The following is a 55,163-nucleotide window of genomic DNA, read 5'->3' on the forward strand; positions in this document are numbered from 1 at the left end:
GGGAAACCGGGAAAAAACGTCGTTTCAGGCGGCCACTGACCAGGTTGATGAGCAGATAGACGAGGCCGTTGAGCACGAGAAACCACATCGCCGCGAAATGCCATTGCAAGGCGCCGCCCAGCCAGCCACCCAGGGTGATGGACTTGGGAAAGCTGAAATCGTAGAGCGGCGAGGCGTTGTAGATGCGCCAGCCACTGGTGACCATCACCAGCACTGCCAGGGCGTTCAGCCAGTGGGTGAGCCGCAGCCAGCGTGGATGGCTGGCCTTGGGTGAAGCAGTTGACTGCGACATGTCCGGCTCCCGGTTGTTGTTCGTAGGAGCCGAGTATGGAAGGCGCAAGATCGCCAAATCCTCACGTAAAGTTAAATTAAACGTGATAACTGGCCTGTCACTCCTACAGGGTTTTGTGTCGTCCATCCAACGCGCAACTATGGTTAAATGCCGCCCCCGCAATTTGCCGATCCAGACCCATGAACGCAGACGCTCTCTCCACTCTTCACGACCATTTGCTGGCGGCACTGACAACACCTCCCGCCGAAACCCGTCGCCTGTTCCACGGCCGCGGCCGCTGCTGGCCGGGGCTCGAACAACTGACCGTCGACTGGTTGCAGGGCGTGGTGCTGGTGTCGCTGTTCAAGGAGCCCGAAGAAGCACAACTGGACGCCCTGAAGCAGCTGTTGCTGCAGCTCGCGCAGTCGCCAGCATGGGCGCAATCCGGCGCGCATACCTTGCTGCTGCAACATCGCTACCTGCTGCAAAGCACCACCGAATGGCTACTGGGGGACGTCATCGAGGAAATGACCATCACCGAGGGCGGCCTGAAGTATCGCGTGGACCTGGGGCGCAAACAGAACACCGGGCTGTTCCTCGACATGCGCTATGGCCGCGACTGGGTGCGGGCCAATGCCCTGGGCAAACGCGTGTTGAACCTGTTCGCCTACACCTGCGGCTTCTCGGTGGCGGCCATCGAAGGCGGGGCGACCCACGTGGTCAACCTGGACATGTCCAGCCCGGCGCTGAGCCGTGGCCGCGACAATCACCGGCTCAACGGGCATGACCTGGGCAAGGTGACTTTTCTCGGCCACGACCTGTTCAAGTCCTGGGGCAAAGTCATCGGCAAGGGCCCTTACGACCTGGTGATCATCGACCCGCCGTCCTTCCAGAAAGGCAGTTTCCTGCTGACCAAGGACTATCAACGGGTGCTGCGTCGCCTGCCGGAACTGCTCGGCCCCCGAGGCACGGTGCTGGCCTGCATGAACGACCCGGCCTTCGGGGCGGACTTCCTCATCGACGGTGTGACCCGCGAAGCGCCGAGCCTGCGCTTCGAACAGCGCCTGGACAATCCGCCGGAGTTCCCGGATGCCGATGTAGAGTGCGGGTTGAAGGCGTTGGTGTTCAGCCTGGCGGATTGAGCACCAGCGCAAACAACTCACCGTGCCCGTTCACGTTGAGCTTGTGATAGAGATTGCGCCGATGCACCTTCACCGTCTCCGGGGAAATGCCCATTTGCTGGGCGATGGCCTTGCTGGAAAAACCCTGGAGGATCAGGCGTGCGGTTTCGATTTCGCGTACCGACAGGCGTGCATCGAAGCGATCGAGCAAGGTCGCCAGGTCCCCGGCTACAGCTTCGACAACCGGGCCTTCCGGCGGTAGCAATTGCAGGTGCCGGCGCATCGCCGCCAGCACCCAGTCGCGTACGCACAGCAAACTTCCCTGTTCTTGCAGGGTGAAGCGTGTCGCGCGTCCCAGGGACAACCCGAGGACGGCGCCGTCGACGTTGACCATGAACTGCAATTCGTCCCCACCCACCACCGTGCGAAAGTAGCTCAAGTAGTACTCGCTCTGCTGGAACTGGTCGGGGGACACCGAATCGAGGCTGTGCAGGCCATCGGCGATGCCGGCGCAGACCGCCAGGTAAAACGGGTCGAGCAGGTACATGCCGGCGCTGTAGTCCGCCAGTTCTTCGTGCTCATCGCCGCTGCCTGTGGAGTCGAAATCGATCAGCAGGCGCGGCACCCGTCCCGGTCGCAGCACCGCGACCAGGGCGTTGTCCAGCGGCACCAGCAAGCGCAGGGTGTCGACCAGCGCACGCCAGAACCCGTCCTGGCCCACCGCGCCAAATACCCGCGCCAATCCCTGGTGCAGCGGCAACTCTTTCAACAACGCGTCCACGCACTACCCCTTTTGAGTAACCCATGATGGGAATGGGTAACCGCCACTCCGCTCGATACGCTGCACACTCCTGATCATCACCGGCCTGCAGCAGGCCAGGAGTGCCGCATCATGAGTGGTCACCGCTCGTATTTCAATCTGGGGCTGGGCGCCTGTCTGGTGGCCTCGCTGTCAGCGGTTGCCGCCGATGGCCCGACCGTGCACGTGTACAACTGGTATGACTACATCGGCCCCACCACCCTGCATGACTTCAAGCGGGACACCGGTATCCAGCCGGTCTACGACACCTTCGACAGTGCCGAAGTCCTCGAAGGCAAACTGCTGACCAGCCGCAGCGGATACGACGTGGTGGTGGCCAGCAACTTCAGTTTGCCGACCCTGATCAAGGCCGGCGCCCTCGCCCCGCTGCCCCACGCGCAGATGCCGGACTTCAAGAACCTGGACACCGACCTGCTGGCGAAACTGGCCAACAACGATCCGGGCAACCAGTACGCTGTGCCGTATCTGTGGGGCACCAACGGCATCGGCTATAACGTGGACAAAGTGCGCGCCGCTTTGGGCGACAAGGCGCCGGTGGATTCCTGGGACCTGGTGTTCAAGGAAGAGAACCTGGCCAAACTTGGCGAGTGCGGCGTGGCGATGCTCGACTCGCCCGCGGAAATGCTGCCGGTCGCCCTGCACTACCTGGGCCTGCCACCCAACAGCACCAATCCCGAGGATTACAAGAAGGCCGAAGCGCTGCTGCTCAAGCTGCGTGCGCATATCGCCTACTTCAATTCGTCGAAGTTCATCAGTGACCTGTCCAACGGCAACATCTGCGTCGCCGTGGGTTGGTCCGGCGCGATGCTCGAAGCCAAGGCCACCGCCGAGCAGGCCGGCAATGGCGTGAAAATCGCCTACAGCTTGCCCAAGGAAGGCGCGCCGGTGTGGTTCGACACGCTGGTATTGCTCAAGGACGCACCGCATCCCGAACAGGGCCTGGCCTTCATCGACTACCTGATGCGCGCCGAGGTCATTGCCCCGGTCAGTAATCACCTCAATTACCCCAACGGCAACCGCAACGCGACAGCGCTGGTGGCGGAGGCAACGCGCACCAACCCTGCGGTTTACCCGTCGGCCGAAGCCCTGGCCACACTCTTTACCCTGCAACCCTTGCCGCCGGCCACCGAGCGTGTGCGTACGCGGATCTGGAGCAAGGTCAAGAACGGTCAGTAGGCACACCTCACTCCTACAGGGGATGCGGTGCTCACAAAAGCATTTTTCCACCACGAACTTGAAGACGAGAGAACCCATGAAACCACGTGCCCGCGACCTCAATATCCAGTTTGGCCAACTGCAACCCGGCCCCCTCAACGCCATCACCGATGTACCCGGCGTGCGGGTCGGCCACAGCGATGTGCGTGGTCGCACCGCCAAGGGTCGCGATATCCTGACCGGGGTGACCGTGATCGAACCCCGTGCCGGTTCCACCAGCCAGCAACCCTGTTTTGCGGGGGTCCATGTGCTCAATGGCAACGGCGATGCCACGGGGCTTGAGTGGATTCGCGAAGCCGGCCTGTTGACCAGCCCGATCGCCTTCACCAACACCCATAGCCTGGGCGTGGTGCGTGATGCATTGATCGTCCAGGACCGGGAGCAGCAACAGGACGAAGGGCGGCTCTACTGGAACATGCCGGTGGTGCTGGAGACCTTCGACGGCTTGCTCAATGACATCAACGGCTTCCATGTGAAGCCCGAACATGTCGCCCAAGCCCTGCGCGCGGCAGTCGGCGGCCCGGTAGCCGAAGGCAATGTCGGCGGCGGCAGCGGCATGATCTGTCACGAGTTCAAGGGCGGCATCGGCACCTCTTCGCGACGTTTGAGCAATGCCCAGGGCGGCTGGACGGTTGGCGCGATAGTCCAGGCCAACCATGGCATCCGCAATGAGTTGCGCGTCGACGGCTACCCGGTCGGGCGCTACATGCAGCAGGTCGATTCACCGTTTCTCAAGGCTTCACTGCCGCATCCGGGCATGGGTTCGATCGTGGTGTGCCTGGCCACCGATGCGCCATTGCTGCCGCACCAATGCACACGCCTGGCCCAGCGCGCCAGCCTCGGCCTGGCCCGCACCGGCGGCGGCAATGAAGACCACAGCGGCGACATTTTCATCGCTTTCGCCACCGGCAACCGGCATGTACCACCGGCGGCCTACGAGAGCAAAAAAGCGCCGACCTGCGACAACCTGAGCATGGTCAATAACGATCACATCAGCGAATTGTTCCTGGCGGCCACCGAGGCCGTTGAGGAAGCCATCATCAACGCCTTGCTCGCCGCCGAAACGACGGAAGGTAACGGCCACGCAGTGCCGGGGCTGGATGCCGAAACGCTGCTGGAGGCCTTGAACCAGGCCGGTTGGCCCGGGGAGCGCAATCGCAGAAGCTGACACTTGTGGGGGGATTCGACTAGCGGTACTTGAGACCCGCCCCCCATCTTCCTACGATGGAGTTGCGCAGCCGCTTGCTTGTCCAAGCCGTTGCGTAGGTGGTGAGTGCATTGAACCCCTATCAAGCTCACCGCCTGCTTCATGCGCATCTTGAGCCTCAATGGCTCCACTTCTCCCCATCAAAGAGCTTTGAGGCTCTTTTTTAACTGCGCGAAAACCAGACACTGAAAGCCCGGCAACTGCCCGGGCTTTGTTTTTTCCAGAACCCACCGCAAATCCCCTTGCCTGATCGTTCCCACGCTCTGCGTGGGAATGCCGCCAGGGACGCTCCGCGTTCCGCTGTCGACGCATGACGTGAGCCCTGCGCAACGGTGACGCGGAGCGTCACAGGATGCATTCCCACGCAGAGCGTGGGAACGATCATTTGGGGCCCCATTAAACCACGATGGCTTAAGTGAACAGCATTACGGCACCTGGCCGGGCTTTATGCTTTCCAGAACCCACCGCAAATCCCCTTGCCTGATCGTTCCCACGCTCTGCGTGGGAATGCCGCCAGGGACGCTCCGCGTTCCGCTGACGACGCATGACATGAGCCCTGCGCAACGGTGACGCGGAGCGTCACAGGAACGATCATTTGGGTGCCCCATTAAACCACGATGGCTTAAGTGAACAGCATTACGGCACCTGGCCGGGCTTTGTGCTTTCCAGAACCCACCGCCAATCCCCTTGTAGGAGCGAGCATGCTCGCGCCTACAAGTTAACCGCGTTTTTCCAATCGTTCCTGGACAAACTCGCTGGCCTTGCGCGTCAGCTGGTCCAGATGCCGGTCACGCTGCTTCTCCGCATCGAGCATCGCCCGCTTGCCGTGCTTTTGCAGCAGGTAGGTATGAATCTGCCGCACCTCCAGCGAGCTATAGATGGGCGCCACATCCAACAGCGCCCTCAAGCCATCGCTGCCGTGATCGCGGGTGTTCATCAGCACCTGGGTGGCGCGCACGCCTACCACCTGGAAACCCATGGACTCAAAGTACGGCACCTTGGCCACTGCGCACGCCAGCTCGGCATGCGGGTAACGGCCGACCATCTCGCGCAGCATCCTGCGCGCAATCCCTTGTCGCCGATGACCGGCATCCACGGCCATATAGGCCACGCTGCACGCGTCGGGATCGTCCTTGACCGGCAGGTACAACAGGAAACCTGCGACCTTGTCCGGATCGTCCAGGTCCGTGGCGACGATCAGTTCCACCTCAATGCCTTTCGCCCCGTTCAAGGCCTCCAGGTACAGGTGCACCTCGTAGCCGATCGCATACTGGTAGACGTTGTACAACAGGTTGCTCGGCGCGATCGCGACCATGCTGATATCGGTCAGGTTGTCGACCACCATCTGCAGGATCTGACTGTTGACCGACTCGGGGCACGGGGTTTTGTAGTGGGTGATCTGGGGCATTGCGGGGATTGACTCCGGGGAATGGGTGCGGCTGCCTATCATAACGTGCCGGAGCGAGTTACTCGCCTGTGATCGTTCCCAGGCTCTGCATGTGTGGCGACGGGCACGGGCAACACGCGCTTGGTGCCCGGTCCACGCCATGTAGACCGGGCACCAAGCAACCGAGCCATCAACAGATTTTGTTCACGGGTTTATAGACCCCTGCCAGATACACATCCACGTGGTTTTTCGGTCGATAATTGCTGACCGTGATCACCCGTTGCTGCACGGTGTCATCGATGCATTCCTGGCCAAAACATGTCTTGCCGATCGGCCGGAAATAGCGTGCGTTCAACAGTCGGTAGGTGCCCCCCAGAAAGTCCTGATAGGAGTCGGTGATCTCCGGAAGCGCATTCGGCGGCCGGGGGATTTTTTTCGGGTTCAGGTCCAGTCCGCACTCCATCGCCTTGTTCGCCATCCAGCGCAAGGGTATATCCGACAGCGAGTTATCGGCATAACCGCCCCCCACGTTCGCATGCGCCCCACAGAACCAGACCTGTTCCATCACTTGATTGGGCTTGGCAATCGGGTCCCATAAGGTGCATTCGTAATTGGCCCGATGCTCGTCGATGGCCACGGCATGGAAGGCATTGCGCACAATCCCGCTGAGCTCGGTGTCGTGAAACTCATAGTACCTGTGGTTGAACCACTCAGCCGATTTGAACGGCACGCCCAGGGCGCCGACCGTGTCCCAGACACCGAGGAAATGGATGTCGATTTCCCGGGAGTAACTCTGGCGAAAAAACTGCGCGTTTTCCGTATCCGCGCTCGAATCACGGGTGCGGTACAGGGTGTAGGCCTCATCGATGCGGTCGATGTGCTTTTTCGTCAGCAACCCGACATTGCGGATCAGCCCCACCAGGCTACGCGCGGAATAGGCGCCGCGACTGAAGCCGAAAATGAACACCTGGTCGCCCTCCTCGTACAGCTTGGCCAGGGCGACATAGCCTTCCTTGATTTTCTTCGATAGCCCCACCCCGAAGGCCCCGCCCTCAAGTTTGTCGTACCAGTCGGTGCCCACGCCGGCGACATAGATTTTCTTCTGCGGCGTGCCGTCTTTGTGGCTGGGGAGGATCGCGTCATGCAGCTTGACCACATTGGTGCTGGCGTCGCCATCGATCTCCGGCGCCTGATCAGGCAGGTTCCAGGTGCCGTCGAATGCGACGATTATTTTCTTTGGCATATTCATCTCCCGTCACTGTTCACTACCCCTGCACGTTCGCTAGCGCTGTGGCGCGACCATGCGAAACTGGATATTGATGTCGTTGGAAACAAAGCTGTCGGCCCACTCCCCCTCGCCGATCTTGAAGTCGTTGCGCTTGAGCGTCAGCTCGCCGACGAAGATCCCGACACCGCCCTCGGCCTTGAGCAGAACCGGCACATCCACCTTGCGTGTCAGGCCCCGCAGCGTCAGGTTGCCGGTAATCAGGTAGCGGTCATTGCCGAGGTCCTTGACGCGCGTTGATTCGAAGGTCGCCTGGGGATAGCGCTCGGTGTCGAACCAGGCAGGCTTTTGCAGCTCGGTATTGGCGTCGTCACTACCGGCGTCGATGCTGGTCAGGTCGATGGTCAAGTTGGCGTGGGCTGCCTCGGGGTGGGCGGTATCGAAATCAAGGTCCCCGACGAATTCCTTGAAAGAGCCAAAGGCCCGCGTGCCCATCTGGTTGTAGGTGAACCTGATGGTGCTGGCCTTGGCATTCACATCCGAGTATTCAACGGCGCCACCCTGCGCAGGAACGCCCAACACGAGCAGGGCGACCAGGGATACAAAACGCAGGAATCGAGAGTTCATGGAACACTCCGGGCCGGGGCGCCCTCATGGGAAAGTGTCGAACACACGCAAGCCAGCAGTAGGAGGACTAAAGCAAAGAACGGCTGTTTATTCCACTGGCCGCACGGATTTGCGACCATCTGTTGCAGTAGCCGGCTGGCCGGCGAAGACGATTTCAGGCCTCGCGCTGCCACGCCCGCTGCAACAGATCGATGACCTCTTTGTCCGACGTTTGGGAAAAATCCATGTACCAATGCCCGATCGACGTGAACCAATCGGGCATGATTGGACACACCAGCTCATCCACTTCACGACGCAGCGCCTCGACCGTTTCAATCGGCGCCAGCGGCACCGCCACCACGATGCGCGCCGGTGACTGTGCACGCGCGGCCCGCACCGCCGCCAGCATCGAGGCCCCTGTGGCCAACCCGTCGTCGATCAGAATCACCACCTGGTCCTTGAGCTGCACCGGCGCCCGCGTGCCTCGGTAAACCTGCTCGCGACGCATCAGCTCCCGGGTTTCCCGGGCGACCACGGCCTCGAACGCGGCCTTGTCAATCGGATGTGCCCGCAGCGCCTGCTCATTGCGAATTTCAATGCCGCCACTGGCAATGGCGCCCATGGCGTACTCCGGGTGGGACGGAACACCCAGCTTGCGCACCAGCATCAGGTCCAGGCGCACGCCGAGCGCGGTAGCGACTTCATAGGCCACCGGCACGCCGCCCCGGGGCAGGGCCAGGACGATCACATCGGCGCGACGGGCATAAGGAAGCAGCGGCTCCACCAGGCGTCGACCGGCGTCGCTGCGGTCGCGCAGGAGGGTTTGCGATGAGTGATTCATTTGAAACCTCCCCAGGCGATCAACGCCTGTCGGTTCGCATCACATCATCAATTGTCGGTTCGACGGTGACTGTCAGCAAGCTCGAACACAAGGAGCGAGCCTGCTCGCGATGGAGGTCAACGATGACGCGGGGAGCCTGGCACCCCGCGGTGCTCTCAGGTTTTTCGTCGGAACGCCACCCGGAGCATGCTCGCTCCTACACGGCCCGCGCCCTACACCAACCGCTCAATCTTCTGGTGCTGCCACACCAGCTTGTAGTACAGCGTCTGCAACGCCAGCATCCCCAGATACGCCACCGGAAACGCCATCCAAACCCCTTGCAACCCAAACCGCGCATCCAGCAAATACGCCACCGGCAACTGCACACCCACCACGCACACAATCGAGATCGCCACCGGCACCATCACCGTACCGCTGGCGCGCATGATGCCGCCGATGATCGCCTGGAAGCCGAACACCAACAGGCTCCAGAGCATGATGTGCAACAAGTGCTCGGCCATGCTGCGCGTCGCGTCTTCGGTAAGGAACAAGCCCAGCAACCAGTGCGACAGCAAATACCCCAACACCACCAACCCACCGGTCAGGCACACGTTGATCATCAAACCTGTGCGCAGGATCGGCCCGATCCGTTCGATGCGCCCTGCCCCGATCGCCTGCGCGCCGAGGATCGACGCCGTGATCGCAATCGACAGCGCCGGAAACTGCACGTAATTGACGATCTGCGTCACCGCGCCGTATGCCGCCGTCGCCTGGGAGCCGTGTTGGTTCACCAGCGCCAGAATCACCAGCTCCGACAACGACAACACCACCATCTGCAACCCGGTGGGCAAGCCGATGCGCAGCACCTTGCCGAGGATCGCCATGTCCAGCTTCATCGCCGCGAAAAACTCTCGGTCTGGCGCCAGCGGATGGCCCTTGCGAATCAAGCGCCACGCCAACCACCCCATCGCCGCCAGGTTACCCGCCAACCCGGCAAACGCCGCACTCTGGATCCCCATCGGCGGCAACCCCAGCCACCCGCGGATCAACGCCGGCGTCAGCGCCAGGCCGATACAGGTCGACACCACCAGCGCCAACAACGGCGACAACGTATCGCTCACCCCGCGCAGCAACTGCGTGAACAACACAAACACCAATAGCGTCGGCATGAACCACAACATCACATGGGCATACGCCACCGCATCGTCCAGCACATCCGCCGGCGTCCCCAACCCCACCAGTGAAGACCGCGCAAACACACTCCCTACCACCGCCGCCACCAGCCCGATCAACACCCCCAACAACAAGGTCGACCCGGCGATGGCCTTCACCAAATGCGTCTCCCGCGCGCCCCAGGCTTGGCCGATCAACACACCAGCGCCTGCGCCGAGGCCGATGACCAAGGCGATGAAAAAGAACACGATGGGGAACATGCCGGACACGGCCGCCAGGGCCTGGGTGCCGAGCATCTGGCCGATGTAGATGCTGTTGACGGTGCCGGACATGGATTGCAGGAAGTTCGACAGGACCATGGGAGCGAGGAACAGCAGGTAGGTTTTCCAGAGGGCGCGTTGCGGGTGGGCTGGGGTTTGCATTGGGCAGAGGTCCATCTCGACGGCTGGGGTGTTGATTGAGGATAGCTTCGGTGGCTGAAACCAACGGTCGACGACCATCTCAAGTCTGTGTTTGGATTTCCATTGAAGTGATAGGAAAGGTCTGAGAATTCATCATCACAGATCCTACATGAAGCTCGGAATGCCTCACCTTGCCCATCGATCCGATGAAGCTTATAGTCCGCCCGTCGCCCAAATGGCGACTCAGGTTTGGCGACCTGACTGATCGGGTGCAAAAGCTCTGTGCTTTCTTGCAGGTGCTTTTGCACGTTCGCAAAGCTGTCTTTATGGCAGTTGTGCGCGGGAGACCTTCGGGTCTGCCGGATTCCGATCCCGGTTCGCCAACCTGCGTACAGCTGTCACCCATTTGTTTGGCGACGAATGAGGGACAGTCAACCTTTGCGCTGATCGGAGTGTTCACCTATGGAAAGATACATGCCCCTCACCGGAATCGACCTGGTTCCGGCCTCCCTGCTCATCGACACCCAAGCCCCACTCGACGTTCTGCAAGCCATGGCGGATTACCGAATTCGCACGGTAACGCAAGTACTGGAGAACATCGCCTTTCGCGCAGAGATTGGTTGCGACACGGTGGTGTTGTCGGACTTTTCCAAGCTGTTGGCTATACCGTTGCGCGATGGTTGTGACTTGATGGATGTGATTGGACGGCGTTTGCGGGCGCAGGCGGCGGAGTAAATGAAATATCGCAGATAACAAAAAACCCGCACCAGGCGGGTTTCTTGGGTGTTTCAGGTGGTGTTGGAACCACCTGAAAACGAAAGGTGGTGCCCAGAGACGGAATCGAACCGCCGACACGGGGATTTTCAATCCCCTGCTCTACCGACTGAGCTATCTGGGCCGCGGCGCAATTAAACGTTCTTTACTGCTCGGGCGTCAAGCACGAAATCAAAAAAACTTAAGAAATACCTATACTTACGATTGCCCTAAACGCCTACACAGAGGGGGTGATTATTTTGAGGATTGACATTATTGCCTCAGTCAACAATATAATTGCCTAAAGCAACCATGTAGACCTTTTCATGACCGATCCCATCATTGAGCGCGCCGAAACGGTACGCCGCTTCAACCGGTTCTACACCCACCAGATCGGCGCTCTGCAAGAGCATCTGCTTCAAGCCGAGTTTTCGTTGACCGAAGCTCGCATCCTTTATGAATTGGGCGCCAGCGCTGGGCTGAAGAGTTCAGACCTCTGCCAGATGCTAGGCCTGGATGCCGGTTACCTTAGCCGGGTCATTGGAGGATTCGAGAAAAAAGGACTGATCGTCAGGACTCGCTCGGTAAGCGATGCCAGAGCATCCCAAATCCAGCTCACCGACCTTGGCCGCACGGTGCTGGCCTCCCTGGAGCAAGCCGCTCGTGAGGAAGTCGTGGTGATGCTGCAACGCTTGCCGCAATCACAGCAAGAGCAATTGACCCAAGCCATGTCACGGATACAGACGTTATTGGGTGGCAGCGATCGCTCCTACCTCCTGCGCGATCCTCAAGCCGGTGACATGGGGATTGTCGTTCAGCAGCAAGCTGAACTTTATGCACGTGAATACGGTTGGAATTCGGAGTTCGAAGCGCTGGTGGCGGAAATCGTTGCCAAGTACCTTCGTGAGTTCGACCCGTCCTGCGAGCGCTGCTGGATCGCAGAAAAAGATGGCAAGGTCATCGGTTCGGTTTTTGTCGTCCGACATGACGAGACAACCGCCAAGCTGCGGATGCTGTACGTGGATGCGAGCGCCAGAGGGATGGGAATCGGCAATCGGTTGCTGCAAGAGAGCCTGCGATTTGCACGCCACGCTGGATACAAGAGCATGGTCCTCTGGACGACCAGCGTGCTTGACGATGCCCGAAAGCTGTATCAGAAGGCAGGTTTTCAGTTGGTCGAAGAGGAACAGGTACACAGCTTCGGAAAAGACCTCGTCAGCCAGACTTGGGCTCGGGATTTGTAGTGGTGTTGACCGCATTGAAATGGGTTGGGACCACAAGGGGTGCGGCGCAAAGGGCACAGATTTATTTTTAAGGACAGCGCCGTGCTAACTGTAAAGGGCCCTTGAAGGGCCCTTTATCCGTTGAAAAACGAGAGACGCTTTTCACATGCTTGCTCCAGAGCTGCACCTGGATCCGATTCGGTTTATGCAACGCACTCAAACCAGACACAGCGCCACCGGCGCCTCCCACCCTATATTGATGCATTTGCTCACTCAGCCACCCGATTTGCAAAAACCAGCATCCGGGCGAGTCACAGCCAGCGCTGCGGGTGAAGCTGACAAAACCGTAATCTTCAGCTCAGCCTTCTGAAAGGTTGCACTCACTACCCTCTTCATCCAACGTGGCAACATCTCCTGATTGCTCCGTCATCCGACTGACTGGGAACAAAGCGTCATGCGACCTGAAACTTCTAGACGAACCTTTGTGAAGGGGCTCGCCGCCACCGGGATTCTTGGTGGCCTCGGGCTATGGCGCACACCTGTCTGGGCGATTACCAGCCCGGGCGAGGCGAATGTCCTGGCCGGTACCGACTTTGACCTGTTCATCGGCGAAACCCCGGTCAACATCACCGGCAACCGGCGCACCGCGATGACCATCAATGGCGGTATTCCCGGCCCCCTGCTGCGCTGGCGCGAAGGCGACACAGTGACACTGCGGGTGAGGAACAAGCTCAATGCCGATACCTCCATTCACTGGCACGGTATTTTATTGCCGGCCAACATGGACGGCGTACCGGGGCTGAGCTTTCATGGCATCGAACCCGGTGGGATGTATGTCTATCAGTTCAAGGTCAGGCAGAACGGTACTTACTGGTATCACAGTCATTCGGGGCTTCAGGAACAGTCAGGTGTCTACGGCCCATTGGTGATCGATGCGAAGGAGCCGGAGCCGTTTGAGTACGACCGCGATTATGTGGTGATGCTGACCGACTGGAGCGACGAAGACGCGGTCGGCCTGATGAAGACGTTGAAGAAACAGTCGGATTACTACAACTACAACAAGCGTACCGTGGGCGACTTCATTCACGACGTCAGCGAGAAAGGCTGGAGTTCCACCGTCTCAGATCGAAAGATGTGGGCCGAAATGAAGATGAATCCCACAGACCTGGCCGACGTCAGCGGCGCGACTTATACCTACTTGTTGAACGGCCAGGCGCCTGACATGAACTGGACCGGTGTATTCCGTCCCGGAGAGAAACTGCGCCTGCGCTTTATCAACGGTTCCGCCATGACCTACTTCGATGTACGCATTCCCGGTCTGAAAATGACGGTGGTCGCAGCGGACGGTCTGCACGTCAAACCGGTAAGCGTCGACGAGTTTCGCATCGCAGTGGCCGAGACATTCGACGTGATCGTCGAGCCGACCCAGGATGCCTACACCTTGTTTGCCCAGTCGATGGATCGCACGGGCTATGCCCGCGGCACGCTGGCGGCGAAGGTGGGTTTGTCCGCGCCGATCCCCCCCCTGGACCCGAGACCGCTGGTGACCATGGATGACATGGGCATGGGCGGTATGGATCACGGCAGTATGGGCGGTGACATGGCGGGTATGGATCACAGTCAGATGACCGGCATGGACCACAGCTCAATGCAAGGCATGGCCGGCATGGGCGAAATGCAATCCCATCCCGCGACGGAAAACAACAATCCGCTGGTGGACATGCAAGCCATGACCACTTCCCCCAAACTCGATGACCCGGGCCTCGGCCTGCGTGACAACGGACGTCGCGTCCTGACCTATTCCGACCTGCGCAGCACCTTTGCGGACCCGGACGGCCGCGACCCCGGCCGCACCCTGGAACTGCACCTCACTGGCCACATGGAAAAGTTCGCCTGGTCGTTCAACGGCGTGAAGTTCTCCGACGCCGAACCGCTGCGCCTCAAGTACGGCGAGCGAATCCGCATCGTACTGGTCAACGACACGATGATGACGCATCCCATTCACCTGCATGGCATGTGGAGCGACCTTGAAGACGAGAACGGCCAGTTCATGGTGCGCAAACACACCATCGACATGCCGCCAGGCTCACGGCGCAGTTATCGGGTGACTGCCGACGCGCTCGGCCGCTGGGCCTATCACTGCCACCTCCTGTACCACATGGAAATGGGCATGTTCCGTGAAGTTCGCGTGGAAGAATGAGGCGCTACCCCATGATGATCAGGATCACCCCGATTTCCCTGGCGCTCGTGACCGCGAGTCTGACACTGTCGTCGGCAATGGCCGCCACAGGCGAGATGCAGGGTATGGACCACAGCCAGATGCAAGGCATGGACCACAGCCAGATGCAGGGCATGGATGACGGCCAGATGCAACCTGCCGCGCCTGCCGAAAGCCGCACGCCGATCCCGGCGTTGACCGATGCCGACCGCGCCGCCGTATTCGTCAGCCCCGATGGCCATAACGTCCACGACTCCGCGCTCAACCATTACCTGCTTGCCGAAAAGCTCGAATGGCAGGACGCTGATGATGGCAGCACCCTGGCCTGGGATATCTCAGGCTGGATCGGAGGCGATATCGACCGCCTGTGGCTGCGCTCCGAAGGCGAACGCACCAACGGCAGGACCGAAGATGCGCAGGTCCAGGCACTGTGGGGCCACGCCATCTCCCCGTGGTGGGACGTGGTGAGCGGCGTTCGCCAGGATTTCAAGCCCGGCGCCCCGCAAACCTGGGCGGCGTTTGGAGTCCAGGGCATGGCGCTGTACAACTTCGAAACCGAAGCCACGGCCTTTATCGGTGAAGGTGGCCAAACGGCCGCGCGACTGGAAGGTGACTACGACATCCTGTTGACCAACCGACTTATTTTGCAGCCAACCGCCGAACTTAATTTCTACAGCAAAAATGACCCTCAACGAGGCATGGGTTCCGGCCTGTCCAACACTGAGGCAGGCCTGCGCCTGCGTTATGAAATCCGCCGGGAGTTTGCCCCTTACATCGGCGTGACGTGGAACCGCACCTACGGCAAAACAGCCGATTATGCCAAGGACGACGGCGAGGATCGCAGTGAAGCACGCCTGGTCCTTGGTGTTCGGATGTGGTTCTAGAACGCATCAACTTAACAATCAAAAAAATTACCGCTTGAAGCGGTCAGAGGCCTTGTATGCGATTGATCAAAACCACCGCTGTTGCCATCGCACTGTCTGGCGGGTTACTGATGAGCACATTCGCTCAGGCGCACCCGAAACTGCTCTCCTCCATCCCGGAGGAAGGGGCGCACGGCGCGGCCCCCGGCAAGATCGAACTGCACTTTTCGGAAAACCTCGTGACCCAGTTCTCTGGCGCGAAACTGGTCATGACCGAAATGCCCGGCATGGCCCACTCCCCGATGCCCATGAAGGTCAAAGTCTCTGGCGGCAGCGATCCGAAAACCATGGTTATCACGCCGCTCTCTCCATTGCCCGCCGGTAGCTATAAAGTCGAATGGCGCGCGGTGTCATCGGACACTCATCCGATCACAGGCAACGTTTCGTTCAAAGTGAAGTAACCGATGAGCGATTGGGTCAGCATTGCCCTGCGCCTGGGCTTGTACATGGATTTGATGCTGCTCTTTGGCGTGGCGCTTTTCGGGTTGTACAGCCTTGAAGGACGAGCGCGAGTGTCAGGGGCCGTGTTGCCGTTTAGGTCCGTGTTGGCGGGGACGACGGCGCTGGGCGTACTGGCGTCTGTCGCCAGCCTGGTGATGATGGCGAGCGCCATGAGTGGGGAGTCGGACTTCGCTGAGCTGCGTCCGCATATTGAGATGATGGTATCGGAGACGGACGTAGGGCTTGCCTGGGTCGTGCGAATCATCGCGTTGCTTGTTGGCGGTCTAGCGGTGACGCTCTACCAACGTGCACCCGGCGTTAGCTTGTGGGTCGCAAGTATTGCCGGTGGTATAGCCCTGGCCAGTCTCGCCTGGAGCGGCCATGGGGCGATGGATGAAGGCAGTCGTCGGTATTGGCATTTTGCGATGGACATATTGCACTTGCTGGCGGCAGGCGCGTGGTTTGGAGCATTGGTGGCTTTTGCCAGGATGGCAATGCTCGACACGCTGCAAACCCAAGAGAGCATTGGATTGCTAGCCCGGGCCGTCACCCGGTTCGAATCGGTAGGCGCCTTGATCGTGGTCGTCATCACGGTCACGGGCGTCGTGAACTACCTGTTCATCGTGGGGCCGAAACTCGATAGCGTGCTTTCAAGTACCTACGGGGCTTTGCTGTTCATCAAGGTTGTGTTGTTTGCCGGGATGCTGGTGCTGGCCGCATTGAACCGATTTCACCTTGGCCCGCTTTTGCAGCAATCGTTGCGAAACGGAGAATATCGAGCGGCGGCCAATGCGTTAAGGCGCAGCGTGTTGGTCGAGTTAGCGACAGCGGTCCTGATTGTTGGGCTAGTGGCCTGGTTGGGAACCTTGAGTCCTGATCTGGAGACAGCCTCCCAATAGTGTCGCTGGTGTGTGGCTTTTTTATTGATCTGGTCAATCCTGTGATTATCGGGATATTTAGCGGGCTCCAGGGGCGTTAGGCGAAGCGTAAACGGGCACCGTGCGGGGTGCGCGTTTTTCTTCAAGGCTTGAGCGCAGCACTCCGGGTACCGGCAAACGCACTCGTACCCAGCCAGCGCCACAGGTTCTGCGCATCTTGCGCTGCGCCGTCCACCCGCAGTTCATGCGACTGCAGCACCTCTTGCGGTGTGCGGTCGCCCGCCCACACTTCGGTCAACGCGCGAACGCTTGAGTCGACGACGAGCGTCAATTCCCGTCCGGGGTCGTCGCGGCACAGGTCTGCCACACCCTGTTCGACCACCAGCCACCACTCGCACTCACCGGGTCGCGCATCGCGGAACTTGAACTGGATGACCACCGGTCGGGCCGGGAACGTCTCGATGCGCACGAACCGGCGCACGTCCCACATGAGCAGCCCCGCATCGAGTTGATCATCGCGCAGGCGACTGCCGATCCAGCGCGCGCCCCAATGCCCCAGCGCCATGATGATGGGCCGCAATTGCTCACCCGCCTCGGTCAGGCTGTATTCCCAGACTTTGCCAACCGCCGTGCGGCGTACCACACCGATGTCTTCCAGATGGCGTAGCCGCTGTGCAAGCAGGTTGGTGGACATGCGAGGTACGCCGCGGTGCAGTTCATTGAAGCGTTTGCTGCCGCACAGCAGTTCGCGCACCACCAGGGGCGTCCAGCGTTCGCACAGTGCTTCGGCACCGCGGGCGACCGTGCAGAACTGACCGTAGCTTTCGTCCATCGCCTGTACTCCCAGCGCTGCAACGCTTCAGATTCTGTACTAGTACGGGGACTTGGCCGCGCGCACGCTGAAGTCTCAGGCAGCCAATTGCCTCAGGAGAACGCCATGACCAAGATCGCCATTATTCAGCGCCCGCCCGTACTGCTCGATCGCAACGCGACGATCGCCCGGGCCGTGCAATCGGTCGGCGAGGCCGCAGCGACGGGAGCCTCGCTGATTGTGTTGCCCGAATCGTACATTCCAGGTTACCCGTCCTGGATCTGGCGGCTGGCGGCGGGAAAGGACGGCGCTGTCATAGGCCAGTTGCACACGCGGCTGCTGGCCAACGCCGTTGATATCGCCCATGGCGACCTGAACCAATTGTGCGAGGTTGCCCGCGCTCATGCCGTGACGATCGTCTGTGGCATCAATGAATGCGAGCGACGCAATGGCGGCGGCACGCTCTACAACAGCGTAGTCGTTATTGGCGCCAATGGCGAAGTGCTCAACCGCCACCGCAAGCTGATGCCGACCAATCCCGAGCGCATGGTGCATGGCTTTGGCGATGCGTCCGGGTTGCGCGCCGTCGATACACCGGTCGGCCGCCTGGGCGCGCTCATCTGCTGGGAAAACTACATGCCGCTGGCGCGCTACGCTCTGTATGCCCAAGGGGTGGAAATCTACGTCGCCCCCACGTACGACGCGGGCGAGGGTTGGATCAGCACCCTGCGTCACATTGCCCTGGAAGGCCGCTGCTGGGTGCTCGGCAGCGGTACAGCGCTGCGCGGCAGCGACATCCCCGAGGACTTTCCCTCCCGCGCGCAACTGTTTGCCGATCCGGACGAATGGATCAACGACGGCGACTCGGTGGTGGTCAACCCCCAAGGCCGGATCGTCGCCGGCCCGTTGCACCGAGAGGCAGGCATTCTGTATGCGGACATCGACGTTTCACTCGTTGCCCCCGCGCGACGGGCGCTCGACGTCACCGGGCACTATGCGCGTCCGGATATTTTCGAACTGCAGGTGCGGCGCACGCCAGCGACCGCAGTGCGCTATATCGACGAGTGAAGGCAGGTAACGTTCGTGCGAGCAATCGCCCGACCACTGATCAAGGAGTCATGCCATGAGGTCGTATAAAGGCAGTTGTTTTTGCGGCGCAGTCGAGTTCACCGTCAGCGGTGAACCGGCCGCGATGGGTTATTGCCATTGCCAGTCGTGCCGGCACTGGTCAGCAGGCCCGGTCAATGCCTTCACATTGTGGAAACCCGAGGCGGTGCAAGTGACTCGGGGCGCCGACAACATCGGCACCTATAACAGGACACCACAGAGTTACCGCCAGTGGTGCAAGGCCTGTGGCGGGCATCTGTTCACCGAACACCCGGGGATGGGGCTGATCGATGTGTATGCCGCGCTCATCCCGGATCTGGAATACTCGCCAGGCGTGCATGTCCACTATCAGGAGTCGGTGCTGCATATCAAGGATGGCTTGCCCAAGTTCAAGGATGTGCCGAAAGAGTTGGGGGGTTCGGGTGTTAGCGTGGATGAATAGTGCCGCCGCGAATACTTCTCCAGTTCGTGAGCGATAACGCGAGCTTGCTCCTACACAGACACGACGGAGTTACCTACATGGAAGTTGCCAACTTATTGCAACCTGCAGAATGCACGGGAATGGAGGACATCAGACGCGAGATCGATGCCCTCGACCAGGCCGTTATCAAGCTGTTGGGCCGGCGTTTTCAGTACGTGCTGGCGGCGTCGAAATTCAAGACCTCTGCGGCTTCGGTGCATGCCCGGGAGCGGTTCGATTCGATGCTGGCGACACGTCGGCAGTGGGCTGAGGCAGAAGGCCTGAGCCCGGATGCGATCGAAAAGATGTATAGCGATTTGGTGAAGCATTTTATTGCCGAGGAGATGAAACACTGGTCGGCGCAATTGCCCCAGAGCTGATTCCGGTGCATTCACCGAAGCCGCCCTTTTTTAATCGACTATCTCAAGGGTTCGTTGGCGTTGATGATAACGGCGTGATCGCGCATTACAGTTGATACGCACTGCAATCAATGCTCCGCGCCACATCATCACGCTCACAAGAGGTCTCGTGCTGGCCCTATCAATCGCATCGATGTTCACCATCACGTCAATGAAGTTCTCTTAAAAACTGCACGGCGTAACATCAGCTCCATACCAACCAACTACACCCCGGAGCACACGATCATGAAACGCCAAACCCTCCTCAGCATCGCTTTCTCGGTTTTTGCAGTTAACGCTTTTGCCGCTACGTCTGTTCAGCCTGTTGTCGCTGAAGGCGGCTCGGATCGACTGATTGAAAGCCGAGTGGCTGAAGGTGGTTCGGATCGTTTGATCGAGAATCGTGTGGCTGAAGGCGGTTCGGATCGCCTGATTGAAAATCGTGTTGCTGCCGATGGTTCCGACCGCTTGCAAGGCAACACTGTCGCTGCCGATGGCTCCGACCGCCTGCAAGGCAACACCGTCGCCGCCGATGGCTCCGACCGCCTGCAAGGCAACACCGTCGCCGCTGATGGCTCCGACCGCCTGCAAGGCAACACCGTCGCCGCCGATGGCTCCGACCGCCTGCAAGGCAACACCGTCGCCGCCGACGGCTCCGACCGCCTGCAAGGCAACACTGTCGCCTGAACCCATCGCTGCACCGCACCCACAAAAAGCCCGGCCTGATCAGCCGGGCTTTTTCGTGTTCACTGCACTGGGAGGCACCTATCGACTGCTATTGGTCCGGGAACCGAACGTATTTCGGGCAGAGTTTTTATGTTTGCTACTATCAATGGGCGGCGTCGAAGTTGAGGTCAGGGGTTTGCACAATCGGCTTGCATTTGCCTGGCATTGATCCACTCATTTCAAATCTGCCTGACCACAGGGAGCTGTGATGCGTACTCCATTTTTCTACGTGTTGGCAGCGATGTTTTTTCTCAGCGGCGCTCCCTGCGTGGCGCAGGCGGCGGATCCAGCCCCCACCCCGACAGCCAGCCCTGCCAATGCGGCAGCGTCCACGGTACCCGCCAAAGACCCGGTGTTTACCCAGGAACAGCTGGATCAAATGCTGGCACCCATCGCGCTTTACCCGGACCCGCTGCTGGCACAGGTACTGATGGCGTCCACCTACCCCGGGGAAGTCGCCGAGGCGGTCACCTGGTCGAAGGCGCACCCGGACGCCAAGGGCGATGATGCGGTCAAGCAAGTGGCGAACCAGCCTTGGGACCCGAGTGTGCAGGCGCTGGTTGCCTTCCCGCAGGTGCTGGCCACGCTGGGGCAGGATCCGGTCTGGGTACAACGCCTGGGGGATGCCTTCCTGGCGCAGCCCGACGATCTCATGAATGGCGTGCAACGCTTGCGGCGTCAGGCCCAGGCAGCCGGCAACCTGCAGAGCAACCAGTATCAGAACGTGACGATCCAGAACGCAGCACCGGCCCCCGCACCAGCCGCCACGACCACGACGGAGGCTCCCGCCCAGGCCCCTGCCAGCAGCAGCTCGACCATCATCATTCAGCCGGCCGATCCGCAGGTGGTGTACGTCCCCACCTATAACCCGACAACCACCTACGGCACCTGGGCCTATCCTGCATCTCCGCCTGCCTACTATCCACCGCCGCCCGCCTATTACCCCGGTCAGGCGCTGATGGCCGGGCTGGCGTTCGGTACGGGCGTGGCGATCGTCGGTGCGCTGTGGGGTGATTGTGACTGGGGCAATAACGACGTCGACATCGACGTCAATCGTTACAACAACATCAACGCCAACAACCGAATTTCCAATAATCAGAACAAGTGGCAGCACAACGCCGCCCATCGCAATGGCGTACCTTATCGAGACAGCAGGAGCCGTGAACAGTACGGTCGGCAGCTGGATGGCTCCCGTCAGCGTCAGGCCTATCGAGGGGACAACGCCCAACGCGCCCAGGCGCGTGAAAATGCCCGCAGCTCAATGGACCGGCATGGCATCGAACGACCTGCCACCAGCAACCTGGAAGCCCGTGATCGGGCGCGCGAAGCCCAGTCCCGGGCCTCGGCGGGCAATCGGATGCAGGCCGGTGCAGACAGACCGAAAGCTGCCGATAGGCCGAGGACGGCTGACCAAAGCCAAGGCACCACCAGAAACACTCGGGAGAATCAGCAATCGAGAGTTCAGCAACCCAGGAATCAGAACCAGGCGGATCAACGAGCACAAACGCGCCAGACGGCGCAAAACCGGCAGGCCGCACCGGCCACCAACAGAGGCAGTGCCCGCAACAATGCCTTCGCCGGCGCGCGTTCACCGTCCCAGGCCAACCTGCAAGCCAATCGTGGCCGGGCCAGCCAGGCATCCTATCAGCGCCCCAGCAGCTCGCGAGCAGCCGGCCATCAGATCAGTCGGCCGTCCAGTCCACCAGCGCGTTCAAGGGGGGGCCGCCGTTGAATATCCATCCTCGAGTAAAGGCACGCAGGGGCGTGCTTGTGCATGCCTTGGCGATCACTGCCGGTTTCGCCTGGTCGTGCATTGCCATGGCGCAGCAGGAATTTGCAACGCCGGAAAAGGCCGCTCAAGCGTTCGTCGAAGCATTGGGTACGAAAAACGCCGACCAAAAACGCCTGGCCGAGTTGCTGGGTGAAGACTGGCGCAGTTTCATCCCTCGCGATGGCGCGGAACGTGAAGACGTGGAGGCTTTTCTGAAGCAATACCACGAGCAACACACGATCGAAAAAACCGGCGACAACAAGGCGATCCTGTCGGTGGGCACTGAGCACTGGACACTGCCTATCCCCATCGTCAAAGGCACGAAGGGGTGGCGCTTCGACATCAAGGCCGGCAGTGCCGAACTTCGTACACGGCAAATTGGCCGCAACGAACTGGCCGCGGTGCAATCGGCGCTGGCTTATCACGATGCCCAGATGGACTATGCCTCGGTGGATCGCGACGGTGACGGCGCCCTCGAATACGCGCAGAAAATCTTCAGTACCCCCGGCAAGCACGACGGACTCTATTGGGCGGACGACGATAGCGGACAGATCAGCCCGCTGGGCCCCGAGTTCGGCAAAACCATTGCCGGCCAGGCCTGGCATGGTTACCGCTTCCGCATCCTGCTGGGCCAGGGGCCTTCCGCACCAGGCGGGGCCTACAGCTACCTCATCGGCGACAAGATGAGCCGGGGTTTTGCACTGATCGCCTGGCCGGCGAAATACGGTGAAACCGGGGTGATGAGTTTCATGATCAGTCATGAAGGACAGGTCTTCGAAAAAGACCTGGGACCTGGCAGTGAAAAGCTGGCGCAGGCGATGAAGCGCTTTGATCCCGATGACAGCTGGGCTGAAGTGCCCGCCGATGACGAGAAGGCGGATTGACTCAAACCTGAGGCAGGTTGATCGTTCCCACGCTCTGCGTGGGAATGCATCCCGTGACGCTCTGCGTCACCATTGCGCGGGCCCCAGTCTTGCGTTGCTAGCGGAACGCGGAGCGTCCCTGGCGGCATTCCCACGCAGAGCGTGGGAACGATCAAAATCCACAACGCTCGTCAGCCACGCTTTCGACGTTTTTTTTCATCCTCATCCAGCGCCTGGCGAACCAGCGCCCGCGCCGCCCAAGCGGTAGTGGCGAGTGATTCTTCGACGCTCGCGCCACCGATATCGCGCACGGCAATCAATGCCTCGGTGCCCATGACGATCGACAGCGCCTGCTTCAGGCGTTTGCGTGCCTTGGGTGACAGTACGTCCTTCATCGAATCGACAATCGGCTCGATGTAGCTCAGGCGTCGGCCCGGTCGCAGGGGCTCGTGGGACTCGCTTTCGAGCCACACGGTCATGAACGAACGCTCCATCACGTGCAGACCGATTTCGTCGTCGAGCAGGAGTTTGTTCAACGCGTTGGCCGCCAGGCCGATGCCCTTGACCGGATCCTGGCCGGGCCGCCAGATGCGCTCCAGTGGCGGCATGTCACGATCGGCGGCCGTCTCGCTTAGCAACGCCTCGACCGTGGGAAAGTAGCGATACGCCGTGGCCCGCGACACCCTGGCGCGCTCGGCCGCTTGCGCCACCGTGGGCTGTTGGCCCTCGTCGCGCAAGGCGATGGCGGCCTCGATCAGCGCCTGGCGGGTGCGCAGCTTCTGGTTGATTCGGCCTTGCGCATCGCCTTCGCCGATCGACGGGCCTGGCTTGGGTCTTGACTGGGAGCTCGACATGGAATAAATGATACCTTGTCTTGTAATGAGACACGAGTCTCATAATAGACGCACGGCACGGGATCTGCCACCGCCCCTGTGCGCGGCACTTGCGGGCATCACGATTTCAGGGATTTTCCAGCAACTGAGCGCGCCTCAGGGCGCTTGAGGTCAATGCCATGAATCACACTCCCCGTTCGCGAACCTGGTTTCGACTCGCGGCCCTCTACTTTGCCCTTGGCGTGATGCTGGGGGTGACGATGGGCGCATCCGGCGACCACTCGCTCTTCGCCGTACATGCCCACATCAATCTGTTGGGATGGGTGTCGATGGCACTGTTCGGCGCCATCGGCACACTGCACCCCAGCATTACCGAGGGTCGCGCGGCTGCCGTGCAGTTCTGGACGTACAACCTGGGGGTACCGGTGATGCTCGGCGCGCTGACCCTGCGCCTGAAGGGCGTTGCGTCGATCGAGCCACTGATTGGCGTTGCATCGATCCTGGTTGGCGTGAGCGTGCTGCTGTTTGCCTGGCTGGTGTTCTCGCGCATCGGCGTTGCTGCCGGGTACTTGAGCCGTACGACAGGCGAATCACGTCTGTCATGACCCGGTAGCCACTGCCGCGGGTGCCGTTTGGACAAGGCACCCGCGCTTCCCGATCAGCGAGACCTACGACTGCGCTCCCCTACTGCGCCAACTGCACGCGCAACCGGCTTCGACGTGACAAACCGGCCTGCAGGGCAAACGCCAGGACCACGGTCGAGGGCGCGGAAAAGCTGCCCAGGCCACCACCGCTGTACATCAGGGCGAGTCCAGCTGCCGTGGCGCCAAACCAGGCCGTAAGGCCCACCGGGTTGAATGCGGCCACGCGTTCCAGCGCCGTCACGTCACTGCGTCCGTAAAGAATCTGCGCCAACGCGACGCCGACCCAGGCCACCACGAAAATGCCTTGGTAAGCCAACGCCTTGAGCAAATAGGCAAACACGTCGGCGAGCATCAAGCCGTACACGATCACCCCAACCGCCAGGGCCCATGCCCAGTACGAACCGCGTACACCGAAACGGGCGAAGAACGCCTGCATGTTGAGCGTTGCCAGGTAGTAATTGGCAGTATTGATGCGGGTTTGCGTGGCCCAGACAAACAACAATCCCCACAGGCCCATCAACTGCAGGATCGCCATGACCACCGACACTTCGTTCAGCGCGCCTTCATGGGGAATGCTGCTGACCAGGTAGATACCCGCTGCGCCGTTGAGCAGAAAGGTCACCGCGTAGAACGGCATGCCGAAGTTCCAGCGACCGTGATACTCAGCGTCCTCGGGCTTGCCGAAACGGGCATAGTCGAAGGTGAACAGCATCAGCACCCAAACGCCCATGTAGGCGACGAAGCAATCCCACCAGCCAGTCGCACTGGGTGTTGCCGGGCCGAAATCCAGCCATTGCGGCTGGTAACCATAGCGGCTGATCGACAGCCCCACCGCCACCAGCAAGCCACCCAGGTAGACCGGCAGCAGCACGCCATTGAGCTTGTCCAGCCAGTGCTGCACGCTGCCCAGGATCATCGGCACGCTGTACAGCACCACCAGCAACGCGGCCAGTGGATAGACCAGTTCGGGGTACAGGTGATTAAGCGCCACGGCGATCACCGAACCCTCGAACACCGCGTAATAGATCGCCGTGGAAAAGAAGATCAAGGTGGCCAGGCACGCCCCGGTGCTGCCGAACAACAGCCGCGAGAACAACGCCACGGACAAGCCGCTACGGATCGCGAAGCGGCTGAGCACACTGTTGACCAGTCCGTAGCTGATCACCGACAACAGCATGCCGATCAGCGCATTGCGTGCGCCATAGGACAGCGCCAGGGAAGCGCCCACCACGATGTAGAACATCGCACTGCACACCGCCCACCAGGCCATGGTCAGGGACAGCCGCCCCATGCGCGCTTGCGGTGGAACGGGATGATTGGCCGGGTCCTGCCCGGTTTGACTCGATTGCGATAAAGCAGCCATATGCGTGAACTCCAGAACCAGTCAAAGGTTGAAGCGCGGGCAGCCGCCACCGCACCGTAGTGCGGCGTTGGCTTGCCGTTTGGCTTTACCCGCGCAGTGCGACGGGCAGCGTCAGGAAGGGAACAGCTTGCTCAGGCAGCTGAGTTTTTTCTTATAGGAGCGTCGCGCTTGCAGCGCTTCTTCGAGGGTCACCGCCACGAAACGGGCTTTCTGGTTGGGTTGCATCTGGCCGATCAGGTCGAGGTCGGCGCTGATCACCGTACCGATCATCGCGTAGCCACCACCAGACACCGCATCGCGGTGCAGCACGATGGGTTCGAGACCGGCAGGCACCTGGATCGAGCCGATCGGGTAGCAACTGTCGACGATGTTCGACGGATCGGAACCAGCGCCAAAGGGTTGCTCGCGCGGCTGAAAGCTCAGCGGGCTGCCGCCCTTGAAGCGATAGCCGATACGGTCCGCTTCCGAGCCGACGGTCCATGCCTCGGCGAAAAAGCTGTCCGCCGCCGCAGGGGTCAACCGGTCGTAGTACAGCCCCGGCACCACGCGCAAGGTGATTTCGCCACCCAGGGATTGGCGCAACGCCATGGGCAAACTGGCCCCGGCGCGGCCTTTGCCACTGGCGATGCCCACGGGCAGTCCATCACCGGCTATCAGCCTGCGCCCTTGAAAACCGCCGAGCGCACCCAGCGCATAGGTCGAACGGCTGCCGAGCACCACCGGCACATCGACCCCACCGGCGACCGCCAGATAGGCACGCGCGCCGGCCTTTGGAAAGTCAAAGCGCAGCACTTGCCCGGCCTTGACCGTGAAGGCGGTGTCCAGATGCATGTCCACACCATCGACCTTTGGCGTCATGTGCGCACCGCACACGGCCACCAACGCGTCTTGCGCAAATTCCAGTTCCGGGCCTAGCAACGTGCATTCAAGCGCCGCCGCGCCCGCCGGATTGCCGACCAACTGGTTGGCTGCGCTCAACGCGTATTGGTCGAGCGCCCCGGAAGGCGGAATGCCCAAGTGGTAGTAGCCTTCGCGGCCCAGGTCCTGTACCGAGGTGGCCAGACCGGGTTTGAGTACCTTGATCATGCCAACACCTCCTGCAGCGACTTGGGATAGCCGACGGGATCGGCCAGAAACGCATCCAGCGAAAACTCCACCGAGCGGATCCGCAGATCGAAGCGCCCTGCTTCGACTTCGGCCACGGCAAAGTCGTACTCCTCTCGGTCCATTGGCTTGAACTGCACGATGTCACCCGGACGGAAGAACACCATGTGTTCCTTGAGGTACGCCAGGTTCTGCTGCGGGTCGTAGATCGGTGCCGGCGTGACGCCGAACATTTGATAACCACCGGCCCCGCGCACCGAGTAGATGCAACCGAAGCAACCGCCATGACCCAGGGTCAATTTGGGCGTATCGGTGCGCGGTCGCAGGTATTTTGGCACCTGCAACTGACGCTCGCGCTCGACCATCTGGAACATAAACGGCAACCCAGCGACGAAGCCGACCATAGAGACAAACCATGGCGCGCCACTGTGGGCGGCAATGAACGCCTCGACGTCCGCCAGGCCGTTGATCCGCGCGGCGTATTCCAGGTCTGTCGCACTCGGGTCCTGGTGGCGGTCGCGAAAGCGCATCAGGGTTTCGTGGGTCCAGGGATCGTTATAGAGCACCGGAATCTCGATGATCCGGGTCTGCAACGTGCGCTCGGCCACAGCCTCGGCTTCTGCGCCTTTTACCGCTTCGAGCAAGGTGTGAGGGGCGATACGGTCCGGGTCGAAACGGATCTGGAACGAGGCATTGGCCAGGCATACATCGAGTACGCCATCCAGCGCCAGTCGCTCCACGGCGCGGGTCACGGCCATGCCCTTGAAAAACGCTTCAAGGGACATGCTGTCGCTGACTTCAGCGAACAAATGCTCGTCGGCGCCAAAGCTGTAGCGGATTGGGGTACTCATGCTTCACCTCCGCTGCGACGCTCGGCCAGCCAGGTTTCCAGGGTGCCGGTGTGGAAGTCGGCGCTGTGCAGCCACGGTTGTTCCAGCAGCTCACCGTGCAGCGACAGGGTGCTGGCCATGCCGGTGAGCGTGGTCTGCTCGACCGCGACTCGGGCACGGGCCAACGCTTCGTTGCGGTCGCGGCCATGCACGATCAGCTTGGCCAGCAGAGAGTCATAGTACGGCGGCACTCGGTAGCCTTGATAGAGATGGCTGTCGACCCGCACGCCCTCCCCCTGTGGCCAGATCAGCGATTCGACCAGACCCGGGCTGGGGAAGAAATCCCGCGCCGGGTCTTCGGCATTCAGGCGCATTTGCAAGGCGGCGCCATTGAGCTGGATGTCGCTTTGCGTGAAGCCCAGCGGCTCGCCACCGGCAATGCGCAGCATGGCCTGGACCAAATCGATACCGGTAATGAGTTCGCTGACCGGGTGTTCCACCTGGATCCGCGTGTTCATCTCGATGAAAAAAAACTCGCCGGTAGCGTCGTCGTACAAATACTCCAGGGTGCCGGCGCCCTTGTAGCCAAGAGCCTCGGTCAGGCGCACGGCGCTAGAGCAAAGCGTCTCGCGCTGTTGTGGATTGAGGACCGGTGACGGCGCTTCTTCAAAGATCTTCTGACGCCGACGTTGCAGCGAGCACTCGCGCTCGAACAGGTGCACAGCGTGCTGACCATCGCCCAACACCTGCACTTCGATGTGCCGGGCCTTGCCGATAAACCGTTCCAGATACACCGCACCGTTACCGAATGCAGCCTGGGCTTCGCGCTGGGAACGGGGGAACTCTTCGCTCAGTTGCTGGGCGTTTTCCGCCAGGCGAATACCACGTCCGCCACCACCGGCCGAAGCCTTGATTAGCAATGGGAAGCCTACGGATTCGGCAGCCTTGAGCGCCGACTCGACGTCGAACAGCTCACCGGGGGAACCGGGCACCACCGGCACGCCAGCCGCTTGCGCGGTGCGCCGGGCTTCGGCCTTGTCGCCCATGCGCCGGATCGTCTCGGCGCTGGGCCCGACGAAGATCGCGCCGGCGGCGACAACAGCTTCAGCAAAATCGGCGTTCTCCGAGAGAAAACCATAACCGGGGTGTACCGCATTGGCGCCGGTGGCTTTCAAGGCGCCGAGCAATGCCTCGACGTTCAGATAACTTTTGTCAGCGCGGGCCGGGCCGAGAATGTGCACCTCGTCGGCCATGCGCGCTGCCTGGGATTCGACGTCCGCTTCGCTGCAGGCGGCAACGGTGGGAATCCCCAGCGCTTTGGCGGCGCGGATAATCCGCACTGCGATTTCGCCACGGTTGGCGATGAGTAATTTACGAATACGTTGAGTCATGATCGCCCCCTACCCTCAATGGCCATCGAGCGTTGCGATGACCTGACCCGGCTCCACCGGATCACCGTCTTCGACCAGGAAGGCACTGAGGCGACCGGCCGTCCCGGCGGTCAATTCGGAAAACTGCTTCATGACCTCGATCAGGCCAATCACGGTGTCAGCGCTGACCTGCGCGCCCACTTCGACGTAATTCGCCGATTCGGGCGTGGCTTTGCGATAGAAGGTCCCTGGCAATGGGGTGATGATTGTGTATTCGGCCATGTCTGTTCCTCTTGGAATAGTTGTAGAAAGGCAGGCATAAAAATTGATCGGTATTTGAACCCTGGCGTCTCTGTGCCTGGTGTTTCGTTGTGATTCAGGCCTTAGCGCGGTGCGCGAACCTTGATCCCCGCGTCATCCAGCGCCTTGCGTGTGGCCTCGACCAACGCCAGGGCACCCGGTGTATCGCTGTGCAAACAGATGGAATCGAATTCGATGGCCAGGTCTTCGCCTTCGACGGTGCGCACCACACCTTCCTGGCAGGCACGCAGCACCCGCGCCGCCACTTGGGTCGGGTCGTAGGCCCGTACGTTGCGGGTAAAGACGATGGAGCCGCTGAGGTCGTACTCGCGGTCGGCGTAGAACTCGCGGATCACCGGTTGGCCCAGTTCCCGGGCGACACGCCAGATCACTGAGTTGGGCATGCAATACAGCAGCAACTCGGGCTCCAGGCGCTGGAGATTTTCCACCAGCAAACGCGCAGCTTGCTCGTCGCGGGCCAGGTGCATGTACAGGGCGCCGTGGGGTTTGATGTGTTGCAGCGCCACGCCCTGAACCCGGGCGAGTTCACGCAGCGCACCCAACTGGTAAAGCATGTCGTCGACCAGCTCCTGGGCCGGTGCATTGATGTGCCGGCGGCCGAAGCCGACCAGGTCGCGGAACCCCGGATGCGCGCCGATGGCCACGCCCAGCTGTTTCGCCCGTTCGACGGTGCGGCGCATGGTGCTTGGGTCGCCGGCATGGAAACCGGTGGCGATGTTGGCGGTGCTGATAAAGCCCATCAGCTCATTGTCAACGCCATCGCCGATGGTCCATGGGCCAAAGCCTTCGCCCATGTCCGAATTGAAATCTACTGCCTGCATGACGCTTGCTCCTGACGCTTGTGACTTCATGCAGGCCACGTTAAATTCCCGCCAACCCCTTGGGAAGATCTATTATCAGAGGGGCCATCTTCTGAAAAACAGATAACCCTGAAAACAGACAATGGAGTGCCCATGTCACTGACCCTGCGCCAGGTCCGCTATTTCGTCGCCACTGCGGAGATCGGGCAAATCTCCCAAGCGGCCATCCACCTGAACATTTCCCAGTCCGCGGTGACCACCGCGATCAAGGAGCTGGAAGCCATGCTCGGCACGCTGTTGTTCCAGCGCTCGGCCCAGGGCATGAGCCTGACCGATGCCGGGCGGCATTTTCTCAATCGTGCCTACGTGATTTTGCGCAGCGTCGACGACGCGTTGAATAGCCCGCTGCCGGACGTCCGCGCCAGTGGCCTGTTACGTTTGGCCGCGAGCTACACGGTGATCGGCTACTTTCTGCCGCACCATCTGCAACGGCTTGAACACTGGCACCCGGACGTAGCCATCGAGGTTCACGAACAAGAACGCACGGCCATCGAGCAAGGCCTGCTGGAAGGAAAATTCGACATGGCGGTGGTGCTGACCGCGAACCTCACTCACCCGGACATCGTCTCGGAAACCCTCTTCAACTCCGAACGCCGGTTATGGCTGCCCAGCCATCATCCCCTGCTCGAACGCTCCGCCGTCAGCCTGGCTGACGTTGCGCAAGAGCCCTTTATCCTGTTGACCGTCGACGAAGCCGAACAGAGCGCCAAGCGTTACTGGGAACACGCGCACCAGCAGCCAAACGTGCGGATACGCACCAGTTCGGTCGAAGCAGTGCGCAGCATGGTCGCCAATGGCAGCGGCGTGGCGATCCTCTCGGACCTGGTGCACCGCCCTTGGTCGCTGGAAGGCAAACGCATCGAAACCCTGACCGTCACCGACAAGGTCACCCCCATGAGCGTCGGCCTGGCCTGGCATCGCGAGCGCGATTTCAGCCCGGCCATGCAAGCGTTTCGTAACTATTTCCACGATGCCTTCCTGGCACCGCAACAACTGTCGGCACGGCGCTAGTTCACCCGGCTGCGGTACGTTGCCGTTTTATCCGGTACATGTCGTCGTCCGCATGGCTGAGCAGTGCATCGGCATCTTCCCCGTCCGCGGGATAACAGGCGATGCCGATACTGCAGGACGGCATTGTGAGCGCGCCAGAGCCAGCGTCCGGTGGCTCGGCCATGACCGCGAGAATCTGCGCGACTTTCTCGCACACGTCGCCCTGGGACTGGATATCGGTCAACAGCACAGTGAATTCATCACCGCCCATCCTCGCCACCGTGTCCGTCTCGCGTATGCAGCCCTGCAGCCGACGGGCAATCATGCAGAGCACCTGATCGCCCACGGCATGGCCATGGACATCGTTGATGCCCTTGAAGTCATTGATATCCAGAAACAGCAAGGCCAGGCTGCTGTCGTGGCGGTTTGCCGTGCGCAGGGCCGCGTCCAGGCGATCATTGAACAGCGCGCGGTTGGCCAGCCCCGTCAGCGGATCATGATGGGCGAGGAAGCGCAGTTCCTCCTCCGCCTGCCAAAGGGCCGTGACGTTGCGCGCCACACCGATCCGTGCCCCCACCTCCTCGGACCAGAAGGCCGCCCAAAGGATGTGCACGACACCGCCATCCTTGCGGATATACCGGTTGCGGAAATCGAAGTGCGGCTGGCCATTCATGACCCGGACAATGGAGGCTCGTGTTTTCGCCAGGTCGTCAGGATGCATGTAGTCGGTGATCGGGGTGCCGGTCAGCTCTTCAGCACGGTAACCGAGCAGCGCCTGACAGGCATCACTGACAAATACGATCTGGTTATGCCTGTCGACCACGAAGACCGTGTCCAGCATCAGATGGATCAGTTTGGGGTAGAGCGCTTGCAAGTCGACGGGCATAGGTCAGGAAAGTCCCGGTTCATGTAACGCTGATCATGCCTGATCGCGAAGGGAGGGGGCTAGGAACTTCTCATGCCGATTGTCTGCGCCAGGTGCCGGGAGATGCACCAAACTGGCGCTTGAAGGCGCGACTGAACGCCGCTTCGGATTCGTAGCCGACTGAAAAACCGATCTGCGCCACATTCGCGCGACCTTCACGCAACTGTTGAGCCGCCACGTGCATCCGCCAGAGCGTCAGGTATTGCATCGGTGGCTGTCCGACCAATGCGGTGAAGCGCTGGGCGAATACCGAGCGCGACATGCCCACCTCAAGCGCCAGGGCTTCTGCAGTCCAGTCCTCGGTCGGACGGTCATGGAGCAGCGCCAGTGCGCGCCCGATCTGCGGATCGCGCAAACCGGCCAACCACCCGTGCCTTTCGGCCGGGAGGCTCGCGACGTACTGGCTGACGGCTTCGACGAAGAGCAACTCCGAGAGTTTGGCGATGACCGCCGTCGAGCCGACGCGTCCTGCCCCGGTCTCGCTCACGGCGAAACGGAACGAGCTTTCAATCCAGGCCCCTGACGCCGTGGCGCGCATGTCCAGTTTCAATACCGATGGCAGCGACGACAGCAGCGGATTGAAGGGGGTTTCGGAGCCGAGGAATCCGCACAATAACTGTGTGACCTCGCCACCCCCGCCGCACTTGATGCGTGAAATACCACCGACTTGCGGCGGCGTAATGACGTCGCGCGCCGACAGGGGCGCAATGCGCAGGTCACTGCCAAACGTATGAACGTCGTTGCGGGCCAACAGAATCAGTTCGCCTGCGCGCACGTCGAGGGGGGCGCCATCGCCAATGCGCAATTGCATGTGCCCCGCCGCGACAAAATGCGAGGCAATGATATGACGAGGCGCCGCCAGGAACGGTTTGCAATCGTCGGCAGAGATTCTTCCGCTCATGCACCAGGGCGCAGTGAACTCCGCCTCGAGGAACACCCCTCCAGACAGCCGGATCACACGCAAGACATCAGAAAGCGCATCGAGCAATTGCCAACCTCCTTTACGGAGTCTGGAGCAAGTAATCAGGCGCAGCGGTCATTCTTCACCTGGACGGCGAGGCCTAGATTAGCACCAACGCGGACTCAGCGATCAGAACTCTCCCCAGAGGCTTCATCAGGGTCATTGGCTCCGACGGCACCGCCCTCAACCTGGAAAGCTGGAGATCGATATGAACACCTTCGCGACCCTCCCCGCCCCTGATTCGCGCAACGCCGCCCGTTACGCTCAATTGGTCAGATCATCGAAAAAGGCCGAATGGCAGATCGATCGCGATCTGCTGCAGGACCGGCGTTTCGACTTCTCACGCAAATTCCTGCCCGACTCACTGTCACTGGTCGACCGACTGAGCTTTTTCACCACGCACGAGGCGCGCCTGCTCAGCCAGATCCAAGGCCGGACCTATGCGTACATCTTTGGTCTTGTCGAGCGCTTTATCAGCGCCAAAATGCTCGATCAAGGTCGCGCCCATGTCTTTGACGATCAGCTCGCACTCGAAGCGCTGGTGCGCTTTTCCAACGACGAGATCAAGCATCAAGAGCTGTTCCGGCGCATGGAGACAATGATTGGCTCGCAATTGCCGGCGGGATATCGGCAAGTGGCCGATCCAAACGATGTGGCGCGGGCGGTACTGGCGTCCAGTACCTGGTCGGTGCTGGCGCTGACCTGTCATATCGAGCTGTTCGTTCAAAGCCACTACGCGCAAAGCATCGCCCCGCGCGAGGAGTTGTGCCCGCTGTTCAAGGACGTCTTCAAGTTTCACTGGATGGATGAAAGCCGGCACGTCGTGCTCGACGAACTGGAGTGGAAGGCGGAGCACACAAAACTTTCGCCCGCCGAGTGCGACCGGGCAGTGGACGACCTGATAGCGCTGGTGGCGGCCGTCGACGCCATCCTGCAGGCACAATCGGCAGCCGATGCCGAGTACTTCATGCGCCATGCTTCACGCTCATTCAGTGTCGACCAGACCGCACGCATCAAAGCCTGCGTGCTGGGCGCCTACCGCTGGCAATACATTGTCTCGGGCGTGCAGCATCCTCACTTCGGTCGGCTGCTGACGCGCATGACAACGCCTGCCCAGATGTCGAGGATCCAGGCCGCGCTGGCACCCATCATGAGCCATTGACCGAGGCTGGCCGCCATGACGATACCGATGTGGATGTTGCTTGGATTCGCGACCTGGACGTTGCTGCTGTTGATGGCAACCGTCGGGGTCTATCGCTGGGTCAGGATACTGTTCTCGAATGTGCCGATCGCCTCTTTCCGAAGCGATCGGCTCGAAGGCGAGGATTGGTATCAGCGCGCAACCAGGGCGCACGCGAACTGTGTGGAGAATCTGCCAGTCTTTGGCGCGATCGTGGTCGTGATTTCAGCCCTTGGCGTTCACGGCCCCACCGTAGACTACCTGTCCACTCTCATCCTGGTTGCCCGGGTGGGCCAGTCGTTGGTGCATGTCTGCCATGTGCAAACCAACAGCATCGTGGCCGTTCGGTTCAGCTTCTTTTTCGTTCAGTTGGCCTGTTTTCTCACGCTCATTGTCATGGCCGCCTGGTACGGCGCTTGAAGCCTTTTCTGAACCGGGCCATGGCCTGCCGCACGTTGCGCAGGCCACAGTGCCGAACCGCTTGCCTGATGCGCCCCTAGCCAGCGCTGATGTTGCCGCAGAAAAGTGCGCGGCTACCGTCTGCCGGGCTGCTGCGAACCAGCAAGGCATAGCTGCCCTTGGTCAGTTCGCTCAGCGCCACCGGTGCCTGGGCCCAATGTTGGGTGCGCGGGGCCAGCGACGGGTAGTCGACGCTGTTGCCCTGACGGGTCCTGTACGCCGGTTGTGCACCCAACTGCTGGCACGAGCCTGCGTAGATTGCGGTGTCGAGACGGCTGGAAACAGCCATATCGTGGGGGACTCCACCGACGGTGAGCCAGATGCTGGTTTGATCGCCCACCGGGCTGAGGGTGGCTCGAGCGATATGCTCTGCGTTTTGCGGGGTAGCAGCGAGGGGGACATCGACAATTTCGTTTCTGCTCGCGCAGCCTGAAATCGCCCCTGCCGCCACTACCAACGCCAGCCAAGATGCACTGTTCATCACAGGTCTCCTGAGTTGAGTTGCGTAGACTTCATCCCCCCTGTGAAGTCTAGTGGCCCGCTTCAGCCGCGGGATCTGGCTGATGGGTGGTCATTGGGAGCGAACGGTACCGGGACATCAATCCATGCAGCACGCCCAGCCTCAATCCCGGATCGGAGGGCGTCATGTGCAACACGCCGAAGACCTTGAACGCCGCCAGCATTGCCACCAGGCCACCCGGCAGGATGCTCAGTCGATCGGCTTGCAAGCCCGCCAGCTTGAGCTGCCTGACATGCCCGCAGATGACATCGATCCGAAACCCCAGGTGGCGTGACATCCAGATGACACTGCGATTAATTGTGCTGCCTTCTGTGCGTCACCGCTTCGTCACATCGCCGGGGGGGACATGCCTATTCCAGAGTTCTAATGGGACTAACCTCTTCGCGGGCAAGCCTCGCTCCTACAGACCCGGCAAAAACACGATGCCGAAATCTCCACATCCGCCCGGGCCATGGCCAGGTTGAGACGAACCTGCGCAACGGCCGCCTCGGCATCGCGCCCCAGGCGCTTCAAACATTCCACGTAGCCGTGCAGGCTCCACACATTGTCCAGGTGCCAGGACGCGCGACCGAGGGTGTTGTCCAGGCCCAGGTCGGCACGATAGGCATGCAGGGCTTCTTCCACCCTGCCCTGTTCCAGCAACAGCGCGCCCAGTGCATGGCGCACCGGTTGCATCCAGCCCCAGGGCTCGTCGTAAGGCAAGTGATCGTCCAGCGACTGTGCCTCGCGCAGGTGGGTGAAGGCTTCGTCGACGTTGCCTTTGCGGTATTCGATTTCACCGCGCAGCATGCCTGCGGCCACGGCCAGGATATCGTTGCATCTGTTGTTGAAGAGGTAGCGCGTGTCCGGCACCCGGGCCCAGGCCTCGAGGAACAGGTGATGCTCGGCCTCGGCGTTGGCGACTTGCCCGCAGGCAGCAAAAGCCACGCCCTTGGCGTAGTGCAGCATGGCCGTGGTCACGCAGTACAGCGCCGGGTCCTCGGGCAACGGCGTGGCGAGGATGTCTTGCCATTTGCCGAAGCGGATCTGCACATGGGCCTTCATCGACACGAAGCTTTCCAGCCAGTCGGCCATGGGCGGTTTTTCCACCCGCAGCAGGTCCTCCCTGATGGTCTCGGCCAGTTGCTCGGCGGCTTCCAGGGCCGGATGGTACTGGCCGAGGAACATCGCCGAGTAGAGCTTGAAATGGTAATTGTGGCTGCGGTACAGGGTGTAGAAGTTGATCGGCCCTTCCTTGGCCAGATAGAGACTGTCGGCCTCGATTGCCCGGTGATTGGTGATCATGGCCCCGCGGTAATCGCCGCAGAGCACGTCGATGTGCGACGGCATATGGCGCAGGTGCCCGGCATCCGGCACCAGGTCGCGCAGGATATCGCCCGCGCGCAAGGCCCGTTCCGGGTACGGCGACATTTCCAGGGTGTGGACGTACATGTGCAGCACGCCGGCGTGTGGTGCTTCGCCGTGTTGCTCCATGCGTTGCAGGGCCCGCTCGAGCACGGCCACGGTTTCCAGGGTGTCGGCGCCAGCCGCCGGCTGGCCGGTTTTCAAGTCCCATAACTGCCAGGGCGTGCGATCGATCAGCGCTTCGGCGAACAGCGCCACCACATCTGGATCGTCGGGAAAACGCTGGTACACATCACGCATGGACGCCGCATAGGCATCGTTCCAGGTGAAGAGCTCATCTACGCTGCTCGTCTGCTCGGCCTGGTAGCGTTGCTGCAACGCGTGGATCATCGCTTGCTCCACTGGCGTCGTGCCTTCGAGGTGCACCAAGGCGATTTGTGTCGCCAGTCGCGCCTGGGCCACGGCCTCCTTGAGCTCCTGTTCGATGAAGGCGTCCCAGCGTTTGTTGTAGTTGGGCCCCGAGGCGTAGGCGATGCCCCAGTAGGCCATCGCGCAATTACGGTCGTGTTCCAGGGCCTTCTGGAAACAACGGATGGCTTCGTCGTGGTTGTAACCGTAGCACCACATCAGGCCGCGGTCGAACCAGAGTTGGGTTTGGGCTGAGCTCGTCGTCACGGGGCGGCTGTAGGTGCCCAGATCGTAATAGTCGTGCATCGGTTTATCCTCTCGACCAGAGTGCGGAACCTGCAAAAAACCAGCATACCCCTGCGCACCTGGCCGGGCGTCATAGCCGACGACAGGCTGCGCTCTATCATCATGTCTACACGAGGCAGGCCACTGACTCTATCAATCGCATCGATGTTCACCATCACACCAATGAAGTTCTCTTAAAAACTGCACGGCGTAACATCAGCTCCATACCAACCAACTACACCCCGGAGCACACGATCATGAAACGCCAAACCCTCCTCAGCATCGCTTTCTCGGTTTTTGCAGTTAACGCTTTTGCCGCTACTTCTGCTGCGCCTGTTGTCGCTGAAGGTGGCTCGGATCGTCTGATTGAAAGCCGAGTGGCCGAGGGTGGTTCTGACCGCCTGATCGAAAATCGTGTCGCTGCCGATGGTTCTGATCGTCTGCAAGGCAACACCGTCGCCGCCGATGGCTCCGACCGCCTGCAAGGCAACACTGTCGCCTGACCCCATCGCTTCATCGCACCCACAAAAAGCCCGGCCTGATCAGCCGGGCTTTTTCGTCACAGGGTTCTTCCCCTGGATCGTGATCGTCTATCCTGTGTGCCCGATTCCAGCCATGCCGCCATCCCGCCGGAGACACCTGTGCCGCCCCTCAGCGCCCGAGAGATTTACCAGCAACTGCGCGACGCCGCCCTGGGCCTGCGCCCGCTCAAGCGCCTTGATGGGCAAGCGGGTCCGGTATTAATCGACATCGAGGGTTGGCGCTTGAGCCTCGATGTCGACCACACTCACCTGCGCCACTGCCTGCATTGCCAAAGCCCGGATGGCCGCGCGTTCGAGGGTGGACAGCGTTTCGGGACTGACCCGGTGAGTTTGCTCAGCACCTGGGAGCTGGCGCAGATCGAGCGGTTGCTGGCGGGCGATTGCCAAAGTGCTCCTTGAACTATCGTTCATCTGACTCAGCTGTGATACATAAGACCTCATGCGCATCCCGTGCCCGAGAGGTTGCTTATGTTCCACTGCCCACGCTTGCCGCAAATTCTGGCTTGCTCGCTGTTCGGCTTACTCGCCAGCGTCGCCCATGCCGCCACGCCCCCCCCGGCACCCGAAACGCTGCAGCCACTGCTGAACACCATCAACGAGCGCCTGGACATTGCCGACCTGGTGGCGCTGACCAAGTGGGACAGTGGCAAACCGATCCAGGATACCGCACGGGAAACCCTGCTCATCAACAACGCCAGGAAGCAGGCAACCGGAAGCAACGTGAACCCGGACGAAGCCGCCGACTTGATCGCCGCACAGATCGAAGCCAACAAACTGGTGCAATACGGACTGATCGCGCAATGGCAAGCGGCGCACAAGGCGCCCGACTTGCCGAGGCCGGACTTGACTCAATTGCGCGTTAAACAGGATGAGCTGCAAGCCCGTCTGCTGCAGCAATACGCCGATTTCGTGCCCTATCGCGTCGACCCCGAATGCCCGCAGTGGCTGGCTGAGCAGCGCTCGGGCCTGATCAAGGATGCCCTGCATGGCCAGGCGTTGATCCGCGCTACAGGGGAGCTGTGCATCACGGATCTATGATCAATACCAATCTCCCCCCTGTAGGAGCGAGCATGCTCGCGATGGAGGTCAACGATAACGCAGGGAGCCTGACACCCCGCGGCGCTCTCAGGTTTTTCGCGAGCGTGCTCGCTCCTACAGGAAGTGTTCTGCACGTTTTGAACAACAACAAAAAACAGGAGTTGAACATGTCTGAACTGCAACTGCATCCCAAGGCCGCAGAGTCCCTGAGCCTGTGGCACGCGATGATCCGCACCGGCGATCTCAAGGCCTTGCCTGCGTTGCTGGACCCGCAAGCGGTGTTTCGCTCGCCCATGGCGCACACGCCGTATCCCGGGGCACCGGTGGTTTCGATGATTCTCAACACGGTGTCCAAGGTGTTCGAAGATTTCACCTATCATCGCGAACTGGCGAGCGCCGACGGCTTGAACGTGATTCTGGAATTCAGCGCCAGGGTCGGCGACAAACAGCTCAAGGGCATCGACATGATCCGCTTTGACGAGCAGGGAAAAATCGTCGATTTCGAAGTGATGGTCCGCCCCCTCAGTGGCTTGCAGGCACTGGGCGAGGAAATGGGCCGGCGGCTCGGCGCTTATCTGGCCGCCAGCAAAGCCTGATCGTTGTGCAACGCCGGCCGAGCCTTGGGCACCACCTGCAACTCGACCGGCTCACCCAGCAACGCACTGCAGCGCGAGCGTAACCAGCGCTGGCCGGGGTCGTTGTGCACCGCTGCGCGCCAGGCCATGGACAGTTCCGGTACGGGCAGTTGCAACGGTACCGGCTCAACCCGCATTCCTCCCATCGAAACCACCGCCTTGGCCACGTAATCCGGCACGATCGCCAGCATGTCGCTTTGCGCCAGCAACCCCGGCAACACACTGAACTGCGGGACGGTCAGCACCACTTTGCGTTGCCGGCCCAGCAGGCGCAAGACGTGGTCGGTGTCATCCGCCGCATTGCCCATGGATGACACCAGCACATGGGGCCGCCGGCAGAACTCGTCCAGCCCCAGCACTCCCGGCCGGGTGTCAGCGCGCAGCAGCATCGGGCGGATGGGCCGCAAGCCTTTGCGCCGGGCGTTGGCCGGCAGCTCGTCGGTGTGACTGATGCCCACGCAGATGTCGCCATTGCCCAACCTGTGCGACATCTGCTGCTGATCGACACGGCGCACGATCAAGGTGATGTGCGGTGCCTCGATGCGCAATTGGCGCAACAGCCGCGGCAGCAGCGCGTATTCGACATCATCGAACAGGCCGACACGAAACGTTGTCTCGCTGGTGCGCGGGTCGAACGATTGGCAACGGCTCAACGCGGCGGCAATGCCGTCCAGCGCCGGTGCCAGGTTGGCGAAGATTTCCTCGGCCCGTGCGGTCGGTTCCATCATTCGACCGCAACGAATGAACAGCGGGTCATCGAACAGCGCACGCAAGCGGCCCAGGGCACCGCTGATGGTGGGCTGTCCGAGGAACAGCTTTTCACCGACGCGGCTGACATTTCGCTCATGCATCATCGTCTCGAAAACCACCAGCAGGTTGATGTCGGCACGACGCAGGTCATTTCTGTTCATGAGGTTCGCTACCCGGCACGCGGCCTTTGAGTTCGGGAAGGTGCCTGGACAGGCTATGGCCGCGCAGGAAAAACGTCTGTCGTACTTGGGGACAACAGGATCATGCGTTGGGTGGGCAGGTTGATACTTCGGTATGACTCTCGCCCAAAAAAACCAATGCAATGAAGGGGTTAGTCTTTACTGCGGAAAACGCCCAGGTCGATCACCGCGGCAGTTTTTTCGGGTTTTTTGTCCTAACGGAATCAGACCCCGTGCTTCTAGGATACCGAACCGACTCTCCGCTTCCAGCCCGAACGAACAACCGAGGCGCGCATGATCGATACCCCGACAAAAAAGCCTGCCACTGCACGCAGCGCACCTACCTTCGTGAAAGGACTCTACAGCAAGATGCTGTACAACTGCGGCGAAAAAAGGACGTCTCGCCTAACGCCCGGCCTGAGTCTCAAGCCCCTGGAAAACCTTTTGGTATGGCTGATGGGGCTGATCGTGGCGTGCGGGATACTGATCAATACCGAAACCCGGGTCGACTACGCCACCACGACGCTGTACATCGCACTGTTGCTGATGGCAATCAACTTGTTGTCGATCAATGCGGTGATCGTGGTCGCGCTGTTCTGCATGGTGGCATTGACGTCGATATGCCTGTATCAGGATGGCTTTTACCGCTGGGAATCAACCTCGGACTTGCTGCGCAGCCTGACGGTGCTGGCGGCGATCATCTTTCTGGCGCTGCGCAGCAAGCAGACATCCGACAGCCTGCGCCACAAGGAAGTCTATATGACCGGTGCCCAGCGCCTGACCCAGACCGGTTGCTTCGGCTTTCATGCAAACCTCGCGAGCATGACCTGGTCGGAGCAAGTGGCACGCATACTCGAATACCCGGCGGCCACGCCCCCCTCGGCGTCCTTGTACCTGGAGCGCACCCACCCCGATGACGTGCCCCTGGTGCTGGCCGGCTTCGAAAAGGCGGCGCGCCATGCGACCCTGATCGAAGTCAGGCACCGCCTGTTGATGCCCGATGGGCGCGTCAAGCATTTGCACATGCTCGCCACCCCGCTCCTCATCCGGCACAGGCGCTTTGAATACCTGGGCGCGCTGATGGACGTGAGCGCCAGCAAACAGGCCGAAGAAGCATTGTTCCGCGCCCAGACCCAGTTGGCCCATGTCACCCGCGTGACATCCCTGGGCGAGCTGGCAGCGTCCATTGCCCATGAAGTCAATCAACCGCTGGCGGCGATCGCCAGCAGCGGCGAAGCTTGTCGCAACTGGCTGAATCGCCCGCAGCCCGATTTGGCCGAAGCACGCCAGGCACTGGAGCGAATCATTGCCAGCGCCCATCGAGCCAACGAAATCACCCGCCGCGTTCGGGCCTTGTCGCGCAAGAGCGATCCGCTGCGCCGAAACGAATCGCTCAACGACATTGTCAGCGAGACCTTGAGCCTGCTCCGCTATGAACTGGCCCATCACCAGATCAATCCGAACATCGAGCTGAACGCATTCGGCGGCCAGGTCAGCGCCGATCGCGTGCAACTGCAGCAAGTCATCATCAACCTGATCGTCAACGCCTGCCAGGCCATGGACTCGGTCAACGCCACACAACGGGCACTGCTGATCCGCACCTGGGTAAAGGATAACGAGGCCGTGCTGGAGGTGGCCGACCACGGTCCGGGCATCGCCAGCGAGGTCTTGCCGCAGTTGTTCACACCGTTCTTCACCACCAAGGAAAACGGCCTGGGCATGGGACTGTGCATTTGCCGCTCGATCATCGATTACCACGCGGGCCGGATCTGGGCCACCAGCACCACAGGCCAGGGCAGCTCGTTTCTGTTTGCCTTGCCGATACGGGTCGCCAACGACGCGGGATACGCCGCGGCCATCTAATACACAGGTATGAGTGCCGCCCGCCCAACCTGCATTTAATGTTGCGCCCCTCGCCAGGAACACCGCGCCGGGCGGTTGCATGTCCAGCCTCTTGGAAACCAGCCATGAACGAACAACACCCCCTCAACAAAATCAATCATAACGACTCCATGGTTTTCGTCGTCGACGACGATGCGCCGCTTCGCGAGTCCCTCGGCAGCCTGTTGCGTTCCATCGGCTTGAGGGTCGAGTTGTTCGGCTCGGTGGCCGACTTCATGAAGTACCCGCGCCCGGACACGGCCAGTTGCCTGGTACTGGATGTGAGGTTGCAAGGCAGCAGTGGCCTGGACTTTCAAAACGAATTGGCCGCCGCCGGCATCAACGTGCCCATCGTGTTCATTACCGGGTACGGTGACATCGCCATGACGGTACGGGCAATGAAAGCCGGCGCGGTGGATTTCCTGACCAAGCCCTTTCGCGAACAGGACCTGATTGATGCGGTTTGCGCTGCCCACAGCCGCGACCGGCAGCGTCGCGAGTCCGAGCGCCATGCCGAACAATTGCGTGCGCGCCACCAGACGTTGACCGCGCGGGAACAAACGGTCATGGCGCTGGCCGCCTCGGGCTTGATGAACAAGCAGATTGCCGGCGAAATCGGCCTGAGCGAAATCACCGTGAAGATCCACCGCGGCCAGGCCATGCGCAAAATGGGTGCGCGCTCCTTTGCCGATCTGGTACGCATGGCCGAGGTGTTGGCGACCCAGCCCGCTATACGATGAATATACCCACGTATACTGTGCACTCGATCATGACGGCGTATCTTGCATTGATGGCGCAGTGACTCCAAGTATTTTGCGCGACTACGCAGGTCACCACTATGCACAACGAGGCAATGATTGCCGTAGTCGACAACGATGAATCGGTTCGCATGGCCCTGGACAGTTTATTGCGATCCAGTGGATATACAGTTCGAACTTACAGCGGGGCCCATGAGTTTCTCGGTTCCGATGGTCCGTTTATTACGTCCTGTTTGATCTGCGATATACAAATGCCGCAAATGGACGGGATCGCCCTGTATGAAGAACTGGCGACCAGGGCCATACATATCCCGGTGATCTTCATTACCGGGAACCCCTGTGCGCAGCGGCCGCCGGGCAACCATGCCAGGACACCCATTGCTTTCTTTCCCAAACCCTTCTCCACCGAAAAGTTGCTCGCCTGTATCGAAGCAGTGCTCGCGAAACCCCACTGATCTTTGTTTATCAAGGCAACTAACACTTTGGTATAGCTCATTAATACCTAGTCATACCCGGGCTGACCCTATGTAGCAGTGCCAGCGTTATCACCCTCGAATAACATCTGTTGCAGATCAAGCCGATCCCGATGTTTCGTGCTGTTGAACGACAGCGCAAACAATCAGCCACAGCGGACGTGCGGCAATAACTTATTCACGCCCTCGATTGTTCTTCAGGAGCTAAACAATGAAACAGCAAATCTTGATTATTGGTGCAGGGTTCGGTGGTGTCTGGAGCGCCTTGAGCGCTGCCCGTCTGCTGGACAAGCACGATCGAAATGACGTCGAGATCACCGTGTTGGCTCCTCAGGCCGAGCTGCGCATCCGCCCGCGCTTTTACGAGCCTGACGTGCACACCATGAAGGCACCGTTGGACGAGCTGTTCGACGCCGTGGGGGTGAAATTCGTCAAGGGGTCGGCCGAGGTTATCGACGAGAGCAGCAGACAGGTCAGCTACATCAACGCCGCAGGTATCCAGGGCAAGCTGGGCTACGACCGCCTGGTGCTGGCCGCTGGCAGCAAGCTGATGCGTCCCCCGGTCGACGGCCTGGAACAGGCCTTCGATGTCGATGAGATCGAGTCCGCCACTCGCCTGGAAGCTCACATCAAATCCCTGAAGGACAAGCCGGTCAGTGCGGCCCGCAACACCGTAGTGGTGGCAGGCGGTGGTTTCACAGGGATCGAAACAGCAACCGAAATGCCGGCGCGCCTGCGTGCCGTACTCGGTGAAGACGCGGACATCCGGGTCATCGTGGTTGACCGTACCGCGCAAATCGGCGCCGCCCTGGGTGATGGCATCCGCCCTACGATCGTTGAAGCCTCGGAGCACCTGGGCATCCAGTGGATACTCAACACCACTGTGGCCGCGGTCGATGCCAACGGCGTCACCCTTGCCGATGGCCAGCGTATCGAGTCGAACACGGTGATCTGGACCGTCGGTTTCCGTGCCAACTCGCTGACCGAGCAAGTGCAAGGTACCCGCGATCATCAGGGCCGCCTGCATGTCGATCAGCACCTCAAGGTGCGCGGTCACGCCGATGTGTACGCCAGCGGTGACGTGGCCTATGCCGCCACCGACGACCTGGGCAACTTCGCGGCAATGTCCTGCCAGCACGCCATCGCCCTGGGTCGTTATGCCGGCAACAACGTCGCCGCCGAGTTGCTGGGTGTCGAGCCAATCGCCTACAGCCAACCCAAGTATGTCACCTGCGTGGACCTGGGCGCCTGGGGCGCGGTATTCACCGAGGGCTGGGATCGCCAGGTCAAGCTGATCAAGCAAGAAGCCAAGGAGCTCAAGACCCAGATCAACACCCTGTGGATCTATCCGCCGGCGGCTGATCGAGCCGTGGCGCTGGCGGCCGCCGACCCGTTGATTCCGGTGGCCTGAGGACGATCGATACGGTCGTGCCAACCACGGCCGTCCCCCTCCACCCTGGCACTGCAAGACGCAGGTGATCGACATGTCTGGTTTTTTTGAGCATCCGCATCGGGCCTTGAAGTTGTCGCACGTCATGCTGATCGCAGGGCTGGTCGCACTGGTCGTCGGCGCCATTCTGGCTTACGGCCTGGATCAGCATCTGTCGCTGCCCGGCCTGGTGATGGCCCATGCCATGACGATACTGGGGCCCACCGCCATCAAACTCGGTTATGTACTGCGCCTGCTGACGCTCAATCGCCTGCGGCGCCAACCGCTCGTTCAGCCACCTGGCCTCGCCGGGTGATGTGAAGTCTACGCCTGTATCCCGACCAGCCCACTCCTTGCTGGCCCGGGGCCTTTCCCAAGCGCCCGCCACTGGTTTTTCTGGCGGGCGTTTTTTCTCCAGTCCGATCAATCACCAACCCTTTAAAGAGTTTGCCCAGCATCACCGATGCCTTGCGAGTTGCCGTTCGATAGCAAAAATCCGGAAGAACAAATGTCTATCATTAAACGTTGGAAGAAACTTTTTTTTTCAGACCCCGTCGCCTGGCTGGCCGCCATTGCCGTCGGCAGCATGATCTTCATTACCAATTCGCTGCTCGACCTGGATGTCGCGCCGACCCTGCTGTACATCACGCTGGTGTTCATGTCGGCAAGCATATTTTCCGTGCCGGTGTTCCTGACCGTCGCCTTCAGTTGCGTAGCCATCCTGAGCGCCAGTTTCATCATCGATGAAGGGTATCGTGATCACAGGCTCATCGCCGGTTTCGTGCGCTGCCTGATCGCGCTGACCACCATCACCCTGCTGGCGCTGCGCAGCAAACGCGCCACCGATACGTTGCGGCGCAAAGAGGCGTTTTTCCTGGGTGCCCAGAAACTCAGCCATACCGGCAGTATCGGCCTGATCATCGATGACCCGGTGATGCTGTCATGGTCGGACGAGGCCTCACGCATTTTCGAATACCCGCTGAATGTCGCACCGACCCTGGCCATGGTCAGGGCGCGCATGCACCCCGATGACCTGCCCATCGTCGACAGTGTTCTGGAACAGGCTGCACGCCGGCAAAACCTGATCGAAGTGGAATATCGGCTGGTCATGCCCGATGGGCGGATCAAGCAGGTGCAGATGCTCGCCAATCCGCTGTTCAACCATGGCCGGCGCGTTGAATACGTCGGCGCATTGATGGACGTGACTGCATCCCGGCAATCGGAGGAAGCGCTGTTTCATTCCCAGGCCAAGCTCGCCCATGTCACGCGGATTACATCCATGGGCGAACTGGCCGCCACCATTGCCCATGAAATCAACCAGCCCCTGGCGGCGGTGATCACCAGCGGAGAATCGTGCAAACGCTGGATCAACCGCCCCGAGCCGAACCTCGAAGAAGCCCGCCGTTCGCTGGACCGGATCATCCAGAACTCATCCAGGGTAAGCGATGTCATCACCTGTATCAGGGCGCTGTCGCGCCAGAGCGATGTGCAACGCAAGGCCGAAGTATTCGACGAGATCGTCCGAGACTCACTGGCGCTCATGCAACATGACATCGGCAACCATCAGGTTCGCCCGCACCTGCAGCTGGGTGCACCCGGCGCTCACATCAAGGGCGACCGGGTTCAACTGCAGCAAGTGATCATCAACCTGATCATCAATGCCTGCCAGGCCATGGCCAACGTGCATGACCGCCCACGAACGCTGCGCATACACACCTCCGTCCAGGGCAACGAGGCGGTGCTTGAAATCGCCGACTCCGGCACCGGGATTGCCGAAGATATCCTGCCCTCGTTGTTCGATCCGTTCTTTACGACCAAACCCACCGGCCTGGGGATGGGCCTCTCGATCTGCCGCTCGATCATTGAATTTCACGGCGGCCGGATCTGGGTCGACAGCACCCTGGGGGTCGGCACGCAGATGCTGTTTGCGATTGCTTTGACAGCCCCCAGACACGATGAGCATCTTCATCCCCACCTGGCGCCGGGAGCCGGCGACATGGACACCGGCAATGTCTATCAATGCCGTGAACCCGCTGTTGCGCCGCAGTATCCCGCCGCTCATACCCAGGTATGACGGGCCTGACCCCATGTGCTAGCGCGGTGTCTTGAGGTAGGAGTGTTATCGCGGGTTCATCGCTTTAGGCTGGTCACCTCGAAAAAATCCACTCATCGCGCTAATGCGCTGACCTGGGGATGGTTGCCATGAACGCACTGCAAAAGCTGTACTTCGTCAGTTATCCGCTGCGCCTCAGCCGCTATGGCGCGCATACCTCGCTGTCGACCGCCGAACGCATAGAGATCATCGACGCATTGACGCAGACCCTGGGCACTACGCTGGGCATGCTCGCGCAACTCAGGCTGGGTCAAAAGAAAGTGCGCAATGGCAGCTTCCTGCCGGTGCAACAGTTGTTCCATCGCCTGGTGCGCGCCAATACCGACTATGCCGATTTTCTCATCAGCGGCATCACCGACCTCGGGGGCTACGCCGATACCGCGGCGCTCTATTTCCTGAATGACGCCTGTGGGCCGCAGTGTTTTGCCGACTGCCTGACCGGCATTGGTCAGGGCATGCGTCGGCTGCGGGCCGTCGATGCCTTGCTGCGTGACTACCGTGAATCCGCCACCGCCAACAAGGACAATGCGAGCAAGCGTTTTTTTGAAGAATGCGTGCGGCGCAACGCGCGTTTTCTGTCGATGATCGAGAACAACCTGCCCCATGACCAGCCAGGGTGAGGCAATCAACGGAAGCGACCCATCGCAACCACCGCGCAAAAAACAACTGCACATACCCAAGTAGGTTCCTGCACTTTTGTGCAGCACATACCTTGGCGGTATGACGGGCTCCCATTAGCGCCACTCGCAATGACGCAGGTTTCTACATGTTCAACCCAGCTATTATTTCAGTTGTTGATGATGACGAACTCATTCTTGTCTCACTGGACAGTTTGTTGCGCTCTTATGGTTACACCGTAAAGACCTACAGCAGTGCCTGGGCGTTCCTGGAATCCAGCGGACCTGCGCAGACAGACTGCCTGGTGTCGGATATCCAGATGCCAGGCATGTGCGGAGTGGAAATGTACGAGTCCCTGGCAAGCAGAAACATCCATATTCCTACCCTGTTCATCACCGCAAAGCCCGGCCTGCCGCCACAATTCAGTGCCCGCGTGCGTAAACCCGAAGGTTATTTCTCCAAGCCGTTCAACACCGATGCGCTGCTGGCGTGCATTGAACGGGCCTTGAAGCGCCGGGTTGCAGGGTGAACACATGACATTGCCAGGGGTCGGCACGTTGCATTGATCTTTCGGGCCACATCGCTGGCAGGCCAACTACCACTATGGGTTGCGCAAGGCTGATCCCTGGTCGCCGCAACCTGCAGGAGCCATTTGTCCGGATCAAGCGACCGAGGCCGGCGTCATCGGTATCACGGGTGCGCGAGCCGAGCGTCGATGGCATCATCACCGGCTTCGAAGGTTTCGATGCCAACGGTGAATGGGTCACCCAACTGATCGACTAAGGAAGCGTCCTGATGCGTATCAAATGCCTGCTGGCCTGCGCCGGCCTGCTCCCGAGCCAAATGACCATGGCCGACGCCCTGCCCCGGCGCTGGGTCAGTGCCGGCGGCGCCTTCAGCGAACGGGTGGTCGCCCTCGGTGGCGAGGGCAAGCTGGTGGGCGTCGCCAGCACCAGTCAGCACCCGCGTTCATTGCACAGCGTGCCGAGCGTCGGTTACCCGCGGGCGAAGTCATTCTATCCGTCGGCACAGGTTCACACGGCCGGGCGCCCGACAACAGAGAGCGCCCGATGACGGCCATCGTTCGACCACGGCCGATGCTGATTACCCTGGGCCTGTTATTGCTGCTGGTGTTCTGGCTGTCCCTGGCCCTGGGGCCGGTCAGCCTGCCGCTGGGCGATACGCTGCTGGCCGGGCTGCGGCTGCTTGGATTGCCGGTGGATGGCGGCGACAACCAACAGGCGCAGCTGATCCTCGGTCAGATCCGCCTGCCGCGCAGTTTGCTGGGCATCGCGGTCGGCTCGGTGCTCGCGTTGTCCGGCGTGGCCATGCAAGGGTTGTTTCGCAATCCGCTGGCGGACCCGGGGCTGGTCGGGGTGTCCGGCGGCGCGGCGCTGGGCGCGGCGGTGGCCATTGTCGGCGGCAGCCTGCTGGGCGGTTTGCCGCCTGCCATCGAGCCGTACCTGTTGTCGGTGTGCGCCTTCGCCGGTGGCCTGATCGTCACGGCGGTGGTCTATCGCTTTGGCCGCAGCGACGGTCAGACCCACGTCGCCACCCTGCTCCTGGCAGGCGTGGCGATGACGGCCATGGCCGGCGCCGGGGTCGGTCTGTTCACCTACCTGGCCGATGACGCCACCCTGCGCACCCTGACCTTCTGGAACCTGGGCAGCCTCAACGGCGCCAGCTACCCGCGCCTGTGGCCGTTGCTGATCGTGGCGGTGGGCGTGGCGTTGTGGTTGCCGCGGCGCGCGGCGGCGCTCAATGCGATGCTGCTGGGGGAGTCCGAAGCCCGTCACCTGGGCTTCAATGTCGAGCGGATCAAGCTCGAGCTGGTGCTGTGTACGGCGCTGGGTGTGGGTGCCGCGGTGGCGGCGGCCGGCCTGATCGGTTTTATCGGCCTGGTGGTGCCGCACCTGATGCGACTGCTGGTCGGCCCCGATCATCGGGTGTTGCTGCCGGCTTCATTGCTGGCCGGTGCCAGCCTGTTGTTGCTGGCCGATCTGGTCGCCCGTTTGCTGCTGGCACCGGCCGAGTTGCCGATCGGTATCGTCACCGCGCTCATCGGTGCACCCTTCTTCCTTTATCTGCTGGTACGGGGGCGCTCCTGATGCTACGGGCCAACAACTTGCTGGTGCGGCGCGGCAATCGCACCGTGCTGGCGGACATCGATATCCAGTTGCATCCGGGCCAGGTCCTCGGCGTGCTGGGCCCCAACGGCGCCGGTAAAAGCACCCTGCTCGCCGCCCTGTGCGATGAGCTGCCGGCCAACCAAGGCACGGTCAGCCTCGACGAACGCCCCCTGGCCGATTGGCCGGGTCAGGAGCGGGCCAGACGCCTGGCGGTATTGCCCCAGAGTTCGAGCCTGAACTTTGCCTTCTCGGTCAATGACGTGGTGGGCATGGGTCGCCTGCCCCATGCCAGTGGTCGCGTGCGCGATGCTGAAATCGTCGCAGAGGCGCTGAGCGCCGCCGACGCCCTGCACCTGGCAGGGCGCAGTTATCTGGCCTTGTCCGGTGGCGAACGCCAGCGCGTGCACCTGGCGCGGGTGCTCGCGCAACTGTGGCCGGGTGCCGAGGGGCAGACCCTGTTGCTCGACGAGCCGACCTCGATGCTCGACCCGCTGCACCAGCACACCATCCTGCAAGCGGTGCGTGATTTCGCCGGGCGCGGTGCGGCGGTGCTGGTGATCCTGCACGACCTGAACCTGGCTGCACGTTACTGCGATCAGTTGCTGCTGTTGCAAGAGGGTCGCCCGCACGCTTACGGTCCTCCAGATGAAGTCCTGACAGCCCAGGCCCTGGAAGCGGTGTACGGGCTGCAAGTGCTGATTCAAAGACACCCGGAGCGTGGTCATCCGTTGATCATCGCGCGTTGATACCCGCCGACTAAAAGGAAAACTGATGCGCATTGTGCTGTTATGCCTGATCAGCCTGCTGGCTGCGTGCCAATCCCACTCCGTATCGCCGCCCCCGGCAGCGATTGCTCCGCAAGGCCGCGATCATGCCGATCTGGGTGTGATCCGCGAACTCGCCAGCGGTCGCACCCTGACCCCGCAAGAGCTGGTCGAACGCCTGGCGGTTGCGCCGCGGGTGCTGGTCGGCGAGCAACACGACAACCCCGATCACCATGCCTTGCAACTGTGGCTGCTGCGCCAGCTGGCGGCGCAACGTCCGCAAGGCAGCCTCCTGATGGAGATGCTCAACCCTGACCAACAGGCAAAAATCGATGCGGCCCAGGCCGCGACCCGGGCCGGCCAACCGCCGGCCGACGCTTACCAGGCGCTGTCCTGGCAGGCCAATTGGGATTGGGGCGTCTACGGCGCACTGGTGACCTACGCCCTGCGCCAACCCTACCCACTGCTGTCGGCCAACCTGGACCGGGCGCAGATCATGCACATCTACAAACAGCGGCCGACGCTGAGCGGCGAAGCGTCCACCACCCAACAGGTGCAAGCGACGCTGCTGGACGACATCCGCGAGTCCCATTGCGGCTTGCTGCCCGAAGCGCAAATGCCGGCGATGCTCGCTGTGCAGCAACAACGTGACCGGCGCATGGCCGAGCGCCTGTTGGCGGCGCCGACGCCTGCGCTGTTGCTGGCCGGGGCGTTCCATGTGCGCAAGGATCTGGGGGTGCCATTGCATCTGCAAGACCTGGGGGCCGGTGAAGGCAATGCGGTGCTGGTACTGGCTGAAGTGGGCAAGACCGTGAGCGCCGACAGCGCGGATTATGTGTGGTATACCGCAAAGCAGCCGGAGCAGGATCATTGCGCGACATTTGGTCGTTAAACAGCAAAAGAGCAGCTCCTACAGATTTACCCGATTACCTGTAGGAGCTGCCGCAGGCTGCGATCTCTTGATCTTCAAGGTGTCGGAAAAGTCTCTATATAAGCCAACAAATCATCGATCTTCTCCTGATCGCTGATCCCCCAGAAAATCATCCGCGTGCCCGACACCACCGCTTTCGGGTCTTCGATGTACGCCGCCAGTTTTTCCCGGGTCCAGACAATGCCCGATGACTTCATCGCGTCGGAGTACTGATAGTCCGTGGTACTCCCGGCAACCCGTCCGATGACACCGTTGAGTTGCGGACCAAAAAACGCCCGGGCCGACTCACCGATCTGATGGCAGCCACCGCATACCCGCTTGAACAGTTTGCCGCCCGCTGCGGCATCACCCTGTGCGTTCGCTTGCGTGGCGAAAAAGCCTGCACCGAGGGCCAGTACGAGGGTCATCACGACCGCTTTGTTCATTTCCAGCTCCAGCCTGCAGCGAAAAAAATGGCCGCCATTTGAGCATGACCAGGGCACCAACCCGAAGCTTTTCAGACGCACGAGGCCCAAGCCTGCCGTCCATCCCGTCAACCAACGCCCCGCGGTCGCCCGCCTAGACTAGCTACTCACAACGCGCGTGGCGTGCCCACACCAACAGACGGAAGCTCAATCATGAAAGTTGTCGTCATCGGCGGTACCGGCTTGATCGGAACACAACTGTGCAAACTCCTGCGCGAAGGTGGCCATGATGTGGTGCCCGCCACGCCGAGTACCGGGGTCAACGCCGTGACCGGGGAAGGATTGCAGGCCGCCTTGCAAGGCGCCGACGTGGTGGTCGACGTCGCTAACTCACCTTCGTTCGAAGATGCCGCCGTGCTCGAATTCTTCGAGAAATCCGGGCGCAACCTTGCCGCCGCCGAGAGGGCCGCCGGGGTCAAGCATCACGTCGCGCTGTCCGTGGTGGGCACCGAGCGGATGCTCGAAAGCGGCTACTTTCGCGCCAAGATGGCCCAGGAGGATTTGATCAAGAGCGCCGGCGTGCCCTACTCGATCCTGCGCGCCACGCAGTTTTTCGAATTCATTGGTGCCATTGTCCAATACAGCATGCAAGGCGACAGCGCTCGCTTGACCTCGGCCGCCCTGCAGCCGATTGCCTCGGCCGATGTCGCCGCGGCGCTGGCCAAAATTGCCGTGGCGCCGCCCACTGGCAAGACAGAAGAGGTGGCGGGTCCCGACAAGCAACCTCTGGTCTCGTTTGCCAAAACCTATCTGCAACACAACGGGGATGCGCGCGAAGTGATTACCGACGATAGCGCCGGTTACTACGGCGCAGTCATCAACGACCAGTCGCTGACACCGGGCGCCAATCCGATCCTCGGCAAGATTCACTTCGATCAATGGCTCAAGAGCACCAGCGCCTGACAGGCAGACACTGGCACCCGCCCTCCACTCTCAAGGAGCGTCCCATGCGAACCCCCGTTCTTCTCGCCCTGTTTGCGCTGTCCACCACCGCCACCGCTTCGGCCCTGGCGGCCGAAGCGCCGCACCCGGATGTCAAGGAAGTTTCGGTCACGGCACTGCCGGACTACCCTGGCAAGGAAGTCATGATCCTCACCGTCGAGTACCCACCGGGCGGCGCCGACCCGGTCCATCGGCACGATGCCCATGGCTTCGTCTATGTGCTCGAAGGCACCATCGTCATGGGGGTAAAAGGTGGCAAGGAAGTCACCCTGACACCGGGGCAAAGCTTCCACGAAGGTCCCGAGGACATCCACACCGTGGGACGCAACGCCAGTCAGGACAAACCGGCCAGGTTCGTCGTGTTCCTGTTGAAGGATCAGAAAAAGCCGCCGGTGCTGCCTGCCGAATGACCATCGCCGGCCATACCTGGGTATGAGTGGTTAATACCTGGATGTGTGTGGGGACAACCTATGCATGAGTGACGCGATTTTTCAGCCAATTAAGATGCAGGCGTCGAATGTCAGGGCTGCAATAGCCGGCATTCATGCCTGCCCGATTGTTGCTTGAACAATCCCGTGACCCATAGGTGAACATGATGAACACCCCCAACCTTGCATTAGGCATCGCCCTCTTTTCAGCCCTCGGTTTTATCGCGGCAAACGCACAGGCTGCCGAGGCGGGCGCCGGAACGGGCAGCGCCGAAACAGCGGCCCACAACGTTGCCGAAGGCGCTACCGACCGCATCAAGGAAAGACAACTGGCCGAAGACGGCGCCGATCGCCTCAAGGGGAACCAGGTTGCTGAAGGTGGCGCCGATCGCCTGAGAGAACGCCAGCTCAAACAGAATCAGGTCGCCGAAGGTGGCGCCGAGCGCCTGAGAGAACGCCAGCTCAAACAGAATCAGGTCGCCGAAGGTGGCGCCGAGCGCCTGAAGGAACGGCAACTGGCCGAAGGCGGCGCCGATCGTTTGAGAGAACGGCAACTGGCATCGGACGGTTCCGAGCGCCTGAAGCAAAACAGCGTGGCAGCGGGGGGTTATAACGCGATGCGTGGAACCCGGGTGGCGGAAGGCGGCTCCGATCGCCTGCGGCAAAATCATTATGCAGATGGTGGCAATGGCTACGATGCCAGCTCCGACGTGATGCCCTATTTCTGCATGGAATGCCGATGATCTCCTGTAGGAGCGAGCATCCTCCGGGCGTCGTTCCGGCGATGGTCGTGAACGATAACGCGTAAAACCTGATGCCCGGCGGTGTTCTTGGGTTTCTCGCGAGCATGCTCGCTCCTACATTGAAAAATCTCATGCACAAAAAATCCGGAGCCCTGTGCAGGGGTCCGGATTTTTTATTGCGTCAGCAGTCAGTCGTTGAAATCGGTAGACAGTGCCAACTCGTTCCACTCGGCCAGTTCCTGGGCGACAAAGCGGTTTTTCGCTTCGATGCGCGCGATGGTATCGCTGCCCAATGCCAGTCGTTGTGGCGGCTTCGGCGCATTGACCAGGGCCAGCATGGCCTCGGCGAACTTCACCGGATCGCCCGGTTGGGCATGGTTGGCGGCTTCGGCATGCTTGCGCATGGCGCCCACGGTTTCATCGTAGTCCGACAGTTCCAGCGCGGTCTTCACCAGCGACTGCTCGTCGAGGAAGTCCGTGCGGAAGAAGCCCGGCTCGACCACCGTGGCGTGTATCCCCAGCGGCGCCAGTTCCTGGTGCAGCGCTTCGGTAATACCTTCTACCGCAAACTTGGTGGAGCCGTAGACACCCCAGCCCATGTAGGCCTGGTAGCCGCCGATGGAAGAAATGTTGATCACATGCCCGCTGCGCTGGCGACGCATGTGCGGCAGCACCGCCCGGGTTACGTTGAGTACGCCGAAGACGTTGGTGGCGAACAGACGCTCGGTCTCGCTGGCGCTGGTTTCCTCTACCGCCCCCAACACGCCGAACCCGGCATTGTTGATCAGCACATCGATGCGGCCGAAACGCTTTATGCCTTCTGCCACGGCCTGGTGCGCTTGCTCCTCGCGGGTCACGTCCAGGCGCACGGCCAGCAGGTTGGGATGGTCGCCGAGCCGGGCGATTATTTCTTCGGGTTTTCGGGCCGTGGCAATCACCGCGTCGCCGGCACGCAGAGCACGTTCTGCGATGAGAGTACCAAAACCACGGGAAGCCCCAGTAATGAACCAAGTACGCATTTCAACTCCTCCTGTCAGCGACCCGAGCGTTATTGCCGGGCCTTCTCGATGAGTTGACGCCACTTTAAAACTGCATTACTGATGTGATAATCCCAGCAATATTGCATGACTT

59 protein-coding genes, 1 tRNA gene and 3 pseudogenes (1 of these 63 only partly in view) are annotated in these 55,163 nt (G+C 61.0%); 39 read left to right on the forward strand and 24 right to left on the reverse strand.

Annotated elements, in window-relative coordinates; translation table 11 throughout:
• Positions 1-292 carry the 5' portion of a cytochrome b/b6 domain-containing protein gene (locus tag ACIO0C_RS15340; RefSeq protein ID WP_401313446.1) on the reverse strand. It extends 326 nt beyond the left edge of the window, so the window shows 292 of its 618 coding nt (coding positions 1-292); the start codon lies at positions 290-292; its stop codon lies beyond the left edge, outside the window.
• Positions 293-471: 179 nt separating this feature from the next.
• Here ACIO0C_RS15340 and ACIO0C_RS15345 point away from each other — a divergent pair, with 179 nt between their 5' ends.
• Positions 472-1,413 carry a class I SAM-dependent methyltransferase gene (locus ACIO0C_RS15345; protein ID WP_401313448.1) on the forward strand — a complete coding sequence of 314 codons (942 nt, stop codon included), beginning with the start codon at positions 472-474 and terminating at the stop codon, positions 1,411-1,413.
• On the opposite strand, the gene ACIO0C_RS15350 is transcribed toward ACIO0C_RS15345, so the two are convergent.
• Positions 1,397-2,173: a LuxR C-terminal-related transcriptional regulator gene (locus ACIO0C_RS15350; protein ID WP_401313449.1), complete on the reverse strand. Its 777-nt coding sequence runs from the start codon at positions 2,171-2,173 to the stop codon at positions 1,397-1,399. The genes ACIO0C_RS15345 and ACIO0C_RS15350 overlap by 17 nt on opposite strands.
• Before the next feature lie 111 nt (positions 2,174-2,284).
• On the opposite strand from ACIO0C_RS15350, the gene ACIO0C_RS15355 reads away from it, so the two are divergent.
• Both ACIO0C_RS15355 and ACIO0C_RS15360 read left to right on the forward strand, forming a co-directional pair.
• Positions 2,285-3,388 carry a polyamine ABC transporter substrate-binding protein gene (locus ACIO0C_RS15355; protein WP_401313451.1) on the forward strand — a complete coding sequence of 368 codons (1,104 nt, stop codon included), beginning with the start codon at positions 2,285-2,287 and terminating at the stop codon, positions 3,386-3,388.
• 76 nt (positions 3,389-3,464) lie between these two features.
• Complete coding sequence (locus ACIO0C_RS15360; RefSeq protein WP_401313452.1) at positions 3,465-4,595, forward strand: P1 family peptidase; 1,131 nt, start codon at positions 3,465-3,467, stop codon at positions 4,593-4,595.
• A gap of 757 nt (positions 4,596-5,352) precedes the next feature.
• Here ACIO0C_RS15360 and ACIO0C_RS15365 read toward each other — a convergent pair.
• The 5 genes from ACIO0C_RS15365 to ACIO0C_RS15385 all read right to left on the reverse strand — a co-directional run bounded on the left by ACIO0C_RS15365 (position 5,353) and on the right by ACIO0C_RS15385 (position 10,267).
• A complete protein-coding gene (locus tag ACIO0C_RS15365) occupies positions 5,353-6,042 on the reverse strand; it encodes a GNAT family N-acetyltransferase (RefSeq protein ID WP_401313454.1) in 690 nt (229 codons plus the stop codon).
• A gap of 169 nt (positions 6,043-6,211) precedes the next feature.
• On the reverse strand, positions 6,212-7,264 hold the full coding sequence (locus ACIO0C_RS15370; RefSeq protein WP_401313456.1) for a DUF2235 domain-containing protein: 1,053 nt from the start codon (positions 7,262-7,264) through the stop codon (positions 6,212-6,214).
• 39 nt (positions 7,265-7,303) lie between these two features.
• Entirely contained in the window at positions 7,304-7,873 is a 570-nt protein-coding gene (locus ACIO0C_RS15375; RefSeq protein WP_401313457.1) for a YceI family protein, read from the reverse strand.
• Between the two features lie 154 nt (positions 7,874-8,027).
• The gene (locus ACIO0C_RS15380; protein WP_401313459.1) at positions 8,028-8,693 is read right to left on the reverse strand and encodes a phosphoribosyltransferase; all 666 of its coding nucleotides are present in this window, start codon (positions 8,691-8,693) and stop codon (positions 8,028-8,030) included.
• 212 nt (positions 8,694-8,905) lie between these two features.
• Positions 8,906-10,267, reverse strand: a complete 1,362-nt coding sequence (locus ACIO0C_RS15385) for an MATE family efflux transporter (protein ID WP_401313461.1) — start codon at positions 10,265-10,267, stop codon at positions 8,906-8,908.
• 441 nt (positions 10,268-10,708) lie between these two features.
• On the opposite strand from ACIO0C_RS15385, the gene ACIO0C_RS15390 reads away from it, so the two are divergent.
• Positions 10,709-10,981, forward strand: coding sequence for a hypothetical protein (locus ACIO0C_RS15390; RefSeq protein ID WP_401313463.1), 273 nt, complete (start codon positions 10,709-10,711; stop codon positions 10,979-10,981).
• A gap of 87 nt (positions 10,982-11,068) precedes the next feature.
• Here the strand turns inward: ACIO0C_RS15390 and ACIO0C_RS15395 are convergent.
• A tRNA-Phe gene (locus ACIO0C_RS15395) sits at positions 11,069-11,144 on the reverse strand.
• A gap of 181 nt (positions 11,145-11,325) precedes the next feature.
• Here ACIO0C_RS15395 and ACIO0C_RS15400 point away from each other — a divergent pair.
• The 5 genes from ACIO0C_RS15400 (at position 11,326) to copD (ending at position 16,703) form a co-directional block, all read left to right on the forward strand.
• A complete protein-coding gene (locus ACIO0C_RS15400) occupies positions 11,326-12,243 on the forward strand; it encodes a GNAT family N-acetyltransferase (RefSeq protein ID WP_401313464.1) in 918 nt (305 codons plus the stop codon).
• A gap of 433 nt (positions 12,244-12,676) precedes the next feature.
• Positions 12,677-14,422 (forward strand): copper resistance system multicopper oxidase, encoded by a 1,746-nt coding sequence (locus ACIO0C_RS15405; protein ID WP_401313466.1) that lies wholly within the window; start codon positions 12,677-12,679, stop codon positions 14,420-14,422.
• A 14-nt stretch (positions 14,423-14,436) separates the two neighbouring features.
• The gene (locus ACIO0C_RS15410; protein WP_401313564.1) at positions 14,437-15,324 is read left to right on the forward strand and encodes a copper resistance protein B; all 888 of its coding nucleotides are present in this window, start codon (positions 14,437-14,439) and stop codon (positions 15,322-15,324) included.
• Between the two features lie 56 nt (positions 15,325-15,380).
• Complete coding sequence (gene copC / locus ACIO0C_RS15415) at positions 15,381-15,764, forward strand: copper homeostasis periplasmic binding protein CopC (RefSeq protein WP_401313468.1); 384 nt, start codon at positions 15,381-15,383, stop codon at positions 15,762-15,764.
• A 3-nt stretch (positions 15,765-15,767) separates the two neighbouring features.
• Positions 15,768-16,703, forward strand: coding sequence for a copper homeostasis membrane protein CopD (gene copD, locus ACIO0C_RS15420; RefSeq protein ID WP_401313470.1), 936 nt, complete (start codon positions 15,768-15,770; stop codon positions 16,701-16,703).
• Positions 16,704-16,824: 121 nt separating this feature from the next.
• On the opposite strand, the gene ACIO0C_RS15425 is transcribed toward copD, so the two are convergent.
• Positions 16,825-17,514 carry a winged helix-turn-helix transcriptional regulator gene (locus ACIO0C_RS15425; RefSeq protein WP_401313472.1) on the reverse strand — a complete coding sequence of 230 codons (690 nt, stop codon included), beginning with the start codon at positions 17,512-17,514 and terminating at the stop codon, positions 16,825-16,827.
• 105 nt (positions 17,515-17,619) lie between these two features.
• Between ACIO0C_RS15425 and ACIO0C_RS15430 the strand changes: the two genes are divergently transcribed.
• From ACIO0C_RS15430 to ACIO0C_RS15455, 6 genes are all read left to right on the forward strand, one after another.
• Entirely contained in the window at positions 17,620-18,561 is a 942-nt protein-coding gene (locus ACIO0C_RS15430; RefSeq protein ID WP_401313474.1) for a carbon-nitrogen hydrolase family protein, read from the forward strand.
• 55 nt (positions 18,562-18,616) lie between these two features.
• Positions 18,617-19,042 carry a GFA family protein gene (locus tag ACIO0C_RS15435; protein ID WP_401313476.1) on the forward strand — a complete coding sequence of 142 codons (426 nt, stop codon included), beginning with the start codon at positions 18,617-18,619 and terminating at the stop codon, positions 19,040-19,042.
• A 77-nt stretch (positions 19,043-19,119) separates the two neighbouring features.
• Entirely contained in the window at positions 19,120-19,440 is a 321-nt protein-coding gene (locus ACIO0C_RS15440) for an isochorismate lyase (protein ID WP_401313478.1), read from the forward strand.
• 264 nt (positions 19,441-19,704) lie between these two features.
• A complete protein-coding gene (locus ACIO0C_RS15445; protein ID WP_401313480.1) occupies positions 19,705-20,145 on the forward strand; it encodes a hypothetical protein in 441 nt (146 codons plus the stop codon).
• Between the two features lie 247 nt (positions 20,146-20,392).
• Complete coding sequence (locus tag ACIO0C_RS15450; RefSeq protein WP_401313481.1) at positions 20,393-21,916, forward strand: DUF3300 domain-containing protein; 1,524 nt, start codon at positions 20,393-20,395, stop codon at positions 21,914-21,916.
• Between the two features lie 86 nt (positions 21,917-22,002).
• On the forward strand, positions 22,003-22,839 hold the full coding sequence (locus ACIO0C_RS15455) for a DUF2950 domain-containing protein (protein WP_401313566.1): 837 nt from the start codon (positions 22,003-22,005) through the stop codon (positions 22,837-22,839).
• Between the two features lie 170 nt (positions 22,840-23,009).
• Here ACIO0C_RS15455 and ACIO0C_RS15460 read toward each other — a convergent pair whose 3' ends face one another.
• Positions 23,010-23,672: a TetR/AcrR family transcriptional regulator gene (locus ACIO0C_RS15460; protein WP_401313482.1), complete on the reverse strand. Its 663-nt coding sequence runs from the start codon at positions 23,670-23,672 to the stop codon at positions 23,010-23,012.
• Between the two features lie 158 nt (positions 23,673-23,830).
• Between ACIO0C_RS15460 and ACIO0C_RS15465 the strand changes: the two genes are divergently transcribed.
• Entirely contained in the window at positions 23,831-24,256 is a 426-nt protein-coding gene (locus ACIO0C_RS15465) for a hypothetical protein (RefSeq protein WP_401313484.1), read from the forward strand.
• Between the two features lie 79 nt (positions 24,257-24,335).
• On the opposite strand, the gene ACIO0C_RS15470 is transcribed toward ACIO0C_RS15465, so the two are convergent.
• From ACIO0C_RS15470 to ACIO0C_RS15495, 6 genes are all read right to left on the reverse strand, one after another.
• Complete coding sequence (locus tag ACIO0C_RS15470) at positions 24,336-25,658, reverse strand: purine-cytosine permease family protein (RefSeq protein ID WP_401313486.1); 1,323 nt, start codon at positions 25,656-25,658, stop codon at positions 24,336-24,338.
• 111 nt (positions 25,659-25,769) lie between these two features.
• Positions 25,770-26,744 (reverse strand): biotin-dependent carboxyltransferase family protein, encoded by a 975-nt coding sequence (locus ACIO0C_RS15475; RefSeq protein ID WP_401313488.1) that lies wholly within the window; start codon positions 26,742-26,744, stop codon positions 25,770-25,772.
• Positions 26,741-27,613, reverse strand: coding sequence for an allophanate hydrolase subunit 1 (locus ACIO0C_RS15480; protein ID WP_401313489.1), 873 nt, complete (start codon positions 27,611-27,613; stop codon positions 26,741-26,743). Before ACIO0C_RS15480 ends, ACIO0C_RS15475 begins: the two co-directional genes overlap by 4 nt.
• Positions 27,610-28,983, reverse strand: a complete 1,374-nt coding sequence (locus ACIO0C_RS15485) for an acetyl-CoA carboxylase biotin carboxylase subunit (protein ID WP_401313491.1) — start codon at positions 28,981-28,983, stop codon at positions 27,610-27,612. The genes ACIO0C_RS15480 and ACIO0C_RS15485 overlap by 4 nt, the downstream gene beginning before the upstream one ends.
• Before the next feature lie 15 nt (positions 28,984-28,998).
• Positions 28,999-29,244 (reverse strand): acetyl-CoA carboxylase, encoded by a 246-nt coding sequence (locus tag ACIO0C_RS15490; RefSeq protein ID WP_401313493.1) that lies wholly within the window; start codon positions 29,242-29,244, stop codon positions 28,999-29,001.
• Positions 29,245-29,345: 101 nt separating this feature from the next.
• On the reverse strand, positions 29,346-30,104 hold the full coding sequence (locus ACIO0C_RS15495; RefSeq protein ID WP_401313494.1) for a 5-oxoprolinase subunit PxpA: 759 nt from the start codon (positions 30,102-30,104) through the stop codon (positions 29,346-29,348).
• 132 nt (positions 30,105-30,236) lie between these two features.
• Here ACIO0C_RS15495 and ACIO0C_RS15500 point away from each other — a divergent pair, with 132 nt between their 5' ends.
• The gene (locus tag ACIO0C_RS15500) at positions 30,237-31,154 is read left to right on the forward strand and encodes a LysR family transcriptional regulator (RefSeq protein ID WP_020800698.1); all 918 of its coding nucleotides are present in this window, start codon (positions 30,237-30,239) and stop codon (positions 31,152-31,154) included.
• Between the two features lies 1 nt (position 31,155).
• Here the strand turns inward: ACIO0C_RS15500 and ACIO0C_RS15505 are convergent, their stop codons facing one another.
• Complete coding sequence (locus tag ACIO0C_RS15505; RefSeq protein ID WP_401313496.1) at positions 31,156-32,019, reverse strand: diguanylate cyclase domain-containing protein; 864 nt, start codon at positions 32,017-32,019, stop codon at positions 31,156-31,158.
• A gap of 70 nt (positions 32,020-32,089) precedes the next feature.
• Positions 32,090-33,046, reverse strand: coding sequence for an AraC family transcriptional regulator (locus ACIO0C_RS15510; protein WP_401313498.1), 957 nt, complete (start codon positions 33,044-33,046; stop codon positions 32,090-32,092).
• 181 nt (positions 33,047-33,227) lie between these two features.
• Here ACIO0C_RS15510 and ACIO0C_RS15515 point away from each other — a divergent pair, with 181 nt between their 5' ends.
• Both ACIO0C_RS15515 and ACIO0C_RS15520 read left to right on the forward strand, forming a co-directional pair.
• Entirely contained in the window at positions 33,228-34,181 is a 954-nt protein-coding gene (locus tag ACIO0C_RS15515) for a diiron oxygenase (RefSeq protein ID WP_401313500.1), read from the forward strand.
• A 15-nt stretch (positions 34,182-34,196) separates the two neighbouring features.
• A complete protein-coding gene (locus ACIO0C_RS15520; RefSeq protein WP_401313502.1) occupies positions 34,197-34,619 on the forward strand; it encodes an MAPEG family protein in 423 nt (140 codons plus the stop codon).
• A gap of 76 nt (positions 34,620-34,695) precedes the next feature.
• Here ACIO0C_RS15520 and ACIO0C_RS15525 read toward each other — a convergent pair whose 3' ends face one another.
• From ACIO0C_RS15525 to ACIO0C_RS15535, 3 genes and pseudogenes are all read right to left on the reverse strand, one after another.
• Complete coding sequence (locus ACIO0C_RS15525) at positions 34,696-35,139, reverse strand: hypothetical protein (protein WP_401313504.1); 444 nt, start codon at positions 35,137-35,139, stop codon at positions 34,696-34,698.
• Positions 35,140-35,188: 49 nt separating this feature from the next.
• Positions 35,189-35,416: pseudogene (locus ACIO0C_RS15530) on the reverse strand (hypothetical protein); the annotation flags it as partial.
• A gap of 134 nt (positions 35,417-35,550) precedes the next feature.
• Entirely contained in the window at positions 35,551-37,236 is a 1,686-nt protein-coding gene (locus ACIO0C_RS15535) for a hypothetical protein (RefSeq protein ID WP_401313506.1), read from the reverse strand.
• Positions 37,237-37,472: 236 nt separating this feature from the next.
• On the opposite strand from ACIO0C_RS15535, the pseudogene ACIO0C_RS15540 reads away from it, so the two are divergent.
• From ACIO0C_RS15540 to ACIO0C_RS15555, 4 genes and pseudogenes are all read left to right on the forward strand, one after another.
• Positions 37,473-37,715: pseudogene (locus ACIO0C_RS15540) on the forward strand (hypothetical protein); the annotation flags it as partial.
• Between the two features lie 141 nt (positions 37,716-37,856).
• Positions 37,857-38,156, forward strand: coding sequence for a hypothetical protein (locus ACIO0C_RS15545; RefSeq protein ID WP_401313508.1), 300 nt, complete (start codon positions 37,857-37,859; stop codon positions 38,154-38,156).
• 69 nt (positions 38,157-38,225) lie between these two features.
• A complete protein-coding gene (locus tag ACIO0C_RS15550) occupies positions 38,226-38,795 on the forward strand; it encodes a chorismate mutase (protein ID WP_401313509.1) in 570 nt (189 codons plus the stop codon).
• 167 nt (positions 38,796-38,962) lie between these two features.
• Positions 38,963-39,391, forward strand: a complete 429-nt coding sequence (locus tag ACIO0C_RS15555) for a nuclear transport factor 2 family protein (protein WP_110754969.1) — start codon at positions 38,963-38,965, stop codon at positions 39,389-39,391.
• Here the strand turns inward: ACIO0C_RS15555 and ACIO0C_RS15560 are convergent.
• Positions 39,367-40,341, reverse strand: a complete 975-nt coding sequence (locus ACIO0C_RS15560; RefSeq protein ID WP_401313511.1) for a LysR family transcriptional regulator — start codon at positions 40,339-40,341, stop codon at positions 39,367-39,369. The two genes, ACIO0C_RS15555 and ACIO0C_RS15560, sit on opposite strands and share 25 nt — an antisense overlap.
• A 312-nt stretch (positions 40,342-40,653) precedes the next feature.
• Between ACIO0C_RS15560 and ACIO0C_RS15565 the strand changes: the two genes are divergently transcribed.
• The 13 genes and pseudogenes from ACIO0C_RS15565 to ACIO0C_RS15625 all read left to right on the forward strand — a co-directional run bounded on the left by ACIO0C_RS15565 (position 40,654) and on the right by ACIO0C_RS15625 (position 51,416).
• A complete protein-coding gene (locus ACIO0C_RS15565; RefSeq protein WP_401313513.1) occupies positions 40,654-42,222 on the forward strand; it encodes a sensor histidine kinase in 1,569 nt (522 codons plus the stop codon).
• A 104-nt stretch (positions 42,223-42,326) separates the two neighbouring features.
• The gene (locus ACIO0C_RS15570) at positions 42,327-42,980 is read left to right on the forward strand and encodes a response regulator transcription factor (RefSeq protein WP_110754971.1); all 654 of its coding nucleotides are present in this window, start codon (positions 42,327-42,329) and stop codon (positions 42,978-42,980) included.
• 98 nt (positions 42,981-43,078) lie between these two features.
• On the forward strand, positions 43,079-43,453 hold the full coding sequence (locus ACIO0C_RS15575) for a response regulator transcription factor (protein ID WP_401313515.1): 375 nt from the start codon (positions 43,079-43,081) through the stop codon (positions 43,451-43,453).
• A 229-nt stretch (positions 43,454-43,682) separates the two neighbouring features.
• Complete coding sequence (locus ACIO0C_RS15580) at positions 43,683-44,882, forward strand: NAD(P)/FAD-dependent oxidoreductase (protein ID WP_401313517.1); 1,200 nt, start codon at positions 43,683-43,685, stop codon at positions 44,880-44,882.
• 73 nt (positions 44,883-44,955) lie between these two features.
• A complete protein-coding gene (locus ACIO0C_RS15585) occupies positions 44,956-45,216 on the forward strand; it encodes a transmembrane sensor/regulator PpyR (protein ID WP_110754974.1) in 261 nt (86 codons plus the stop codon).
• A 192-nt stretch (positions 45,217-45,408) separates the two neighbouring features.
• A complete protein-coding gene (locus ACIO0C_RS15590) occupies positions 45,409-46,974 on the forward strand; it encodes a sensor histidine kinase (RefSeq protein ID WP_401313519.1) in 1,566 nt (521 codons plus the stop codon).
• 128 nt (positions 46,975-47,102) lie between these two features.
• The gene (locus tag ACIO0C_RS15595; protein WP_401313521.1) at positions 47,103-47,633 is read left to right on the forward strand and encodes a hypothetical protein; all 531 of its coding nucleotides are present in this window, start codon (positions 47,103-47,105) and stop codon (positions 47,631-47,633) included.
• 146 nt (positions 47,634-47,779) lie between these two features.
• Positions 47,780-48,160, forward strand: a complete 381-nt coding sequence (locus ACIO0C_RS15600) for a response regulator transcription factor (protein ID WP_110754975.1) — start codon at positions 47,780-47,782, stop codon at positions 48,158-48,160.
• A gap of 74 nt (positions 48,161-48,234) precedes the next feature.
• Positions 48,235-48,414, forward strand: a complete 180-nt coding sequence (locus tag ACIO0C_RS15605) for a hypothetical protein (RefSeq protein WP_401313523.1) — start codon at positions 48,235-48,237, stop codon at positions 48,412-48,414.
• 12 nt (positions 48,415-48,426) lie between these two features.
• A pseudogene (locus tag ACIO0C_RS15610) lies at positions 48,427-48,645 on the forward strand (hemin ABC transporter substrate-binding protein); the annotation flags it as partial.
• Between the two features lie 110 nt (positions 48,646-48,755).
• Positions 48,756-49,739: a FecCD family ABC transporter permease gene (locus ACIO0C_RS15615; protein WP_401313568.1), complete on the forward strand. Its 984-nt coding sequence runs from the start codon at positions 48,756-48,758 to the stop codon at positions 49,737-49,739.
• Positions 49,739-50,506 (forward strand): heme ABC transporter ATP-binding protein, encoded by a 768-nt coding sequence (locus tag ACIO0C_RS15620; RefSeq protein ID WP_401313525.1) that lies wholly within the window; start codon positions 49,739-49,741, stop codon positions 50,504-50,506. Before ACIO0C_RS15615 ends, ACIO0C_RS15620 begins: the two co-directional genes overlap by 1 nt.
• 25 nt (positions 50,507-50,531) lie before the next feature.
• The gene (locus ACIO0C_RS15625) at positions 50,532-51,416 is read left to right on the forward strand and encodes a ChaN family lipoprotein (protein ID WP_401313527.1); all 885 of its coding nucleotides are present in this window, start codon (positions 50,532-50,534) and stop codon (positions 51,414-51,416) included.
• A 74-nt stretch (positions 51,417-51,490) separates the two neighbouring features.
• Here ACIO0C_RS15625 and ACIO0C_RS15630 read toward each other — a convergent pair whose 3' ends face one another.
• Complete coding sequence (locus ACIO0C_RS15630; protein ID WP_401313529.1) at positions 51,491-51,880, reverse strand: c-type cytochrome; 390 nt, start codon at positions 51,878-51,880, stop codon at positions 51,491-51,493.
• A gap of 192 nt (positions 51,881-52,072) precedes the next feature.
• On the opposite strand from ACIO0C_RS15630, the gene ACIO0C_RS15635 reads away from it, so the two are divergent.
• From ACIO0C_RS15635 to ACIO0C_RS15645, 3 genes are all read left to right on the forward strand, one after another.
• A complete protein-coding gene (locus ACIO0C_RS15635) occupies positions 52,073-52,822 on the forward strand; it encodes an SDR family oxidoreductase (protein ID WP_401313530.1) in 750 nt (249 codons plus the stop codon).
• A 44-nt stretch (positions 52,823-52,866) separates the two neighbouring features.
• Complete coding sequence (locus ACIO0C_RS15640; RefSeq protein ID WP_401313532.1) at positions 52,867-53,271, forward strand: cupin domain-containing protein; 405 nt, start codon at positions 52,867-52,869, stop codon at positions 53,269-53,271.
• Positions 53,272-53,456: 185 nt separating this feature from the next.
• Positions 53,457-54,032: a phage infection protein gene (locus ACIO0C_RS15645; protein ID WP_401313533.1), complete on the forward strand. Its 576-nt coding sequence runs from the start codon at positions 53,457-53,459 to the stop codon at positions 54,030-54,032.
• Positions 54,033-54,220: 188 nt separating this feature from the next.
• Here ACIO0C_RS15645 and ACIO0C_RS15650 read toward each other — a convergent pair whose 3' ends face one another.
• Positions 54,221-55,051, reverse strand: a complete 831-nt coding sequence (locus ACIO0C_RS15650; RefSeq protein ID WP_180205413.1) for an oxidoreductase — start codon at positions 55,049-55,051, stop codon at positions 54,221-54,223.
• Positions 55,052-55,163: the final 112 nt, after the last annotated feature.

It is taken from the genome of Pseudomonas sp. NPDC087336 (genome assembly GCF_044744285.1).
Taxonomy (GTDB): Bacteria; Pseudomonadota; Gammaproteobacteria; order Pseudomonadales; family Pseudomonadaceae; genus Aquipseudomonas.

Coding starts and splice junctions, on each gene's coding strand:
- ACIO0C_RS15345 (WP_401313448.1), top strand. CDS start 472: ATGAACGCAGACGCTCTCTCCACTCTTCACGACCATTTGCTGGCGGCA.
- ACIO0C_RS15355 (WP_401313451.1), top strand. CDS start 2,285: ATGAGTGGTCACCGCTCGTATTTCAATCTGGGGCTGGGCGCCTGTCTG.
- ACIO0C_RS15360 (WP_401313452.1), top strand. CDS start 3,465: ATGAAACCACGTGCCCGCGACCTCAATATCCAGTTTGGCCAACTGCAA.
- ACIO0C_RS15365 (WP_401313454.1), bottom strand. CDS start 6,042: ATGCCCCAGATCACCCACTACAAAACCCCGTGCCCCGAGTCGGTCAAC.
- ACIO0C_RS15370 (WP_401313456.1), bottom strand. CDS start 7,264: ATGCCAAAGAAAATAATCGTCGCATTCGACGGCACCTGGAACCTGCCT.
- ACIO0C_RS15375 (WP_401313457.1), bottom strand. CDS start 7,873: ATGAACTCTCGATTCCTGCGTTTTGTATCCCTGGTCGCCCTGCTCGTG.
- ACIO0C_RS15380 (WP_401313459.1), bottom strand. CDS start 8,693: ATGAATCACTCATCGCAAACCCTCCTGCGCGACCGCAGCGACGCCGGT.
- ACIO0C_RS15385 (WP_401313461.1), bottom strand. CDS start 10,267: ATGCAAACCCCAGCCCACCCGCAACGCGCCCTCTGGAAAACCTACCTG.
- ACIO0C_RS15390 (WP_401313463.1), top strand. CDS start 10,709: ATGGAAAGATACATGCCCCTCACCGGAATCGACCTGGTTCCGGCCTCC.
- ACIO0C_RS15400 (WP_401313464.1), top strand. CDS start 11,326: ATGACCGATCCCATCATTGAGCGCGCCGAAACGGTACGCCGCTTCAAC.
- ACIO0C_RS15405 (WP_401313466.1), top strand. CDS start 12,677: ATGCGACCTGAAACTTCTAGACGAACCTTTGTGAAGGGGCTCGCCGCC.
- ACIO0C_RS15410 (WP_401313564.1), top strand. CDS start 14,437: ATGATCAGGATCACCCCGATTTCCCTGGCGCTCGTGACCGCGAGTCTG.
- copC (WP_401313468.1), top strand. CDS start 15,381: ATGCGATTGATCAAAACCACCGCTGTTGCCATCGCACTGTCTGGCGGG.
- copD (WP_401313470.1), top strand. CDS start 15,768: ATGAGCGATTGGGTCAGCATTGCCCTGCGCCTGGGCTTGTACATGGAT.
- ACIO0C_RS15425 (WP_401313472.1), bottom strand. CDS start 17,514: ATGGACGAAAGCTACGGTCAGTTCTGCACGGTCGCCCGCGGTGCCGAA.
- ACIO0C_RS15430 (WP_401313474.1), top strand. CDS start 17,620: ATGACCAAGATCGCCATTATTCAGCGCCCGCCCGTACTGCTCGATCGC.
- ACIO0C_RS15435 (WP_401313476.1), top strand. CDS start 18,617: ATGAGGTCGTATAAAGGCAGTTGTTTTTGCGGCGCAGTCGAGTTCACC.
- ACIO0C_RS15440 (WP_401313478.1), top strand. CDS start 19,120: ATGGAAGTTGCCAACTTATTGCAACCTGCAGAATGCACGGGAATGGAG.
- ACIO0C_RS15445 (WP_401313480.1), top strand. CDS start 19,705: ATGAAACGCCAAACCCTCCTCAGCATCGCTTTCTCGGTTTTTGCAGTT.
- ACIO0C_RS15450 (WP_401313481.1), top strand. CDS start 20,393: ATGCGTACTCCATTTTTCTACGTGTTGGCAGCGATGTTTTTTCTCAGC.
- ACIO0C_RS15455 (WP_401313566.1), top strand. CDS start 22,003: ATGGCGCAGCAGGAATTTGCAACGCCGGAAAAGGCCGCTCAAGCGTTC.
- ACIO0C_RS15460 (WP_401313482.1), bottom strand. CDS start 23,672: ATGTCGAGCTCCCAGTCAAGACCCAAGCCAGGCCCGTCGATCGGCGAA.
- ACIO0C_RS15465 (WP_401313484.1), top strand. CDS start 23,831: ATGAATCACACTCCCCGTTCGCGAACCTGGTTTCGACTCGCGGCCCTC.
- ACIO0C_RS15470 (WP_401313486.1), bottom strand. CDS start 25,658: ATGGCTGCTTTATCGCAATCGAGTCAAACCGGGCAGGACCCGGCCAAT.
- ACIO0C_RS15475 (WP_401313488.1), bottom strand. CDS start 26,744: ATGATCAAGGTACTCAAACCCGGTCTGGCCACCTCGGTACAGGACCTG.
- ACIO0C_RS15480 (WP_401313489.1), bottom strand. CDS start 27,613: ATGAGTACCCCAATCCGCTACAGCTTTGGCGCCGACGAGCATTTGTTC.
- ACIO0C_RS15485 (WP_401313491.1), bottom strand. CDS start 28,983: ATGACTCAACGTATTCGTAAATTACTCATCGCCAACCGTGGCGAAATC.
- ACIO0C_RS15490 (WP_401313493.1), bottom strand. CDS start 29,244: ATGGCCGAATACACAATCATCACCCCATTGCCAGGGACCTTCTATCGC.
- ACIO0C_RS15495 (WP_401313494.1), bottom strand. CDS start 30,104: ATGCAGGCAGTAGATTTCAATTCGGACATGGGCGAAGGCTTTGGCCCA.
- ACIO0C_RS15500 (WP_020800698.1), top strand. CDS start 30,237: ATGTCACTGACCCTGCGCCAGGTCCGCTATTTCGTCGCCACTGCGGAG.
- ACIO0C_RS15505 (WP_401313496.1), bottom strand. CDS start 32,019: ATGCCCGTCGACTTGCAAGCGCTCTACCCCAAACTGATCCATCTGATG.
- ACIO0C_RS15515 (WP_401313500.1), top strand. CDS start 33,228: ATGAACACCTTCGCGACCCTCCCCGCCCCTGATTCGCGCAACGCCGCC.
- ACIO0C_RS15520 (WP_401313502.1), top strand. CDS start 34,197: ATGACGATACCGATGTGGATGTTGCTTGGATTCGCGACCTGGACGTTG.
- ACIO0C_RS15525 (WP_401313504.1), bottom strand. CDS start 35,139: ATGAACAGTGCATCTTGGCTGGCGTTGGTAGTGGCGGCAGGGGCGATT.
- ACIO0C_RS15535 (WP_401313506.1), bottom strand. CDS start 37,236: ATGCACGACTATTACGATCTGGGCACCTACAGCCGCCCCGTGACGACG.
- ACIO0C_RS15550 (WP_401313509.1), top strand. CDS start 38,226: ATGTTCCACTGCCCACGCTTGCCGCAAATTCTGGCTTGCTCGCTGTTC.
- ACIO0C_RS15555 (WP_110754969.1), top strand. CDS start 38,963: ATGTCTGAACTGCAACTGCATCCCAAGGCCGCAGAGTCCCTGAGCCTG.
- ACIO0C_RS15560 (WP_401313511.1), bottom strand. CDS start 40,341: ATGAACAGAAATGACCTGCGTCGTGCCGACATCAACCTGCTGGTGGTT.
- ACIO0C_RS15565 (WP_401313513.1), top strand. CDS start 40,654: ATGATCGATACCCCGACAAAAAAGCCTGCCACTGCACGCAGCGCACCT.
- ACIO0C_RS15570 (WP_110754971.1), top strand. CDS start 42,327: ATGAACGAACAACACCCCCTCAACAAAATCAATCATAACGACTCCATG.
- ACIO0C_RS15575 (WP_401313515.1), top strand. CDS start 43,079: ATGCACAACGAGGCAATGATTGCCGTAGTCGACAACGATGAATCGGTT.
- ACIO0C_RS15580 (WP_401313517.1), top strand. CDS start 43,683: ATGAAACAGCAAATCTTGATTATTGGTGCAGGGTTCGGTGGTGTCTGG.
- ACIO0C_RS15585 (WP_110754974.1), top strand. CDS start 44,956: ATGTCTGGTTTTTTTGAGCATCCGCATCGGGCCTTGAAGTTGTCGCAC.
- ACIO0C_RS15590 (WP_401313519.1), top strand. CDS start 45,409: ATGTCTATCATTAAACGTTGGAAGAAACTTTTTTTTTCAGACCCCGTC.
- ACIO0C_RS15595 (WP_401313521.1), top strand. CDS start 47,103: ATGAACGCACTGCAAAAGCTGTACTTCGTCAGTTATCCGCTGCGCCTC.
- ACIO0C_RS15600 (WP_110754975.1), top strand. CDS start 47,780: ATGTTCAACCCAGCTATTATTTCAGTTGTTGATGATGACGAACTCATT.
- ACIO0C_RS15605 (WP_401313523.1), top strand. CDS start 48,235: ATGGGTTGCGCAAGGCTGATCCCTGGTCGCCGCAACCTGCAGGAGCCA.
- ACIO0C_RS15620 (WP_401313525.1), top strand. CDS start 49,739: ATGCTACGGGCCAACAACTTGCTGGTGCGGCGCGGCAATCGCACCGTG.
- ACIO0C_RS15625 (WP_401313527.1), top strand. CDS start 50,532: ATGCGCATTGTGCTGTTATGCCTGATCAGCCTGCTGGCTGCGTGCCAA.
- ACIO0C_RS15630 (WP_401313529.1), bottom strand. CDS start 51,880: ATGAACAAAGCGGTCGTGATGACCCTCGTACTGGCCCTCGGTGCAGGC.
- ACIO0C_RS15635 (WP_401313530.1), top strand. CDS start 52,073: ATGAAAGTTGTCGTCATCGGCGGTACCGGCTTGATCGGAACACAACTG.
- ACIO0C_RS15640 (WP_401313532.1), top strand. CDS start 52,867: ATGCGAACCCCCGTTCTTCTCGCCCTGTTTGCGCTGTCCACCACCGCC.
- ACIO0C_RS15645 (WP_401313533.1), top strand. CDS start 53,457: ATGAACACCCCCAACCTTGCATTAGGCATCGCCCTCTTTTCAGCCCTC.
- ACIO0C_RS15650 (WP_180205413.1), bottom strand. CDS start 55,051: ATGCGTACTTGGTTCATTACTGGGGCTTCCCGTGGTTTTGGTACTCTC.